We start from the raw sequence: 56,705 nt of genomic DNA, 5'->3' as shown, positions 1-56,705 counted from the left end.
GGCGGCGCCGAGACCGTCACCTCCGCCGTGCAAGACCTCACCGGTGAGCCCGCGGTCGAGTTCGCCGACTTCGTGCGCCGGCACCGCGACTTCTTCGGATAGCGATACTCTCCGGGGAATTGAAGGTATGCCCGGCCGCGGCGAGTGTTTCCCCATGGAATACGGACTTCTTCTTCCCGCAGGCCAGGCCCAGCTGGAGGCGGGCGGCTCCGCGCCGGCGCTCGTCGCGATGGCCGTCGACGCCGAGCGCGCGGGCTTCGACTCGGTGTGGGTCGGCGATTCGCTCTCCCGCGCCCGCGTCGAACCGCTTACCCTGCTGACCGCGGTCGCGCAGGCCACCCAACGCCTCACGCTCGGCACGGCCGCGCTCCTGCCGGCCTACCGAAATCCGGCGCACGCGGCAGTCACGATCTCCTCCCTCGACCTGATCTCCGAAGGACGCCTGGTGCTCGGCGTCGGTGCCGGCTTCCCCGGCTTCAGCGAGCAGGAGTTCGAGCTGGTCGGTGTCGATTTCAAAACCCGGTTCTCGCAGCTCGACGACACCGTGACGCTATGGCGAGAGCTGTGGACCGGCAGGCCGGACTCCTTCCACGGCAAGGTGCTGCACTACGACTGGCTGCCCGAGGTACCGCGCCCGGCCCGCGAAGGCGGCCCGCCGATCTGGCTCGCGGGCATCACCCCTGCCGCGCTCCGGCGCGCCGGCCGCCTTTACGACGGCTGGCTCCCGTACCCGCCCGACCCGGTGGACTACGCGAACGGGCTGGCCACGATCCGTGAGGTCGCGGGCGCCCGGCCGGTCACGCCCGCGCTGTTCGCCACCGTCTTTGTCGACGACGACGCCGAGCGCGGCACGCAGGCCCTCGACGAGTACTGCCGGGCCACCTACCAGCGCCCGCTCGACGTGATCGGGAAGATCCAGGTGATGCTCACCGGCGAAGACGTCGTGCCGATGCTCGAGCGGTTCGCCGGCGTCGGCGCCGAGCACATCCTGCTGCGGATCGCCGCGGTGGACCCCGCCGTGGTCGCCGGGCAGCTGGGCAAGGTGGCGGAATTGTTGTCGGTCCTCCGACGTAGGCTGGGTAGCGAGAGCCCCTGATCCTCTCGTCCCGGGCAGGGGTGCGTCCACAGGTCTGCACAGGGGAGTTTTCGTGACAGACGGGGTGTTGTCCGGTCTGCTGTCCGCGGTACTCGGCGATCCGGCGCTGCGCGGGGTCGTCGAGCGCGCCGGTTCGCCGCTGCTCGATCTGCAGGGGCCGACCACGGCGCGGCAGCTGGTCGTCGCGGCCTTGGCGGCCGACGAGGGCGCCGGTGTGCCGGTGCTCGCGGTGACGGCCACCGGTCGTGAGTCAGAGGAGCTGACGGCCGCGCTGACCAGCCTGCTCGGGCCGGCCGCGGTGGCCGATTTTCCCTCGTGGGAAACGCTGCCGCACGAACGGTTGTCCCCCCGCGCCGACACCGTCGGCAAGCGGCTCGACGTGCTGCACCGGCTGCGCGGCGAGGACGCGCCGCGGGTCGTGGTCGCCACGGTGCGCAGCCTGATCCAGCCGATGGCGCCCGGGCTGGGCGCGCTCGCCCCGGTGCAGTTCACCGTAGGCGTGGAGAACGAGTTCGAGGCAGTGCTCGACAGGCTGGTCGAGCTGGCCTACACGCGGGTGGACATGGTCGAGAAGCGGGGCGAGTTCGCCGTCCGCGGCGGCATCCTCGACGTGTTCCCACCGACGGCCGACCACCCATACCGGGTCGAGTTCTGGGGTGACGAGGTCAGCGAGATCCGTGCCTTCGCGGTGTCGGACCAGCGTTCCCTGCCGGGCGAGATCCAGGCCTTCCACGCGCCACCGTGCCGGGAGCTGCTGCTCACGCCGGTGGTCAAGGCGCGCGCGGGTGAGCTGGCCGAGCAATACGAGTCGGACGCGCAGCTGGCCGAGATGCTCACCAAACTCGCCGACGGGATCCCGTCGGAGGGCATGGAGGCGCTGATCCCGGTGCTCTGCGAAGGCGAGCTGGACCTGCTCACCGACGCGATGCCCGAGGGCACCCACGTGGTGCTCGCCGACCCGGAGAAGATCCGCGCCCGAGCGCACGACCTGGTGCGCACCGGGCAGGAGTTCCTCGAAGCGTCGTGGATGGCCGCGGCCGGCGGCGGGCAGGCCCCGATCGACCTCGGTGCCTCGGCCTACCGCGACTTGGCGGAGGTCGCCAAGCACGCCGGGGAGACGAACCGCCGCTGGTGGACGCTCTCGCAGCTGACCACCGAGGATTCCGACGTGTACGCCGTCGCGGTCGAGGCGTCGCCGACCTACCGTGGCGACCTGGAGCGCGCGGTCACCGATCTGCGCGCGCACCTCGCGGCAGGGGGCACCGGGGTGCTCGTCGTCGCCGGGCACGGCACAGCCACGCGCGCGGTCGAGCAGCTTTCCGGCGCCGAGGTGCCCGCCACGCTTGCGGGCGACGGGTTGCCGGGCCCGCTCACGCAGGGCATTGTCACGGTCGCCTGTGGTGGGCTGGCCGAGGGATTCGTCGTCCCGCGGCTGCGGCTGGTGGTGCTGACCGAGGCCGACCTCACCGGTCGCGGCGCGACGGCCGGAACGTCCACAAAGGACTTGGGCACGAAGATGCCGTCCCGGCGGCGCAACGCGGTGGACCCGCTGGCGTTGCGGCCCGGTGACTACGTGGTGCACGACCAGCACGGCATCGGCCGGTTCGTGGAGATGGTCCAGCGCACGATCGCCGGCGCCACCCGCGAGTACCTGCTGCTGGAGTACGCCTCGTCCAAGCGCGGGCACCCCGGCGACAGGCTGTATGTGCCGACGGACCAGCTCGACGAGGTCTCCCGCTACGTCGGCGGCGAGCTGCCTTCGCTGAACAAGCTGGGCGGCTCGGACTGGAAGAACACCAAGGCCAAGGCGCGCAAGGCGGTCAAGGAGATCGCCGCCGAGCTCGTGCAGCTCTACGCCGCCCGCCAGGCCGCGCCGGGCCACCCGTTCGGCCAGGACAGCCCGTGGCAGCGCGAGCTGGAGGACGCGTTCCCCTTCACCGAGACCAACGACCAGCTCGCCGCGATCGACGAGGTCAAGTCCGACATGGAACGCGGCGTCCCGATGGACAGGGTGATCTGCGGCGACGTCGGCTACGGCAAGACCGAGATCGCGGTGCGCGCGGCGTTCAAGGCGGTGCAGGACGGCAAGCAGGTCGCGGTACTGGTGCCGACGACGCTGCTGGCGCAGCAGCACCTGAACACGTTCTCGGAGCGGATGCAGTCGTTCCCGGTGAACATCAAGGGGCTGTCCCGGTTCACCGCGAAGTCCGAAGTGGACGGTGTGCTGGCCGGGCTGGCCGACGGTGAGATCGACATCGTGATCGGCACCCACCGGCTGCTGCAGACCGGGGTCCGGTACAAGGACCTCGGCCTGGTGATCGTGGACGAGGAGCAGCGTTTCGGCGTCGAGCACAAGGAACACATCAAGGCGCTGCGCACGCACGTGGACGTGCTGACCATGTCGGCAACGCCGATCCCGAGGACGCTGGAGATGTCGCTGGCCGGCATCCGCGAGATGTCCACGATCCTCACTCCGCCCGAGGACAGGCACCCGATCCTCACCTACGTCGGCGCGTACGACGACAAGCAGGTCGGCGCCGCGATCCGCCGTGAGCTACTGCGTGACGGCCAGGTTTTCTACGTGCACAACAGGGTTTCCTCGATCGAGAAGGCCGCGAAGCGGTTGCGTGAGCTGGTGCCGGAGGCCCGGGTGGTCACCGCGCACGGGCAGATGAACGAGGACAAGCTGGAGAAGGTCATCCAGGGCTTCTGGGAGCGCGAGTTCGACGTGCTGGTGTGCACGACGATCGTGGAGACCGGGCTCGACATCTCCAATGCCAACACGCTGATCGTCGAGCGCGGCGACATGCTCGGCCTGGCGCAGCTGCACCAGCTGCGTGGCCGTGTCGGCCGTGGCCGCGAGCGCGGGTACGCGTATTTCCTGTATCCGGGCGAGACCCCGCTGACCGAGACAGCGCACGACAGGCTGGCCACCATCGCGCAGAACACCGAACTCGGGGCCGGCATGGCGGTCGCGATGAAGGACCTGGAGATCCGCGGCGCCGGGAACATCCTGGGCGCCGAACAGTCCGGGCATATCGCGGGAGTCGGGTTCGATCTGTATGTCCGGCTCGTCGGGGAAGCGGTGGACGTGTTCCGCCGCAGTGCCGGTGCGGAGCCGATGGAAGAGGAGGAGCTCGGCGAGGTCCGGGTCGATCTCCCCGTCGACGCGCACATCCCGCACGACTACGTGCCCGGCGAGCGGCTGCGGCTGGAGGCGTACCGCAAGATCGCGGCGGCGCCGGACGCCGAGGCGTTGCACGCGGTGGAGGAGGAGCTGATCGACCGCTACGGCCAGCCGCCCGCGGCGGTGCGCAGGCTGCTCGCGGTGGCGACTTTCCGGCACGCGTGCCGGGAGGCCGGGGTGACCGAGGTGACCTTGCAGGGCAACACGATCCGGTTCGCGCCCTTGCCGCTGCCGGATTCGAAACTGGTGCGGCTCAAGCGGTTGTACCCGAAGGCGATGTTCAAGGCGGTCACGAACACCGTCTCGGTGCCGAAACCGACCGAAGGCCCGGCCGGTGGCCGCATCGGGGCCCCGCCGCTGCGCGACGAGGCGCTCCTCGAGTGGTGCACGAAGTTGTTGCACAACCTGACGAAGGCGCCCGCCGGAGTCGGTTAATCTGCCGATCGTTACCAGTCCGACTACAGCCACGGCGGAAATGGGTTTCTCCGAGCAAGTCCGTTGCGGTTGGTGTCCGCCTACTCCCGGCCGGACTAGTAACCAGCGTGGGGTCCCGAAATCCCCAGGGCTGTGAGAGGGTACGCGGGTGATGCGGATCATGGGTCGTCCTCGGGCGCTGGTCGCCGTGCTCGCCGCCTGCCTCCTGCTCGCCGGATGTGGGTCGGGGCCGAGTCAGGTGGGCGCCGCCATCCTGTTCTCCGACCACGAGGTCACCCAGGATCAGGTGCAGCAGCTGATCGACAAGGCGGTGCGGGAGCAGCCGGCCGCGCAGCAGCTTTCCCAGCAGCACAAGCTGGATCTGCTCGGCCGCGAGCTCGTGAGCCAGCTCGTGCTGCACGACGCGATCGGCCGTGCCGCGCGGAGTGAGGGGCTGGTGGCCGACGCGAACGTGGTCAACCAGACCCTGGCGCAGGATCCACTGGCGCAGCCGTTGTCCACCACCAACGTGGACCCGTCGCAGCTGGCCCGCCAGATCGCCTTCCGCGTGCGTGACCACCGCGAGGCGATCACCGACCAGTTGCTGATGCAGGAGCTCGGCGCCAGGTACTTCCCGACGATGTCGGTCAGCTTCGACTACACCAGCGTCGTCGCCGACCAGGGCGGCGCGCAGCCGGCGAGCACCCGCGAGCAGGCGTTCGCCAAGGTGCAGCAGATGGCCACCGACCCAGGCGCGCCCGCGCGGGTGATCCAGTCCGATGCCGCCGCCGGTGAGCAGGCCAGCGTCGGCGAGAAGGTGCCCGCCGTGCAGAGCCCGGACCTCGCCGCCACCGTGCTCTACGGCGTGCAGCCGGGCACGGTCGTCGCGTTCCAGCCGAGCGTGCAGGACGGCACGTGGATCGTGGCGGTGGTGCGCGCACGGGATCTGCGCACCCCGCAGGCGGTGGACAGCGCGAGCGAGCCGACGGCCAGTGAGCTGGTCGCGATCGGGGCCCGGTTGCTGCAGCCCTTCGTCGACGAATCCGGGATGAAAATCAACCCGCGCTACGGTGTGTGGGACCCGGTCGCGATGGACGTCGCGCCCAGCGCTGCCGAAACCACCGGCCTCGTGCTCTCCGTGAAGGGATCCGCCCAGCCTTGACCGCCACGGTCGTCCTCCTGCCGTATCCCGACGCGGGGGTCCCGCCCGCCGCGCTTCCGTTCCTCCGCGGCGCGCGCGCCGTCTACGCGGCGGGGCTCGGCGCGGACATCGCGGAGCAGCTGGGCGCGAAGCCCGTGCCGGACAGCGCAACGCTCGCGATTGAGGCAGAGGAGACGCCGCTGGTGCTCTTCGCCGGTCACCGGGACGAGCCCGCGGTACGGGCGTTGCCTGGCGCGCACGTGATCACCCAGCCTGTCGGCGCCGGTCTCGTCGAGGCCGCGCAGGTGATGGACGTGCTGCGCTCGCCGGGCGGCTGCCCGTGGGACGCGGCGCAGACGCACGATTCCCTGCGGCAGTACCTGGTCGAGGAGACCTACGAACTGCTGGAAGCCATCGAAGAGGGCGATCGTCCGGCGCTGCTCGAGGAACTGGGCGACGTGCTGTTGCAGGTGCTGTTCCACGCGCGCGTGGCGGCGGAGCACGAGGGCGAACCGTTCGACATCGACACGGTGGCAGGCGAGCTGGTGACCAAGCTCGTCGGACGGCATCCGCACGTGTTCGCGGACGGGGACCGGATCCACACGCCCGAACACCAGGAAGTGAAGTGGGAGGAGCTCAAGCAGGCCGAGAAGCAGCGACTGTCTATTGTGGACGGTGTTGCGCTGGGGCAGCCAGCGGCTGCTCTTGCGGGGAAGCTCGGCCAGCGCAGCGGCCGGGCCGGGATCCCGCTGGACCTGTTTCCCACCGGCTCCGGCGCCGGCGCCGAGCTGTTCCGCGCAGCCGCCACGGCGCGACGTGCGGGCGTGGATCCCGAAGGTGAGCTACATGCGGTGGCGAAGCGGTTCGCCGCGGATGTCCGTGCGGCGGAAGCGAACGCGCGCGCCGACGGCATCGACCCGGCAACGCTGGAGGCCGACGGCTGGCGGGCCTACTGGCCGAACAGGGTTTCGCCCCAGTAGCCGTCCTGACCGACGCCTGGCGGCACGGCGAACAGCGCCGAACCTGTGTGCTGGACGTACTCCATCATCGCGTCCTTTGTGGACAGAGCTCGTTGCATCGGGATGTACTGGGTGCGCGGATCCCGGTTGAAAGCCAGGAAGAACAGCCCGGCCTCCAGGTGCCCGACCCCGTCGGAGCCGTCCACGAAGTTGTAGCCGCGGCGCAGGATCCGGGCCCCCTTCAAGGTTTCCGCGGACGCCAGCCGGATGTGCGCGTCCTCGGGTACCAGCGGTTCGCCGCCCGCGCCACCCACATCGAGGTCAACCGGGTCGAATTCGGCGGTCTGCCCGAGCGCCGCGCCGGTGCCCTTCGTCCGGCCGATGACCTTTTGCTGCTCGTCCAGCGACGTGCGGTCCCAGGTCTCGATGTGCATCCGGATCCGCCGGGCCACCAGGTAGGAACCCCCGGCGAGCCAGGGAGCGCCGTCCGCCGCGGTGGCCCACACATACTGGTCCAGCGCCGCTGTGTCCTCGGCCTTGAGGTTGTTCGTGCCGTCCTTGAAGCCGAACAGGTTGCGTGGTGTGCTCTGCGTGCGCGAGGTGGACGAGCTGCGCCCGAAACCCAGCTGGGACCAGCGCACTTCGGTGGTGCCGAAGCCCAGCCGCACCAGGTTGCGCACCGCGTGCACGGCGACCTGCGGGTCGTTCGCGCAAGCCTGGATGCACAGGTCGCCGCCGCTGCGGGCGGGGTCGAGCTTGTCCTGCGGGAAGGCCGGCAGTTCGGTCAGCGCCGCCGGCCGTTGCCCGGCCAGCCCGAACCGGTCGTCGAACAACGAAGGCCCGAACCCGATGGTCAACGTCAGCGCGGACGCGGGCAGTTCGAGCGCTTCGCCGGTGTCACTGGGCGGCGCGGCCAGGGATCCGCCGACAGCGCCACCCGTGCCGACCTGGCTGCCCGCGGTCATCTGCCGCGCCGCGTCGGTCCAGGTGCGCAGCAACGACACCAGCTTCGCGCGGTCCTGCGTCGTGACGTCGAGCGCCGCGAAGTGCAGATGTTCCTGCGCCGGGGTCACGATTCCGGCTTGATGCGCCCCGTGGAAGGGCACGATGTCGGTCGCTGCCGCCGCGGGGCGGATCGCCCGGTCGATCCCGGCGCCGGCGACGCCCGCACCCGCGAGCGCGACACCGGCGCCGGCGATGCCGAACACCTTGCGCCGGGATACCTCGGTCACTGCGCCACGACCTCCGAAACCTTGCTCAGCGGCTCACTCAGCGCGTCCACCGCCGAGGCGAACTGCTTGATCTGGTCCTGGCTGAGCTCGTTGTAGTACTTGTACCCGTCACCGACCCTGGTCGCGTCCAGCAGCTGCTGCACATTCGCGAACTCGGTGTCCAATGTGGACACCAATGCGGGGTCGCGTTCCTGCAGCACCGGGCGCAGGGCCTGGATCGCGCCCTTCGAACCGTCCACATTGGCCTGGAAGTCCCACAGGTCGGTGTGCGAGAAGGTCTCCTCCTCGCCGGTGATCTTGCGGGTCGCCACCTCGTCGAGCAGCTCCTTGGCGCCGTTGGCCAGATCGAGCCCGGTCAGCTGCAGTGTCTGGGTCTTGGTGACCAGGTCGTTGACGTCGGTGACGAGCTTGTCCGCGATCTGCGCGCTGTCGGGCTGCAGCCCGGTGACCCACAGGTCCTTTTCGAGCCGGTGGAAGCCGGTGAACTGCTGGCCCGCTTCGACATCGGCCTCGCGCGCGTCGATCGCCGGGTCCAAGTCGCCGAACTTCTCGGCGACCGGCTCGATCCGCTCGTAGTAGATCCGCGTTGTGGCGTAACGGTTCTTGGCATCGGCGACGTTGCCGGACTTCACCGAGTCGGCGAACTTCTGGGTCTCCGCCTGCAATGCGCTGGTCTGGCCTGCGACGTACGCGGCGTAGGACTTGGTCGCCTCGGCCAGTTGCGTGTTCACGTCGGTCTGCTTGGCGACGCCACCGGTCACGGTGAAGTCGCTGCGGATTCCGTCACCTGCCATCCCGGGCTTGCAGGCCGTCTGGTACTTCCCGGCGTCGGCCACTTCGACGGTCAGCTTCCTGGTCAGCCCCGGCGCGATGTTCTCGACCTCGCCCATGATCCGGTCGCCCTCGGCGTACAGGTAGAACTCGGTCACCTTGGTGCCCTTGTTGCTCACCTCGAACGTCAGGTTCCCGGCGCTGGCGCTGGACGTGGAGACCTGGCACGCGGTGTCGGAGGCCGCGACGGTGATCGCACCACCGGCCGCGTTGTCCTGGCTGCCGCCGGAACACGCGGTGAGGCTCAGCAGCGCTGCCGAACCGGCCAGCGCGAACATGGTCTTGCGCAAGATCACTCCTTCGTACCCACGGGCACGGGCTTGGGTGCGGAGCGCCGCAGGAACAGCGGCAGCACGATGGCCACGTAGGCCACCCAGGCGATGGCCTGCAGCACGGTTGTCTGTTGCGAGTAGTTGAAAATGCCCTTGAGGAGGGCGCCATACCAGGAGGTCTCCGGAACCGCGTTCGAGGCGTCGAACGCGAGCGTGCTCAGCCCCGGCAGGAAGCCCGACTCCTGCAGGTCGTGCAGGCCGTAGGCGAGCACACCCGCGGCGACGAACACGAGCAGCACGCCGGTGATCGTGAAGAACTTGCCGAGGTTGAACCGCACCGCGCCGCGATAGAGCAGGTACGCGATCATTACGGCGATCACGATGCCGATGGCGAAGCCGATCAGCGGCTGGGTGGTACCGCCCTGCGCGCTTTCCACTGTGGCGTAGAAGAAAACCGCCGTTTCCAGTCCTTCGCGGCCGACCGCGAGGAAGGACAGGAGGAGCACGGCCAGCGGGCCGACGGCGATCGCGGAGTCCATCTTGCCGCGCAGTTCGGCGGCGATCGTCTTCGATGCCTTGCGCATCCAGAAGATCATCGCCGTGACGAACCCGACCGCCACGATCGACAGGCTCCCGCCGAGCAGTTCCTGTTGCTCGAACGAGAGCTGGGCCGTGCTGTAAGTCAGCACCGCGCCGATCGCGATCGACAGCAGGACCGCCGCGGTCACGCCGAGCCACACCCAGCGCAACACGCCGCGCCGCTCGGTCTTGACGAGGAAGGCGACGAGGATGCTCACGACGAGCGCGGCCTCGAGGCCTTCGCGCAAGCCGATGAGCAGGCTGGAGAACAACACCGTCTGACCGCCTTCAACTCTCGAACCGGACTCCGAGAATTTTTAGGTAAGCCTTGCCTGAAAGTCCAGTCCGATCTTGGGCATCCGATCGGTAAAAGCGGTCGAAACGGGTATCACCGTCGGTGTTTCCGCTGGTCACGGGCGCACCGACCGGTCCATAACGAATTACGCGACCTCGCCCACAGTAGGCGGGCTAACCTGTTCGAGTGGATGACTCCACCCAGTCTGGGGACATCGCGGCACCACCGTCGCCGCACCGCTCGTCTTCGCTGCTGCTCGCGCTGGGCGTGGTCGCGACCGGGCTGATCCTGATCTTCACCATCGGCACCGGCCGCCCCGAGGACGCCCCGGCGGCGCCGGCTCCAGTCGCTCCCGCCACCGTCGAATCGCTCGTGCCGCCACCGGGCGCGACGGCTCCGCGCACCGCCGTCGCCGCACCGCCCGACCGCCCGCGCGCCTCGGACCTCGCCGAACTCGACACCTGGGCGAAAAACCTCGCCCCGGCAACGAAACTCGCCCGCCCGGTGCTCGTCGCCTACGGCCGCGCGGAGATGTGGCTGCGCGGCGAGGTGCCCGGTTGTCACTTGTCGTGGGCCACGCTCGCCGGAATCGGCCAGTCGGAAGCCGCCGGCGCCGGTCCATTGCCCGTGCGCCAGGACATCTGGCAACGCTGGTCCGCCCGCGCCGTGGCCGACGGCAAACCGGCCGACCCCCGCAGCCCGGACGACGCCGCCTACACGATGGCCCGGTACCTGTGCTCGTCCGGCGCCGACCTGTCCACCGTGAACGGCTGGTGGCTCACGGTGCTGAACTACACCCAATCGGCGCCGGACGCACAGGAGATCTTCAACGACACCAACAAGTTCGCCGGCGGTTAGCTCTCCCGCAGCCGGACCCGGGCGTTGACCTCCGACAAGGCGTCCTGGTATTCCGGCACCGGATTCATCGCCCAGGCCATCCGTAATTGACCGAGCGCCTCGACCAACCGGCCGAGGCGCTGCAGTGTCCGCCCGAGGACGAAGCGGGCGTAGTGATCCGCCGGATCCAGCTCCAGCACGCGCGTGAAGGCCTGCTCGGCGTGTTTGAGCTGCGCGGAATGGAAGTACGCGCGCCCCGCGAGCAGTTGCACGCTCGATTTGTCCGGCTCGGCCTCGAGCACCGGCTCCAGCACCTTGAGCGCATCGAGCGGACGTCTGTTCTCGATCAACGCCTCGGCCTGACGGAACGCCTTGAACCGGTGCTCGCCGGCATGATCCCGGCCCTGGTCCTCGTCATCCATAGTCACATCAAGATTACCCGCCGATGGCGCGTTTCGGCAGGGGTGCGATCAAGGGCGCGGGGCGCGGCATGATGCACTATCCCGCTATGAGCGAAGAACCGCGCTATCTCGGCCTCTCGCCTTACCTGTACTACACCGACGCGACAGAGGCGCTGGACTGGCTCGTCCGCGTCTTCGGCTTCACCGAGCGCGTCCGCTATGTGGACGGTTCGGGTGCGGTGTTCCAGGCCACGCTCTCGGCGGGCGACGCCGACATCGTGCTCGCGAGCGTGGGTGCGGACTACTGGGAGGCCAAGGGCGTCGACCGCCCGGTGGGTCAGCTCAACGTGATTTTCGTCCCGGACGCGGACGCCCAGTACGAACTGGTCTGCGAGGCGCTGGGCGAGGGCTGTGACGTCGCTCCGCCGCAGGACCAGCCGTACGGGGCCAGGGTGTTCACGGTGGCCGACATCGGCGGGAACAGCTGGACGTTCTGGCAGCAGATCTCGGATACCGCGGACCTGCCGTCGGGCTGGCAGGAGATCCGGCCCGAATAACTGGTGTGAGCCTCCACCGGGCGACAACGACCTGCCGTTACGCTGGTGCCGTCATCGCCGGGACAACCGATTGAGGAGCGACGAGTGGCGGTCATCGAGCAGGTAGGCGCCCGCGAAATCCTGGATTCGCGCGGCAACCCGACCGTCGAGGTGGAGGTGGCGCTCGACGACGGGACGCTGGCGCGCGCCGCGGTGCCCTCAGGCGCTTCCACCGGTGAGCACGAAGCAGTCGAGCTGCGCGACGGCGACATCAAGCGCTACAACGGCAAGGGGGTCGAGCGTGCGGTCGCCGCGGTGCTCGACGAGATCGGCCCGGAGCTGACCGGGGTCGAAGCCGTGGAGCAGCGCATCGTCGACCAGAAGCTGGTCGACCTCGACGGGACCCCGGACAAGTCCCGCCTCGGCGCGAACGCGCTGCTCGGAGTTTCCCTCGCGGTGGCGAAGGCCGCCGCGGAGTCCGCCGAGCTGGAGCTGTTCCGCTACCTCGGCGGCCCCAACGCGCACGTGCTGCCGGTGCCGATGCTGAACATCCTCAACGGTGGCGCGCACGCCGACACCGACGTGGACATCCAGGAGTTCATGATCGCGCCGATCGGCGCGGAGTCCTTCCGCGAGGCGCTGCGCTGGGGTGTGGAGGTCTACCACTCGCTCAAGTCGGTCCTCAAGGGCCGCGGGCTGGGCACCGGCCTCGGTGACGAGGGCGGGTTCGCGCCGAACCTGTCCAGCAACCGCGAAGCGCTCGACCTGATCACCACCGCCATCGAGAAGGCCGGCTACGTACCGGGCCGCGATGTCGCGCTGGCGCTGGACGTGGCCGCGACGGAGTTCTTCTCCGAGGGCACGTACAGCTTCGAGGGCACCAAGAAGACCGCCGAGCAGCTGGGCGCGTACTACGCGGAACTGCTGAACAGCTACCCGCTGGTCTCGATCGAGGACCCGCTCTCGGAGGACGACTGGGACGGCTGGGTCACGCTGACCAACCAGATCGGCGAGCGGGTGCAGCTCGTCGGCGACGACCTGTTCGTCACCAACCCGGACCGCCTGGAGCAGGGCATCGAGCGTGGCGCGGCGAACGCGCTGCTGGTGAAGGTCAACCAGATCGGCACCCTGTCGGAGACGCTGGACGCGATCACGCTCGCCACTTCCTACGGCTACAAGAGCATGATGAGCCACCGTTCCGGCGAGACCGAGGACACCACGATCGCGGATCTGGCCGTCGCCACCGGCGTCGGCCAGATCAAGACCGGTGCCCCGGCCCGCAGCGAGCGGGTGGCCAAGTACAACCAGTTGCTGCGTATCGAGGAGACCCTCGGCGACGCGGCCCGCTTCGCCGGTGACCTGGCCTTCCCGCGGTTCGCGCCGGAGAGCTGACGTCCCCGATGAGAGAGCGGGGCAGGGAGCGCACGGGCAGGGGAGGTCGTCGCACTGACGGCCTCCCGTCCCGGCGCGCGGAGGGCACGTCCCGCCGCGTCGACGGGGCTCCCGCCCGGCGTCCGCGGCAGGTGCGCCGCGAGCCCGTGAAGGCGCGGCTGCGTCGCGGGCTGGGCGCGAACCCGGCCGGGGGCGCGGCCAGGGTGCTGGGCATGTCCACCACCCGGCGGGCGGCGGTGATCGCGATCGTGGTGTGCGCGCTGGCTTTCACGCTCGCCGTGCCGTTGCGCACCTATCTGAGCCAGCGTTCGGAGATCGCCGAGCAGGAGCAGCGGCAGGCCTCGCTGCAACAGCAGGTCGCCGAGCTGCAATCCCGGCAGGCGGCGGCGAGCGACCCGGCGCAGGTGGAAGCCGAGGCACGCAGCCGGCTGCGCTACGTCATGCCGGGCGAGACGCCGTATCTGGTGCAGCTGCCCGAGGACGCACCTCAGTCGCAGCAACGACAAGAGCAGAAAAAACCGGGCCCCGGCGACTCGGCGTGGTACGACCAACTCTGGTCCACCCTCGGCGGCTGAACACCGGCCAGCGACAATGGGGGTGTGAACAGCACGGAACTGCCCTCGTTCGAACCGGTGACCGAAGCCGACCGCGAGATCATCGCCGTCCAGCTCGGCCGCCCGCCGCGGGCCCTGCGCGCCGTCGCCGCGCGCTGCCCCAGCGGCCATCCTTCCGTGGTCCAGACCAGTCCGCGGCTGGAGAACGGGACGCCGTTTCCCACGCTGTACTACCTCACCTGCCCGAAGCTGGCGTCGCTCGTGGGACGGCTGGAAGCTTCCGGGATCATGAAGGAGATGACGGCGCGGCTCGAGACCGACGAGGAGCTGGCCGCGGCGTACCTGCGCGCGCACGAGTCCTACCTCGCGCAACGTGACGCGATCGAACCGCTTGGGCACCAGGTCACCGCCGGCGGTATGCCGGGCAGGGTCAAATGCCTGCACGTCCACCTCGCGCACACGCTCGCCTGCGGCCCCGGCGTGAACCCCTTCGGCGACGAGACGCTGGAACTGCTCCGGCCGGACTGGCCTTCGGGAGACTGCGCCCCCCACCAAACCGACCAAAAGTAGGCCGACCGTGATCAACGGGAAGCCGCCTACGCAAGGTGGATCGCCGTGACTGTGGTCGGGTTGGTGGAGACGACGCAGTAACACTGGCCCCTTGCGTTCGGATAGCCCTGTCACATGGGCTTAACACCACCTGGGTGAGGATCGACCCAGGCAGGGTTCCGGACGGAGGGGTCTGGGGTTGTGCGGTTGACGCGGGTTCGCATCGCCCGGCGCAAGGCACGAAGAATCGGCTTGCGCCACAAGACTTTTGTCGCGGCGGTCGGTGGCGTACTCGCGGTGCTACCCGCCGTGTGGGCCAGTGGTGGCACCAGTGACTGGTCGGCCACCCCAGCCGCCGAGCGCACCCGCGACATCCCGCTTGTGGAGGGCTTCGACCCGAAACTGGTGGCGGTCAGCGTCGACGGCAGCCTCCCGCGGCCGGCCGCCGTGCAGGAACCGCTTCCCGCGTACGAACTCCCGAGCGGACCGCTCGGGATCCCCGGCACCGCGCTCGCGGCATACCGCAACGCGGCGGACATCATGGCCAGGGAAATGCCCGGCTGCCACATCGACTGGGCGCTCATCGCGAGCATCGGGCGGATCGAGTCCAACCACGCGCGCGGTGGTTACGTCGACAAGGCGGGCAACACACTGGAGCCGATCCTCGGCCCGGAACTCAACGGCACCAACGACACCGCGGCGATCCCGGACACCGACGGCGGCCGCTGGGACCACGACACGGTGTGGGACAGGGCGGTCGGCCCCACCCAGTTCATCCCATCCACGTGGCTGTTCTACGGCGCGGATGGCAATGGGGACGGGGTCTCCGACCCGGACAACGTCTTCGACGCGACCCTGGCCACCGGCCGCTACCTGTGCTCGGGCGGGCTGGACCTGGCGAACCCGGATCAGCTGCGTTCGGCGATCTATCGCTACAACAACTCCGACGTGTACGTGGACACCGTGATCCTGTGGGCCGAGGCCTACCGCAACGGTGTCTCGCTGTTGCCGGACAGCACGGTGCCGATCGGTGCCCCCTCGATGCCCGCGCAGCCCGCGGCGCCCCCGGTGTCCGTCGCCCCGACGCCGCCACCTGTCAGCGCAGCGAATGCGCCCACGTCCGCCACGCCGACGCCGACCGGCTCGAACCCGGTCACGGTGACGACGCCACCGACGACAACCACGACAACCACGACGCCGCCGACGTGCGAGAGCCCGACGTCGACCACGACCACCACGACGACGACCACGACCACGAGCGCGACACCGAACCCGTGCGACCCCACGACGACCACTACAACCAGCAGTGTCACGCCGACCCCTTAGGGTGGGCTCATGCCTCGTGTTGCCGCGATCGACTGTGGAACGAACTCCATCCGCCTGCTCGTAGCCGAACTGACGCAGCGCCATGACGGTACCGTCGACCTGCGCGATCTGCACCGTGAGATGCGGGTCGTGCGGCTCGGCCAGGGCGTCGACGCCACCGGCAGGCTGGCGCCCGAAGCGCTCGAACGCACCCGCGCGGCGCTCGCCGACTACACGATCGCGGCGCGGCGCAAGGGTGCCGAGCGGGTGCGCATGGTCGCCACGTCGGCCACCCGCGACGCGAGCAACCGCGACGAGTTCTTCGCGATGACGCGCGATGTCCTTGGTGTGGAAGCGGAAGTGATCAGCGGGGACGAAGAGGCGCGGCTGTCGTTCACCGGCGCGGTCGGGGAGCAGGATCCCGACGACGGCCCGTTCCTGGTGGTCGATCTCGGCGGCGGCTCCACGGAACTGGTGCTCGGCGACTGGGACGGTCAGCGGGCTTCGGTGACGTCGGCGAAATCGGTCGACATCGGCTGCGTGCGGATCACCGAGCGCGCACTGAAATCCGACCCGCCCACCGAGGTCGAGATCGCCGCGGCGCGCGAGTTCGCCACCGGAGTGCTGGAGCAGGCGTTCGAGGTCGTCGACGTGTCGAAGGCCAGGACGTGGATCGGGGTCGCGGGCACGGTCACCACGCTGTCCGCGGTCGCGCAGGAGCTGCCCGAGTACGACTCCGAGCGCACCCACCTGTCGAAGCTTTCCCGGGCGACGATCGACCGCGTGGCCGGCGAGCTGCTGGCCGCCGACCACGCCACCCGCGGCGCGAACCCGGTGATCCACCCGGGCCGCGTCGACGTGATCGGCGGTGGCGCGCTGATCGTCCGGCTGCTCGCCGAACAGCTGGCCGAGCGCGGCGGCCCGGCCGAGCTGATCGTCAGCGAGCACGACATCCTGGACGGGATAGCGCTTTCCCTGGTCTGAGTGTCCGCGCCCGGATTGTGACCACTGACTTTCGTCGGGTTTTCGTTCCGATTCGACCGTTTGCCGGGTAGGTTCCTCTCACCCTTTGGTGAGGAGGAGTTTTCCTTGAGAAGAACCAGGTTGCTCGTCGCCGCGCTCGTGCTGCCGCTGCTCGGCGGGCTCGCGGTCGCGGGTCCGGCCGCCGCGGCACAACCGCAGCTTTCCGGCGCGACCACGGAGTTCACCGTCCTGACCGCGGCAGGCCAGAGCGTGGTCGCCGCCGAGCAGGCGATCCGGACCGCCGGTGGCACGGTCTTGCACAGCAACACCGCGGTCGGCCTGATCACCGCGAGCGCACCGGCCAACGGCTTCGTCGAGCGCGTCTCGGCCAGCGGCGCGGTCTACGGCGCGGCCAAGGCCACCTCGATCGGCCAGGCGCCCAAGGACAAGGCGGTCACGAAGCCGAACGCCGTGGAGAAGGAATCCGGCGGCAAGGCCGGGACGTCGCCGGCGGCCAAACCGGTGGGCACCGACCCGCTGGACAGTGAGCTCTGGGGTCTCAAGTCCGTGCGCTCGGACCTCGCCCGCACCGTGCAGCCTGGTGACAAGCGGGTCAAGGTCGGCGTGATCGACACCGGCGTCGACGGCTCACACCCGGACATCGCGCCGAACTTCGACGCCGCCGACTCCCGCAACTTCACCCGCGACATCCCGACGGACGAAACGGGCGCCGTCGTGGACGGGCCATGCGAGTACCGCGGCTGCGTGGATCCCGTGGACCACGACGACAACGGGCACGGCACGCACGTGGCAGGCACGATCGCCGCGTCCGCCAACGGTTTCGGCATTTCCGGGGTGGCGCCGGGCGTGACTCTGGTGAACATCCGCGCCGGGCAGGACTCGGGATACTTCTTCCTCCAGCCGACAGTCGATGCGCTCACCTACGCCGGTGACGCGGGCATCGACGTGGTCAACATGAGTTTCTACGTGGACCCGTGGCTGTACAACTGCGCGAACAACCCGGCCGACACCGCCGAGCAGCAGCTCGAGCAGCGCACCATCGTCGAGGCCGTGACCCGCGCGCTGAACTACGCCTACGGCAAGGGCGTCACTTCCGTTGTCGCACTGGGGAACGAGCATTCGGACCTCGGCTCGCCGCAGCCGGACGCCACGAGCCCGGACTACCCCGCCGACGCGGCCTACGACCGTTCGATCGACAACGCGAGCTGCCTGTCCATGCCCACCGAGGGCCCGCACACCATCGGCGTGGGCTCGTTCGGTCCTTCGGGTGCGAAGGCTGATTACTCCAACTACGGCACGGAGCAGATTTCGGTGTCCGCGCCCGGCGGGTACTACCGCGACGGGTTCGGCACGGATTGGTACCGCACCAACGAGAACGAAATCCTCTCGGCGTACCCGCGAAACGTCGGGGTGGCGGAGGGCAACATCGACGCGGCCGGGAACGTGACCCCGGACGGGGCCGCGCTCGGGGTGCAGAAGGCCGTCGCGCCGGACGGCCGGGTGGGCTACTACCAGTACCTGCAAGGCACTTCGATGGCCACGCCGCACGCGACAGGTGTCGCCGCGCTGATCGTTTCCCAGTACGGCAAGCCCGGCAAGGGCGGGTTCGGGCTGAGCCCGGACGCGGTGCAGCGGGTGATCGAGGGGACGGCCGCGCACATCGCGTGCCCGGTGCCGCGCACGGTCGACTACCTCGACGAGGGCCGCGACGCCTCATACACCGCCACGTGCACGGGTTCGGCGTCGTTCAACGGCTTCTACGGGCACGGTGCCGTGGATGCCTACGCCGCCGTGACACATGGTTCTTCCTACGTCCACTGAGTCTTTCCGTTGCGGGGGCCGGTTTCCGGATTGTCCGGGAACCGGCCCTCCGCCGTTCCCGTAGTCGGGCGGCACACCTGCGTGTTCCGGCTCCGGCGGGGTCGGCGTCGTGTCGGTGCCCCTCCCCAGGATCTGTGGATGCGCAAACTGCGAAGAACCACAGTTGCCGGCGCGATTTCGGCGCTGGGATTGGCATTGCTGCCAACAGCGGCCGCGGCGGCGGACACTCCTTCGCCGGACGGCGCCTGGTCGGTGACATCCGTCGGCGGCGCGTATCAGCTCACCCTCAAACTCGACCAGCGACTGCAAACCCGTGACGCGGCACCGGAAATCGCGGTCGACGGCCGTTCGCTCGGCGCCGCGCAGCAGTCGGCGGACGGCCGGACGCTCACCCTCGTCACCGCGGATCCGGCGGCCGCGCACCCGTCGTCGGTGCGGCTGGCGTGGAACGGCGTGGTGCCGGGCACGAACACCACGAATGCCGCCTCCACGGCGGAAGTGGCGGCCGGGACCCGATCACGTCCGAACCTTCGGCCAAGGGCGGCTACCAGGTCACCCGCGCCGACTACGACTTCGGTGACACCGCGCTGAACCTGTCCGGCGTGAGCAACCTGCCGGTGGAGGAGCGTGCCGCGGTCTGGGTGCCGGACGGCGCGTCCGGGCAGCGGCCCGTGGTGGTGTTCCTGCACGGACGCGAGGATGCCTGCCAGAACCCGGACACCAAGGAACTCGACAACGCGAACTGGCCGTGCACCAACGGATTCCAGCCGGTGCCGAGCGATCTCGGCTACGCGGAATCGGCCGAGACACTGGCCGGCCGGGGTTATGTCGTCGTGTCGATCAGCGCGGACGCGATCGGCGTCTACGACCAGACCGCCGCGGACGACCGTGGTGGCTCGGCGCGTGGTCAGCTCGTGCTGACGCACCTGGATCTGCTGGCGAAGGCGAACGCCGGCACGGCCACCGGGATGAGTTCGCTGTTGAAGGGCAAGCTCGATCTCTCCAATGTCGGGCTGATGGGCCACTCGCGAGGCGGCGACGGCGTGGTGAAGGCGTCCCTGCTCAACGCCGCTCGCCCGAGCCCGTACGGGATCAGGGGTGTGCTGGCGATCGCGCCGATCGACCGCACCCGCCCGGCGCTGCCGGACGTGCCGCTGGCCGTGCTTTTGCCCTACTGCGACGGGGATGTCTCCAACCAGGAGGGACAGCACTTCTACGAGGATTCCGCTACACCGACGGCTCGGACAGCGCGCTGAAGTCGTCGCTGATGGTGATGGGCGCCGACCACAATTACTTCAACGACGTGTGGACCGGGATCTACGGGGACGACTGGGACGCCTACGTGGACTCGGCCGACCCGACGTGCGGCCAGAGCCCCGCGACGAGTATCCGGCTCACGGCTGCCGAGCAGCAGCGGGTGGGTGTCGCTTACACGGCCGGGTTCTTCCGGCTGACGCTGGGCAAGGAAAGCGCTTTCCTGCCGATGTTCCAGAGTGGATCCGGCAGCAGCGTCCAGGTCGGCGCGGCGACCGTGCTGCAGGCGACGCAGTCACCCGCTTCGCAGCGGCTCGACGTGGCACCGCTGCAGGCGAGCGCGTCGAACGTCCAGTTCTCGGGCGCTGTCAACGGGCAGTACTGCGCGAGCATCGGTGGTGTCTCGTCGCAGAGCGGACTCCCGTCGTGCAGCGACTCGACCTACACGAGCCGCTTCCCGTCGTTCACGCCGCCGACGCACACGCCGAACGTGCCCGCGAGCCCGATGCTGCACCTGCAGTGGACGGGCGCCGGCACGGTCACCGCTGCGCTGCCGCGTTATGACGTCAGCAGGTACGGAGCGCTGACCGTGCGCGCCGCGCTCGACGGTGTGAGCACCGCTGCCGACCTCACGCTCACGGTGGTCGACGGCGCCGGACGCGGGCAGTCGTCGACGGTCTCGGCGCTGAGCGACGCGCTGACTTCGTTGCCGGGCAACCAGGACGTGCTGCCGAAGACCTGGCTGCGCACCGTGCGGTGGCCGGTTTCACAGCTCACGAAGGTGAACACGCGGAACATCCGGCAGATCCGCATCACCACGCCTGCCGCCGCGAGCGGGGTGCTGCTGTCGGATCTGGCGTTCAGCAACGCGGCCGTCGGCACCGGCGCTCCGACCACGCTGCCGCAGCTGTCGGTGACGAGTACGACGGCGGCCGAGAACGCGGGCCAGGCCACCGTGACGGTCGCACTGTCGAAGGCGAGCGCTGTACCCGTGACCGTGCACCTGCAAGCGCTTTCCGGCGGCACGCAGATCACCGCCGCGGCGCAGCAGGTGGTGATCCCGGCCGGGCAGACCAGCGCGGCCGTGCGGGTGCCGGTGGTGGAGAACGCCGTTGTGGACGCCACGGCGGACACCAGGTACGAGGTCGTCCTCGGCTACCCGACGAACGCCGTTACCGGCCAGAACACCGCGTACATCACCGTCCACGACGACGAGTCCTGACGCGGCACCGGGGGTTTCGCCGATTCGGTGAAACCCCCGGTGTTCCCCGGTCTAGCCGCCAAGGCTGCCCTTCGAACCGGATCAGCGATTACTGCTGTTCACCACGAATTCCCCGAGATCCTTCGACTGCTGCACCCGCGAAGGTTCGTGGACATACATCATGTGCCCGGCCGGGTAGTACGCCGATTCCACGTTTTCCCGCAGTTCCTCGGGAATCACCAGATGCGCCAGCACGCTTTCCGCCGCGTAATACGGGGTCGCACCGTCGTAATAACCCAGCGCGACATGCACCTTGAGATGCGGGTTCGCCCGCATCGCCGAACTGAGCGCGTCCACCGCCGAAACCGAGCGGCCCTCGAACTCCGAATACGACCAGTTCCGCACGACGTCCATCGCGAGCAGTTCGTACGGCAGATCGTTGACGTATTCCAGTTCGTCCCGTACGTAATGGTTGAACCCCGCCGAATACGCGCCGATGATCCGCGAAATCGAGGCGTCGTCGCTCATCTGCTCCCGGCCGCCGTCCGGTTCCCAGGTGGTGAACCGGCCGTCCATCCGGCCGGTCGTCAGCCCCTGGTCGCGCAGCAGTTCGGTGAAGAACCGGATGTGCTCGATCCGCAGGTTCACCCTGTCCACATAGGACTCTTCCAGCCCGGTGAGCGAAGCCAGCGTCTGCACGGCCTCGGCGCGCTCCTCGGGCGACAAACGCGCGCCGCGCTCCAGCGCCCACGGCAGCTCGCGCGACGCGAACTCCTCGGCGTCGGCGAGCACATCGTCGAGCGGGCGCTCGCCGTGCCGGCCGTGGTAGTGCGCGATCGCCGCGTACGTCGGCACGTACAGCGGGTACGGCTTGTCGTTGCCCTCGGCGAACCGGATCGTGCCCATGTCCAGCACGCTGCTGATCAGCATCACGCCGTTGAGGTAGAGCCCGTGCCGTTCCTGCAGATGGTTGGCCAGCGCGGCGGCGCGCAGCGTGCCGTAGGACTCGCCGGCGAGATACTTGGGGGAGAGCCAGCGGCCGTTGCGCGAGGTCCACAGCCGGATGATCTCGCCGACGGACTCGATGTCGGGCGTGAAACCCAGGTAGTCCTTCGCCTTCTCGCCGGTCGCCGCGCGCGAGTAGCCGGTGGAAACCGGGTCGATGAAGACCAGATCACTGTGTGCCAGCAGGGTTTCCGGGTTGTCGGCCAGCCGGTACGGCGGCGGCTCCGGGCTGTCCACGTCGCCGGAGACCACCCGCCGCGGCCCGAGCAGACCCATGTGCAGCCACACGCTCGCCGAGCCGGGACCGCCGTTGAACGCGAACGTGACCGGCCGGGAACCGGGTTCGGCGTCGTCGAGGGTGTACGCGGTCAGGAACACCTCGGCCTTGGGCAGGTGACCGTCGAACTTCCCGTCCGTGCTCACTTCCTTGCGCAGCACGATGCGCCCGGTCTGTGCCGTATACGCGAGCTTGCGGCGCTTGATCGTGATCGTGTGGCTCGTGGTGACCAGGTCGTCGGTCGGCTCGGGTGGCCGCTCTTCGCCGTTCTCCTCGGCTTTGGTGTCTTCGGGCATGCGTCGAATCTATCGACGGGAGGCGACCTAGGCTGGCCGGGTGAGCGCTTTGGCAGAACTCGACGAAGCGGTGTCCGGTTGCCGCCGGTGCCCGCGGCTTGTCGAGTGGCGCGAGCATGTTGCAGCCACCAAGCGCGCCGCCTTCGCGAGCGAGACGTACTGGGGCCGTCCCGTGCCGGGCTTCGGCCCAGACGGCGCCGCGCTGGCGATCGTCGGACTCGCGCCGGCCGCGCACGGCGGCAACCGCACCGGCCGGATGTTCACCGGCGACCGTTCCGGCGACGTGTTGTTCCAGGCCCTTTACGACGTCGGCCTCGCCTCGCAGCCGCAGTCGACGCGGCTCGGCGACGGCTTGGAGCTCCGCGGAACCCGGATCACCGCCCCGGTTCACTGCGCGCCCCCGGACAACAAACCCACGCCCGGTGAACGTGACGAATGTCGCCCCTGGCTGGTGCGGGAGCTGGAGTTGCTGCGCCCGACCCTGCGGGCCGTCGTGGTGCTCGGTGCTTTCGGCTGGCAGGCGCTGCTACCGGTGCTCGACGCCGTCTGGCCGGTCCCGAAACCACGCCCGAAATTCGGCCACGGCGCGGAAATCGTGCTCCCCGGGAACCCGGGGCTGAGTGTTTTCGGTTGTTTTCATCCCTCGCAGCAGAACACTTTCACGGGCAGGCTCACCCCAGCCATGCTGCGGGAGGTTCTCAGCCGTGCCGCTGACGTGGCCGGACTCGGCCGAGCAGCTGTCTGAATCGTTTCGCCCTGCCACGCGACCGGGGTCACAGCTGGTTGGGGTGCACGAGCGGATGTCAAGCGACGGTGGGAAGATGCTGCTATGGCCGTAGCGAAGTCGGAACCGACCCGGATCTTGATTCTGGGCGGTGGTTACGTCGGGCTCTATACCGCGTTGGGACTCCAAAAGAAGCTCCGCGCCAATGAAGCGTCCGTCACCATTGTGGATCCCCAGCCCCACATGACGTACCAGCCCTTCCTTCCGGAAGCGGCTGCCGGCGCCATCGAGCCGCGGCACGTGGTCGTGCCGCTGCGGCGGGTCCTGAAGCGTTGCCACGTGCTGACCGCACGCGTCAACAAGATCGAGCACGAGCGCAAGTCCGTCACGGTCGAGGCCGCCGACGGGCACATCGAGCAGCTGAACTACGACGTGCTCGTGGTCGCGCTCGGTGCCGTCGCCCGGCTGCTGCCCATCCCCGGTCTCGCCGAAGAGGGCATCGGCATCAAGACCATCGGCGAGGCGATCTACCTCCGCAACCACGTGCTGACCAAGCTCGACCAGGCGGCCAGCACGCTGGATCCGGAGCTGCGCAAGCGGTTGCTGACGTTCACCGTCGTCGGCGGCGGGTTCGCGGGCATCGAGGCGCTCGCCGAACTCGAGGACATGACCCGCTTCGCGACGCGGTACTACGAGAACATCGAGCCGAAGGACATCCGCTGGGTGCTCGTCGAGGCGGCCGGCCGGATCCTGCCCGAGGTGCGCGAGACCCTCGGCGTGTGGACGGTCGAGCAGCTCGAACGGCGCGGCATCGAGGTCTACCTGTCGACAGCGGCGAAGTCGTTCGAGAACGGGCGCGTCACGCTGTCCGACGGCACGGAGTTCGAGAGCGACACCATCATCTGGACGGCCGGTGTGAAGGCCAACCCGGTGCTGGCCAACTCCGACCTGCCGGTCGACAAGCGCGGCCGCGTCGAGGCGACGGCGGCCCTGCAGGTTGTCGGCCACCCCGACGTGTGGACGGCTGGTGACAACGCGGCGGTGCCGGACCTCTCGCGCACCGAGCAGGACCCGACGGCCACGTGCCCGCCCAACGCCCAGCACGCGGTGCGGCAGGCGCGCGTGCTCTCGGCGAACATCATCCGCGTATTGCGCGGTGGACAGCCGAAGGACTACTTCCACAAGAACCTGGGTGCCGTGGCCGGGCTCGGCCTGCACAAGGGTGTGGCGGATGCGCTGAACCTGAAGATCAAGGGCTTCCCGGCCTGGGTCTTCCACCGCGCATACCACCTCAAGGCGATGCCCACCTTCAACCGCAAGGCGCGCATCCTGCTCGACTGGACCCTCGGCGGTCTGTTCCGGCGCGAGGTCGTTTCGCTGGGCCAGATCAACAACCCGAAGGAAGAGTTCGCCAGGGCGTCCAAGTCCTGACGGTTCGGGGCGCCGCAGTAGTCTGTGCGGTGCCCCGGTAGCCCAATCGGCAGAGGCAGTCGACTTAAAATCGACGCAGTGCGGGTTCGAGTCCCGTCCGGGGCACGTCATTCACCACGCGGGCGGTGCCGGTGCGTCAAGCGGGGTCCAGCCCGAGCTCGGCCCAGCGACGTCCGTCCGCCCAGTCGCCGATCAGCAGGCCGTCGCCGACCTCGGCGATCACCACCGAGCCGCCCGTCGTTTCGAGCACGAAACCCGCTTCGGCGCCATGTGCTCGGCAGGTCAGCGGGGTGACTCGCACGATCTCGTGCCCGACCAGCCCGGCGAGTGGCTCCGGCGCCATGTCCTCGATGTTGACCTTCGCGCCGAATTCGGGCACTTCGTAATGTGCGTGTGGCGAACTCCGGTACAACCGGATGCCGGAGAGCGTGTGACACCGCATCGATCCGAATCCGTCGACGCGAATCCAGACATGCACGAGATCACGCACATTGGCCGCGTCCATCACGAACCAGCCGGCTGTCGCACCGGTCAGCGTCCTGCCGACCAGGTCGCGGGGCTCCACCTCCAGCATGCCCCGATCTTGCCTGGTTCAGTGGCGCGGTTTGTGGGTTTTCCCGTGATTCCCCTTGTTCTGCTGCCCGGGGTAGCCACCGGAGCCCGGCCATCCGGTCGGAATCGGGATCTGCGCGGGAATCTTCGTCATCACGGCCGGCGGCTTCGCGGCCTTCTTCGTGGCCGGCGCCGAAGTCTTTTTCTGCGTGTTCGGCAGAGTGCCGCTGATCTTGCCCTGGTCGGGCTGCCGCTCCGCGGTGCTGGCCGGCGCCGGGATTTCGGCTGTGCCGGTCGGCGTGGCGGCGGCGAGCAGCGCGACCTGCCCACCTACCGGAGCGGAGAGGTTCGACAGCGCGTCCCTCGCCGGATCGCTGCCGTGCCCGGGAACGGGGCCCGCGTTGACCGGCCCGTCATGCGACGGTGTCTGCGCGCTGGCCAACGCCCAGCCACCGACCAATACCGCGCCGGCAAAGGCCAGGCCGGCGATTTTGCGCCCGGCGCGGCTCTTCTCCTTCGGCGGCTCCGCGACCGCAGCCGTCTCGGCGAGGGGCTCAGCGAGAAGCGCCGCGACGGTCGATTCGTCGTAGCGGTACTGGATCTGAATGGTCGCGTCTTCGAGCGGCGGCCGTGCCGGCTCGGGGATGGGCAGCCGGGGCAACGTGCCGCCGAACTGGCCGTTCTCGGCCTCGACGCGGCTGCGTCGATGGGGCGCGGGACTGGTGTGGGCGCCATTGCGCGCCAGCAGTTCGGCCACTGTCGTGGTCGCTGACGAGGTGTCGAGGCTGTGGGTCGCGGTCGTCACAGATCGTGCCCTTCCTGATCCTTCGTCTGGGTGAGTCACACTAACCCGCTCGAGATTTCTAGTGGTCGGCGGGCGGGCCGCGCCACCCTACAGTGGCGCGCGTCACGGCAGGGGATGAATCGAGGCGGCTCGTATGCGTGGGTGGCCCCATACTGATCGCGTGCCCGAGGACTGGATCCTGCACGTCGACCTCGATCAGTTCATCGCCGCTGTCGAGGTGATGCGGCACCCTGAGCTGCGCGGACGTCCTGTCGTGGTTGGCGGCGTGGGGGATCCGACACAGCGAGCCGTCGTGGCCACGGCCTCCTACGAAGCGCGTGAGTTCGGCATCCAGTCCGGCATGCCGCTGCGCCTGGCGGCGAAGCGATGTCCGGGCGCGGTGTTCCTCCCGGTGGACAAGCCCGCGTATGAAGAGGTCTCCGAACGGGTGATGGCGACGCTGCGTGAGTTCCCCGTGGTGGTCGAGGTCGTCGGCTGGGACGAGGCCTTCCTCGGCGTCCGGACCGAGGAGCCCGAAACGTTGGCAGCGGAGATCCAGGCAGCGGTCCAGACCGAGACAGGTCTGTCCTGTTCGGTCGGCATCGGCGACAACAAACTGCGCGCGAAGCTCGCCACCGGATTCGGCAAACCGGCGGGGATTTACCGGCTCACCAAGGAGAACTGGGACGAGGTGATGGGCGGGCTGCCAACGGAGGCACTGTGGGGGATCGGTCGCAAAACCGCGAAGAAGCTGGCCGAGCTGGGCGTGCATACCGTCGATGAGCTGGGCCGGAGCGATCCACAAGAGCTGGCCGAACGGTTCGGGCCGACGATGGGTCCGTGGTACCGAATCCTCGGTCTCGGCGTCGGCGATCGGGAGGTCACCGCGACCCCATACGTGCCGCGATCCCGAAGCCGCGAGGTGACCTATCAGCACAACCTCTCCGATCCTGTCGAGATCAGTCGCGAGGTGGCAACGCTGGCAAGGCGGGTGGCCGAGGACGTGGTCGCCGAAGGGCGCCCCGCCGTGCGCGTCGGCGTGAAGGTGCGCTTCGCGCCCTTCGTGACGCAGACCCGAAGCAGCACTTTGCCGGGCCCGACAAGCGACGCGGAAGACATCGAGAAGGCGGCGCTGGCGGTGCTGGCGCGCTTCGAGGACAGCCGGCCGATTCGGCTGTTAGGAGTACGGGCTGAATTCGGAACAGCCTGATACATCCCTTTTGTCGGGTAGGTTAGAAAATAATCACCGGTAAGAGTGGTTCGGCGAACGCCGCCGAAATAGGGTCTACAGGCATGGCAGAGTCGTCATCCGGGACCGGTGCGCGTCAGCGCCTCACCTCCGATCAGCGGAACTCGTTCCTCGCCGCAGTGCTCGGCTGGACGATGGACGCGTTCGACTACTTCATCGTGGTCTTCGTCTACGCCGACATCGCCAAGAGCTTCGGGATGCAGAAGTCCGAGGTCGTCTTCATCACCACCGCCACGCTGATCATGCGGCCCGTCGGGGCATTGCTGTTCGGGCTGTGGGCGGACCGGATCGGCCGCCGGATCCCGTTGATGGTCGACGTCATCTTCTATTCGGTGGTCGGTTTCCTCTGTGCTTTCGCGCCGAACTTCACCGTGCTGCTGATCCTGCGGCTGCTGTACGGCATAGGCATGGGTGGCGAATGGGGGCTCGGCGCCGCGCTCGCGATGGAGAAGATTCCGACCAAACGTCGTGGGTTCTTCTCGGGAGTGCTGCAGGAGGGGTACTCGTTCGGCTACCTGCTCGCTTCGCTGGCTTCCTTGGTGATCCTCGACTGGGCCGGGCTGTCGTGGCGGTGGCTGTTCGCCTTGAGTGTCATTCCGGCGCTGATCAGCCTGATCATCCGGGCCAGAGTGAAGGAGTCGGAGGTGTGGGAGTCCGCGCGGGAGAAGATGCGCGTCACCCGCACCTCGGTCAAGGACATCCTGCTCGACCCGAAGATCATCCGCCGGTTCATCTACCTGGTGCTGCTGATGACGGCGTTCAACTGGATGAGCCACGGCACCCAGGACGTGTACCCGACTTTCCTGTCGGCGCACGGAAACGGCGGCGCGGGGCTGTCCACCACGACGGCCACCTGGATCGCGGTCATCTACAACGTCGGCGCCATCGCCGGCGGGCTGATCTTCGGCTCGCTGTCGGAACGGTTCGGCCGCCGGTACACGATCGCGTTCTGCGCGGTGCTCGGGCTGCCGATCGTGCCCTTGTTCGCGTTCTCGACGACGGCGGCGATGCTCTGCCTTGGGGCCTTCCTGATGCAGCTCATGGTGCAGGGGGCGTGGGGTGTCATCCCGGCGCACCTGACCGAGATGTCGCCGGACGCCATCCGCGGGTTCTACCCGGGCGTGACCTATCAGCTGGGCAACTGCCTGGCTGCGTTCAATTTGCCGATCCAGGAGGCGCTGGCCGCGAGCCACGGATATCCGTTCGCGCTGGCCGCGACGATCATTCCGGTGCTGATCGTGGTCGCCGTCCTGACGCTGGTCGGCAAGGAGGCCAAGGGCATCAGCTTCGGCACGGACCGCACCGCGACCGCGCCGGCTTCCGCCGAGGGCTGATTTTCGGCGTTAGAGTTCCGGCATGGTGGCTGCGGAATGGGCGGAAGGCGTGCGCACGGGCCGGCTCGACCCCGTGTTGCTGACGGAAAAGGTGCTGCACGGGATCGAGGCCGCCGACCGCGTCGTCGGCGCGTTCCGCAAGATCCGAACGGTCGAGGCGCTGGCCGAGGCGCAAGCGCTTGCCGCGCGGCCCGACCTCGGTGATCTTCCGCTCGCCGGGGTACCGGTCGCGGTCAAGGACGTCGCCGAGGTGAGCGGTGAATACGCGTCCTGGGGCTCGGCTGCCGTGCCGGCCAGGTCGGCGACCGAGGATGCCGAGATCGTCCGGCGGCTTCGCGCGGCAGGCGCGGTGATCGTCGGCCTGACACGAGTGCCGGAGCTGTGCATCTGGCCGATGAGCGATGCACCTGAGGGGATCGCCCGCAACCCGTGGAACCCGGCATACACGGCGGGCGGCTCATCCGGCGGCAGCGCTGCCGCGGTCGCCGCCGGACTGGTGCCCTTCGCGCACGGCACCGATGGCCTCGGCTCCATCCGGCTGCCCTCCGCCATGTGTGGCCTGGTCGGGATCAAGCCGGGCGCGGATCTGTTGAGCGAAAGCGGTTGGTACGGCATGTCCGCGCACGGCAGCCTCGCCACGACGGTCGCCGACGCCGCATTGTTGTTGTCCGTTCTCGCCGACCGGCCGGCCTTGGCCGAAGTCAGCGAGCCGGGCCCGTTGCGTGTCGCGGTTTCCACGGATGTGCCGCTCACGCATGCCCCGATCCCGAAGCCACTGCGCGATGCGCTCTTTCGCACTGCGGATCTCCTTGTGACACAAGGACATTCCGTCGAGCGCGCCACACCGGAGTATGGGCTCGAGGCGACGCTCGGCATCCTCACGCGATGGTTCGGCGGTCCGTCCGAACAGGCCGACGGGCTGGATGAGCGATTGCTGCAGCCGCGCACCCGGACGCAGGTGCGCCTCGGCCGCGCGCTGCGGCAGGCGAAGTTGATCCGGCCGGGCACGAGGGACCGCTGGCTCAAACGCGCGCATCGCTTCTTCGAGGACCACGACGTCCTGGTGACCCCGGCGCTAGCGACCCTGCCCCCGAAGGCCGAGCGCTGGCACACCCGCTCCTGCCTGGCGAACGCCCTGCCGTCGATCCGTGTGGCGGGTTTCGCGGGCCTGTGGAACCTGGCGGGTTTCCCCGCGATGACCGTACCGGCCGCCCGCCATCCGAACGGGTTGCCCATCGGAGTCCAGCTGGTAACCACCCCAGGCGGCGAGTCCCGCCTCCTGGGCCTCGCCGCGCAGCTGGAGCGTTTGAATCCTTGGCCGCGCCTGCCGTAGAGCGTCGTGGCCCGCCGGCTGGCTGGTTGCCTGGCCGGCTTGCGGCCGCGGTGGCTCGTGATCTGGCCGCGGTGGCTCGCGATGTGGCCGGCCTGGGCTGGCTCGAGTGGCTGGCTTGAGGCTTGGCCGGCTTGGCTGGCTTGGGGCTTGTCTGGCGCGCGATGTGGCCGACCCGCGATGTGGCTTGGCCCGCGATCTGGCTTGCGGCTGGCTGGCCCCGCGATCTGGCTGCCCCGCGATCTGGCTTGCGGCTGGCTGGGCTGCGACGTGGCTGGCTTGCGGCTTGCCTGGCTCGCGGCCTGGCCGACTCGCGATGTGGCTGGCTTGCGGCCGCGGTGGCTCGTGATCTGGTTTGGCGCGCGGCCGCAGTGACTCGCGGGCCAGTGATCTCGCGAGTTCGATGCCCCTGATCCGCCGCCCTTGCCGATCTGCCGGATCTCCGCCGCCAGCGACCCGGTGCTTTGACCTGCCGGTCCGGCGGGTCCACACTTCCGGTCAGCCGGTCAGCCGGTCAGCCGGTCAGCCGGTCAGCCGGTCAGCCGGTCAGCCGGTCAGCCGGTCAGCCGGTCAGCCGGTCAGCCGGTCAGCCGGTCAGCCGGTCAGCCGGTCCGGCGGTCCGGCGGTCCGGCGGTCCGGCGGATGGCGCGTCCGCTCCCGCTCGCCAGGCAGGGCCCTCCCTCAGCGCCGCTTGGACCCGGCAGGTTCAGGTTTCTCGCCAGAGGTCTTGGCGTCGTCCTTGTCCGTCGTCTCGGGCTGCCTGGCCGGTTTCGTCGCGGGCTTGGCGGCAGGCGACGTGGCCTGTTTGGTAGCGGTGGCCGCAGTCGCACCCCGGCCGACTGCCGCCGGCTTCGTCGCGGCCGACCTGGTCGGCGGGTCGATGGATTCCGTCGCCCTGCTCATGTTCACGACGGATTCGTCCCGCAACGGCTCAAGCGAGGACTGGCTGCGCGCCAGCACCTCGTTCGCCCGCCGGAGCCGGGCCACGGCCTGCTCGCTCAGCCCGTTGAGCCGCTGAACCTTCCGCTCGGCATCATTTTCGCGCCGCTCGGCGTGCGCGGTCGCTTCCGAGACCAGGCGCTTCGCCCGTGTTGTCGCTTCGTCTACGAGCCGTTTCGCTTCTGCGGTCGCCTCGGCGATCCGCCGCTCAGCCTGGTTCTTGCTCGCCGTCTGCTGGTCGGCGATGTGTTTCTCGAGTTGGCTGCGCTGGGACGCCATGGACGTCTCGAAGTCGTGCTCGATGGTCCGGCGCTTGCGTTCAGCTTCGATGTCCATTGCGGTGCGCCGCTGAGCCGCCTCGGTGGTCAGCTTGCGCACCTCGTTCTTGGTGGCGTCGAGCGCGTTCTTGTGTTCGGCTTCCAGCGCTTCGGCGTGCGATTCAAGAGCGGAGATCAACGTCTGGTAGCGCTCCCGAAGCCGGCTCGATACGTCGGTGCTCTTCGCCCAGTGCTCCTCCGCCGCGACCTGCGCCCGGCTCACGATCTCTTCGGCGCGAGCGTTCGCGAGATCGACGGTGCGCTGCATCCGCTCGTCAAGATCCTCGACGCGCTCCGGTGGCCGCTTCAGCTCTTCCACGCGGTTGCGCAGCCGCGTGATCTCGGCACGCGCGTTTTCCAGCTCCCGCGACATCGTGCTCGCCTGCGCGCGGGCAGCATCACGGTCGGCCATGACGCGCCGCAGGTTCGCCTCGACGTGATCGAGGTACTGCAGCACCTGGCCGCGGTCGAAACCGTGCCACACCTGGTTGTATTCACGCTTCAGCGGGAGGAGGGCGTTGTCTCGCTCGGGAACCATATCGAAGAAGGTACCCGCGTACAGGGTGTTAGTGCTGTCAGGTCAGAACGTGTCTGAGCTTTTTGGACTCACCAGTGGAAGCCGCGCGTGAGCTTGATCAACCTGGTGGCGGCTCTGGACAGGTGCTGTTCGCCCTTACCCAGCTTGATCTGTCCCGTGCCCCCGGCTGCCGCCGAGTCCGGGAAAATCCGGAAACCCTCGTACGCCACCGTGTCGACGAGACCGGGCAGCAAAGTGTAAGCCGCCTGGATGAGGTACCCCTCGGGCGTTCCGATGTGTTTCGGCCGTTCTTTCAGTGCCCGCAACACCATGTCCGCAGCCTGGTTCGGTGATTTCGTCGGAAACGCGTCATAGATCTTGGTTGGCCGGATCATCGGCGTGCGGACGAGTGGCATGTGGATGGTCGTGAAGGTGATCCCGTCACCGTGTGTCTCGGTCGCCGCGATCTTGCTGAAGTAGTCCAGTGCCGCTTTTGACGCTACGTAAGCAGAGAACCGGGGAGCGATGCCCTGCACGCCGATCGACGACACGTTCACGACGTGTCCGAACTTGCGCTCGGACATGTGCGGCAGAACCGCGAGGATCAGTCGCACCGCGCCGAAGTAGTTGATCGCCATCGCGCGCTCGTAATCGTGGAACCTGTCGTACGACAGCTTGATCGACCGCCGGATCGAGCGGCCCGCGTTGTTGACCAGCATGTCGATCCGGCCGTGTTCGTCGAGAATCTGCTTGACCAGCTTGTTGATCGCCTCCTCGTCGGTCAGGTCGACCGGGTATACCGCTGCCGAACCACCGGCCGCGATGATCTCGTCTCGGACCTCCTCCAATTCGTGCTGGCGTCGCGCTACCAGCAGCGGCACACCGCCTTCGGCCGCCACCTTCAGCGCGGTGGCGCGCCCGATCCCCGACGATGCCCCGGTGATGATCACCCGTCGGCCGTCGAGCTCACCCCGATTCCCGTGCTGGCGTGCCCGGAACGGGTCCAGATGTTCACGCCAGTACCGCCACAGCACCGGTGCGTAGTTCTCGATTCGCGGTACTTCGATTCCGGAAGACGCGAGCTCCTTCCGAGTGGCTGTCGTGGCGAACACCGAAGGAAACGACATCGTTTCCAACAGCACCGGCGGAATACCGAGCCGTGCCAAGAACGCGTCCCGGACGATCGACACGCCCGGCACATGCTCCGCCAGTTTCACCAGGCGCAGAAGCCCTTGCGACAACCGCGGGTCCAGCTCCACATTGACGGTCGGCGCCCCGGCCGCCCTGGCGAGAGCGTTGTACACGCTCACCACGGACTGGGGTTCCGGGCTCACGAGGTGGAAGGCGCAGCCGTCCAGGTTGGGCCTGCCCACCAGCGCAAGCAATGCCTCCGCCACATAGTCGACCGGAACGATGTTCGTGTCCCCGAGGTCCGGGCCCGCCAACGGCACGTTCGGCAGCCGGTTCAGTTTGTCGATGGCGGTGAACAGGTAATACGGACCGTCCACTTTGTCCATCTCGCCGGTCTGCGAATGCCCGACCACCACTGCCGGCCGATACACCCGCCATGGCACGTCATGTTGCTGGCGCACAAGCCGCTCGGCCTCGAACTTCGTCCGGTGGTACGCGGTCGGCAATCGCTGGCCGACATCGAACATGTCCTCGGTGAACACGCCCTCGTGATCACCAGCCACTGCGACCGACGACACGTGGTGCAGACAACCTGCCTTGATGTCCGCGGCGAGGTCGATGACGTTTCGGGTTCCGTCCACATTGGCCCGGATGCTCGTCTCGTCATCGGCCGTGATGTCGTACAGGGCCGCCAGGTGCACCAGGTGGTCGATCCGCTCTCGGAGGTCTTGCCGAATCTCGTCACTGACCCCGAGCCGCTCGGCGGAAAGATCCCCCGTGACCAGCGTGACCCGGTCCGGGTTCGGCCACCCGTTGACCAGCCTCTCCAGCCGTGCTCTGGATGCTTCCCGCACCAGGAGGTACACCCGCTCTGTGTCCTCTCGGGCGAGCAGGAGCTGGGTGAACTGGCGACCGATCAGGCCGGTCGCGCCGGTCACTAAATAGCCGGGCATGGTGCACCCTTTCGCCGCGTTGTGCAGAGCCACTACGCATTCTGCTGCACTCGCGATGCCGAGACCATCACCACGCCCTCAGGCGACCCATTCAGCCGTGCAGCGGCCTGATGATCTCCTCAACCAGCCAACTTGCCACCCCCTTCGGGTAAGGAGCCCGCAGGCTCAACACCATGTGCCCGATACCGGCTTCGATGAGTTCGCCGATCTCCTTCCGTGAATGCGCGACGTCGTCGTACGAGACGATGTACTGCACCGACCGTGTGATTTCAGCCGGATCCCGGCCGACATCCACGCAGTGCCGGTCCAGGACCCGACTTCGTTCGATTACGACATCCACGCTGTTGTGGGGCGGCCCGGGGATGTTCCAGATGTCCGCCTGTTCGGCGACCAGCCGCAATGTCCGGGTGCCCCAGCCGCCGATCAGTAGTGGCGGCCCTGGCCGCTGGACCGGTTTCGGCTCGTTGCGGTTGTTCTTCAGCCGGTAGTAGTGCCCGGTGTAGTCGAAGACCTCCTCGGTCCACATCCGCTTGAGGATCGTGATGGTCCCCGCCAGGCGCCCGATGCCCTCGCCCGGGGGTACGAGGGGCAGTCCACATGCCTCGTACTCGGCGAGCGCCGGGTTCTCGCCTGCCACCCCGCCCGCGTCCGGGGGCTGATGAGTCCCTCCCACGCCCAGGCCCATGATCAGTCGTCCCTGCGAGATCACGTCCACCGTCGACGCGATCTTTCCCAGCACTGCCGGTTCGCGAACCCGGTTGCTGGTCACCAGTAGTCCCAGGCGCAGTCGCTCGGTCTGCGCGGCGAGGGCGCTCAGCAGAGTCCAGCCCTCGTGGACCGGGCCGTTTTTCGGGCCGGCCAGCGGGAGGAAGTGATCCCAGAGCCAGGCGTCCTCGATCTCCGGCAGGTCGTCCGCCTCCTGCCAGACCCGATGCACGTCCTCGTACCGGACGTGCATCGGGGTGGGCTTGATGCCGAACTTGATGTTCATGTCGTCAATATAGAAGATCATCAGAACTACTGACTATCAGTTTCCTGCTAGACTTGTGGTATGGTCGACGAGAAGCTCCCGGACGTGCTGGTTTCCCGCCTTGGTTACCTGCTCAAGCACGTCCAGCTGAAGTTGAGTGACGCGGTGGCGCTCGCGCTGTCGCCATTCGGCATCGACGGTCGTGAGCTGGCCGTGCTTTCGGTACTGGCGGCCGAATACCCGCTGTCGCAGCTCGAGGTAGCGGGTCGGCTCCGGGTCGACAGGACGACGATGGTCGCCCTGATCGACGCTCTGGAGGGCAAGGGATTGGTCGAGCGCCGGCGCAGTCCGGAGGACCGGCGCAAGAACATGGTCGGCCTGACCGCTGAGGGGCATGAACGACTGCTCAAGGCGGACAAGGCTCGGCAGGAGGTGGACCGTGTGTTTCTCGCACCGCTCGGCGAGGGAGACGCGGGCCGGTTGGTGCGGGATCTGCAGATCCTGCTGATGGCGGAACAGTCCTGACCGCCGACGGACTTTGGGAGCCGGCCGATTACATAGGCCGGCTGAGTGGCGAAATCTGCCGCCCGCCGTTGCTTGACAATCCGTCGAGCCGTTCCGATTCGGCGACGTTCATAGTGTGCTTGTAAACCGGCTCAGGCCGGGTCGGTGATCGCGACCCGGTTCTGCGCGTACTCGCCGCCACAGACGACGAGTACCAGCCGGTGTGTCCCGGTTTGACTGAACAGGTCCGGCGCACACTGGGCGGTTGGTCCGTGTGCAACGTGACGAGCTGGGAAATCCGATAGGTCACCGGTCTGCCGCCGGCGTCCGCGACGGCGACTTCCTGACCGATCCGGACGGTCCACAGCATGGCGAACGGGCCGTTCTGCCACCCCAGTTCACGTGTCCGGCGAACGCGGTGGCACCACGCTGGGCGCTGAGATCCGCGCCCCACCACGCCGCTTCGTCGAAGTTCCTCGATACCGGAAGAACCCCGGCGACCACAGCCTGCCGCACCAGGCGGGCGGTGCTGCCATCAGGCAGGCGGATGGTGCGCGGGGTTTGATCGGGTGCGGCTGCCTGCGTCGGGACCTGCGCCGAAGCGGGCAACGGGGAACGGTGGCTGTCGTCTGCGGCGCAGTGGTTGGGGCGGAGCCCGAGTTGGGCGCCGGAGGAGCCTTGCTTCCGGTGGTTGGTGCCTGGACGACGGTCATCGGTTCTCGCGGACTTCCTGCGATCGACCTCGCGGGTGGCCGGAGAAGCGTGGCCGCGATCAGCAATACCGGCAGGAGAAGGCTTTCCACGCCGAGAAAATAAGCCTTGGCGAGTCTCCTCCTCCTTGTTCCGGGTACATCGCTCAGTTCCGTTCGAACCGGCGGCGTGCCAGGAAACCGACCAATGCCGTTCCCGGCAATGCGACTGTTCCGAGGGCGGCGATGCTAAGTGGCGACGTGGTGGTGCTGGTCGCGGCATGGACTACGGCCGCCGGTGGGCCGGCGTCCGCCGGGATCGCCGTCGGTACCTCGTTGGGGATGTTTTCGATCGTCAACGCGAGGGTCGCTCCGGGCTGACTGTGCCGCAGGCCGAACGCGGGTCGGTGGGATCGAAAGCATCGTCGTGGCCCTCCGGAGGGCTCACCCCGATGACGCAGATCTCCTGCGGTGTCTGAAGATTCTCGGCGACCGCTTCGCCGGCCTCTCCCTCGGTGGTGTGCACGGCCGGCGTTCCATCCGGGCTCACGAGCGGCTCGCCACTTTGCCCCTGGGCGAGAGATCTGGTCCTTCGCGGTCAGCCGCAGGGCGACCCCGCTGTCCTTTGCCGCTCTTGCTGTCCGACTTCGTGATGTGGACCGATCCGGGCTGCGTTGCGCCGGCACGGTTGCTTGTGCGGTCAACTGTTTCTCGCCGCCGGTGGACACCACACGTTGGGTGTCGACGTCGATTGGAGTTTCTAGGTATGGCTTTCCCGCGGGGGCGGCGAGAGTGCTCGTGAGACGAGGTTCGGTATCGGTGGGCGTGAGTTCGATCGTCGCGGTCCCGTCTCCTGGGCCAGGCCGTTGCCCTTGGGGTTGTGCACGGTGACGGCCCATTGCGTGGCGGTGCCGATCGACTGAGGTTCCTTGGGCGCCGTCACCGACGCTGTCCAAGGGCCGCGGTTCGGCTCGGCGTCCGTGGTCAACTGCTGGACCGCCTGCTTGGCCGCGGCGGGCAGTTCGGCCAGATGTGCTGGGGCGTCGTAGGCGATGTGCCGGAAATCGAGGGCGGGGTTGAGGTCGTCGTGACCGGCGCGGGGTGGTGACGTCCACGGGTGCAGGAGATGGGCCGGCGCGGCAGCCTGGTCCGCGTCGCCGGTGTTGCCGTAGCGCAGCAAGAGACAGGAGATGTTCGCCGAGACCTCGGAAGTCAGGGCTCGCCCCGTTCGGTCCGCAGTTCGGCGCCCGGCTGATCCTGCTCGTCGGTGTCGGGCGCCTAAGTATTCGAACTGCACGCAGAACACCTGCTGCCGCCGACCAGGTAGGAGCCCAACCAGTCGTCGGACCCGGCTTTGCCGCCGTAGGACTGTCCTGGGGTTCCCAGAGCACAGAGCGCGCAGGCCGCCAGAATGCCCGCCCGGCGCGTGGCGTCCTCCCCATGAACGGCCGTCTCCTTTGGGTATCGTGCCCGACGACGGGTCAGTGACGGGCCGGATACCCCTGGTGAGGGCGACGCGAAAGAGGTTCATGGACAATCCGCCGAAGTACTGACTACCGCTGTTTACGTGTGCCGCGCCGCTCGCGCCCGCGACAGCTGGGTAAAGTCGTCTTTACTTAACGGGAACTGGTCGGCGGCCCCCACCGTTAGACCTGATGCAGGCCAGGAGATCCGGAGGATCAAGGTGCGTTCGACGAGCAACCCCGCGTTCCGCAATCTGCCCACCGGCAGGGCAGCGGGATTCGGCCAGTACGGGCCCTCCGTGGGCTTCAACCAACCGCAAGGTGGCGTGCCCGGTTATGGCATGCCGCAGGCGCCATCGGGAGCCGCTGACCGTCCGATGACGGTCGACGACGTGGTCATCAAGACCGGCATGTCACTTGCAGCCGCGCTGGTCACCGGCGTGCTCGCGGCGATCTGGGCGCAGGGGCAGGTCAACGGCGGCAGCGTGGGCGCAGTCGTGGGCGTCATGGTCGGTGCGATGCTCGTCGGCCTTGTGCTCTCGCTGGTGATGATCTTCCGGCAGAAGCCCAGCGGGCCGATGACCCTGATCTACTCGGCTGCGGAGGGCGTCTTCCTCGGTGCGCTCACCGGCATTTTCGAACTCGTGTACCCGGGGATCGCGCTGCAGGCGGTACTCGGGACCGCCGGGGTGTTCGTCGCGATGCTGGTGGTCTACAAGACCGGCGCCGTCAAGGTCACTCCCAAGCTGACCAAATGGATCATCGGGGCCACCGCGGGTGCCGCGATCCTGATGCTGCTCAACCTGGTCCTCGGCCTGCTCGGCGTCAACATGGGGCTCCGTGACGGCAGCGCGTTGGCGATCATCTTCAGCCTGGTCGTCATCGGCATCGCGGCCTTCAACTTCCTGCTCGACTTCGACATGGCCGACCGGATGATCCGCGAGGGCATGCCGTCCAAGTGGGCGTGGTTCGCCGCGTTCGGGCTGATGACGACGATGGTCTGGCTGTACCTGGAGATCCTGCGGCTGCTGTCGTACCTGCAGAACGACTAGAACTGCTGCATTCAGCAGGGGACGCTCGGTGATCGACCGGGCGCCCCCTGTCTGTTTTTCACCTTATTGGCGGGTCTCGTCAAGGGGGTTGATCACGCGGTGTTAGATGCTGGCATCTGACGTCTTTTCACATTTGTGAGGTTCGTGTGTCCCTTCCCCCTCAGCCGGGGCAGCCGACCCCGTTCGGCGCGCCGGAGCCCGCGGCAGCCGGCCAACCCGGCGCGGCTCCCGGTCATCCTGGTGCTGCGCCTGGTCAGCCCGGCAGTGTGCCAGGTCAGGGTTTTCCGCCGCCCGGTGGGCCCGGCGCCTTTCCCCCACCCGGGCAGCCTGGAGCGTTCCCGCCGCCCGGCCAGCCGATGGGAGGCTACGGCCCGCCCCCTGGGTCGCCGATCAAGCGGTCCAAGGCGAAGCTCTGGATCGCATTGGGCATCGGTGTGGTTGTCGTGGTCCTGGTCGTGATCGGCGGCATCAGCTGGTTCAAGTCCTCGCCGGACAACGCGGCCGTGGGGGATTGTCTCAACGTCAAGGAGTTCCGGAGCGGGGCAGAGCCGGACAAGGTCGACTGCGCCGACGCCTCTGCCAACGTCAAGATCGGCGTGAAGCTGGATGACGACAACGGGACTTGCCCCGACGGCGACTACGACGAGTACTCCGTGAGTGGACGGGGAACAAATTACAAGCTGTGTCTGATGCTGAACGCGCGCGATGGCGACTGCTTCGCGAACGTCTTGAGCAGCACGACGGATGGCTATAAGCGAGTCGAGTGCGCGGACCCGACCGCAGAGGTGAAAATCCTGAAGGTCGTTACCGGCCAGTCGGATCAGAGCGCATGCGATGGTTCCGACGCCGACGGGGCCTTCGTCTACTCGCAGCCTGCGACCACGATCTGTGCCGCGAAGACGGGCGGTACCGCCTGATCCTCGGCGGGTGTCCCTCCGTGTGAAGAAGCTGCCGAGGAGCGGGAACCCCGCTACGGGCGGAACCGTCCGGCGCCGCTGAAGGCATCGGCGCCCGCCCGGAGCGGGAAGTTCTGCTGAATTTTGTTTTCCCCCAAGGGAAACAGTCGGGAACTGTGCATCGCCGAGTTCGGCTCCCGGCTTCTGTTCCTGAGTGGATGCCGCTCAGGCGGCCGGCAGTGGCGGGGGCTGAACGCGAACGGAACCAAAAACGCGAATAGCCGGCCGGGCTTGCGGGCTCGGCCGGTCTATTCGGGTCAGTTTTGGGTGGCGTTCACCTCGGGGTCGCCGCTCGCGCTACCCGACGCGCTCGTTCCACTGGGGTGGCCCGGTCGAATGCTCGCTCGGCCGACCGGCTCGGCAGCCCGAACGGCCCGCACGCGAGGTGCCCAGTCGCCTGAACCGACCGGGCACCCGAGGTGAACTGTCAGCTGAGGCGCTCCAGGACCATCGCCATGCCCTGGCCGCCGCCGACGCACATCGTCTCCAGGCCCCACTGCTTGTCGTGGTGCTGCAACGAATTGATGAGCGTCGACGTGATCCGGGCACCCGTCATGCCGAACGGGTGGCCGATGGCGATCGCGCCGCCGTTGACGTTCAGCTTGTCCAGGTCGATGCCCAGGTCCTTGTACGACGGGATGACCTGCGCCGCGAATGCCTCGTTGATCTCCACCAGGTCGATGTCGCCGATCGTCTTCCCCGCCTTCGCGAGCGCTTTCTTCGACGCCTCCACCGGGCCGTAACCCATGATCTCCGGCGAAAGCCCGGAGACGCCGGTGGACACCACGCGCGCGAGCGGGGTGAGGCCCAGTTCCTTCGCCTTGGTGTCGGACATGATCACCAGTGCGGCGGCTCCGTCGTTGAGCGGGCAGCAGTTGCCGGCGGTGACGCGGCCATCGGGCCGGAAGACCGGCTTCAGCCCGGACACGCCTTCCAGCGTCACGCCGGCGCGAGGCCCGTCGTCCTTGGCGACCACCGTGCCGTCGGGCAGTGTCACCGGGGTGATGTCCTTGGCCCAGAAGCCATCCGCGATGGCCTTCTCGGCCAGGTTCTGCGAGCGGACACCGAACTCGTCCATCTCCTCACGGGACACTTTCTTCAACCGCGCGAGGTTCTCGGCGGTCTGGCCCATCGCGATGTAGACGTCCGGGATCTTGCCGTCCTCGCGCGGGTCGGTCCACGTGTCCGAACCCTCGGTGGCGGTCTGCACCGTCCGGGCCTCGGCCTCGGCGAAGAGCGGGTTGTGCGTGTCGGGCCACGAGTCCGAGCTGCCCTTGCCGAACCGGGAAACGGTCTCGACCCCGGCGGAGATGAACACGTCACCCTCGCCGGCCTTGATGGCGTGCAGGGCCATCCGCGTGGTCTGCAGGCTCGACGAGCAGTACCGCGTGATGGTGCATCCCGGCAGGTGGTCGTACCCCAGCTCCACCGCCACCGCGCGGCCCATGTTGAACCCGGACTCGCCACCCGGCAGGCCGCAGCCCAGCATCAGGTCGTCGATGTCCTTCGGATCCAGCTGCGGGACCTTGTCCAACGCGGCCCGGACCATCTGCACGGCCAGATCGTCCGGGCGCAGGTCCACGAGCGAGCCCTTGTTCGCACGCCCGATGGGCGAGCGGGCTGTCGACACGATCACGGCTTCGGGCATGGCAGGACACTCCTTCGGGTCAAGCTAAGCGGGTGCTTACCTACATCCTGCACTGCCGGGCGCGCTGGGCAAACCAGAAGGCGACGTGAACCACCGCGCCGACCGTTTAGGCTGACCGGGTGGAATACGTGGAGCATGTCGTCGACCTCGTGGGCAACACCCCGCTGGTCAAGCTGAACGCGCTGACCGAGGGCCTGCAGCCGCTCGTGCTGGCCAAGGTGGAGTACCTCAACCCGGGCGGCAGCGTGAAGGACCGCATCGCGCTGCGCATGGTCGAGGCCGCCGAGGCTTCGGGTCGGCTCCGCCCCGGCGGCACGATCGTCGAGCCGACCTCCGGCAACACCGGCGTCGGGCTCGCGATGGTGGCGCAGCGCAGGGGCTACCAGTGCGTGTTCGTCTGCCCGGACAAGGTCAGCGAGGACAAACGCAACGTGCTCAAGGCCTATGGCGCCCGCGTGGTGGTCTGCCCGACCGCGGTGCCGCCGGAGCATCCGGACTCCTACTACTCCGTGTCCGACCGGCTCGTCGAAGAGATCGACGGCGCCTGGAAACCCAACCAGTACGCCAACCCGGAGAACCCAGCCAGCCACTACCACTCCACTGGTCCCGAGCTGTGGCGGCAGACCGAAGGCAAGATCACGCACTTCGTCGCGGGCGTCGGCACCGGTGGCACGATCTCCGGCACCGGCCGGTACCTCAAAGAGGTCTCCGACGGCAGGGTCAGCGTGGTCGGGGCGGACCCGGAGGGCTCCGTCTACTCCGGCGGCTCGGGCCGTCCGTACCTGGTCGAGGGCGTCGGTGAGGACTTCTGGCCGGAAACCTACGACCAGTCGGTCGCCGACGAGATCATCGCGATCTCCGATGCCGAATCGTTCGACATCACCCGCAGGCTCGCGCTCGAGGAGGGCCTGCTGGTCGGCGGCTCCTGCGGGATGGCCGTCGCGGCGGCGCTGAAGCTGGCGAAACGGCTCGGCCCGGACGACGTGGTCGTGGTGCTGCTGCCCGACGGCGGTCGCGGCTATCTGGGCAAGGTGTTCAACGACCAGTGGATGTCGTCGTTCGGCTTCCTCTCGCCGGATCGCTCGGGCGCCACTGTCGGCGACGTGCTCAGGGCGAAGACCGGTGCGCTGCCGGACCTGGTGCACACGCACCCCAACGAGACCGTCGCCGAAGCGGTCGCGATCCTGTCCGAGTTCAACGTCAGTCAGATGCCCGTGGTCAGCGCGGAACCGCCGGTGATGGCGGCCGAGGTGGTGGGCGCGGTCATCGAGCGGGACCTGCTGGAGGCCCTGTTCACCGGCAAGGCGCACCTGGCCGACCGGCTTGACCTGCACATGTCGCCGCCGTTGCCGACGATCGGCGCCAGCGAACAGGTGAGTTCGGCGATGGCCGCGCTCTCCGGAGCCGACGGCGCGCTCGTGCTGCTGGACGGCAAACCGGCCGGCGTCGTGACCCGCCACGATCTCCTGGGTTTCCTCGCCGGGCGCCGGGGGTAGACTTATCGCCCTTTTCGTTCGGGGCGTTACGAGCGTCGGCAGGCGCCATCCGATAGCGTGTGCCGCCAGTAGACAAATTTTTGTCCTCAAACAGTCCTCATCAAGGGGGGTTCAAGACCCGCATGAGCGCTCCGCAGCCGCCGAATCAGCCCTGGGGTGGCGGACAGTCGCCGCAGGAGCCGTCGAGCGGCCCTCAGCAGCAAGACAGTCCGTTCGGCTCGTCCGAGCCGACCCAGGTGGTGCAACCAGGCCAGCCGCAGCCCGGCGGTCAGTTCGGGGAGTCCTCCGAACCGACCCAGGTGGTGCAGCCGGGCCAGCCCGGCGAGCAGGGTGGGTCCGGCGCGACCCAGGCCGGGGGCGGTGAGACCCCCGGTGCGGAGTCCACGCAACTGGTGCCTCCAGGCTCCCAGCCGCCGCCCTCCATCCCCTACGCGCCGCCGCCCAGCGCCGCCGACAACCCGGCGGCTATGGGGCAGCAGCCCCCGCCCGGCTACGGCCAGCCCGGTGGGTTCGGCCAGCAGCCGCCTCCTGGCCCATACGGCCAGCCGCAGCCCCCGCAGGGCTACGGCGTGCCGGGTGGTCAGCCCGGTGGTTTCGGCGGCCCGCCGCCCGGTGCGTACGGCTCGCCGTACGGCCAGCCTGCCGGCGGTGGCGGCAACAACCAGCTGTTCGGCTGGATCGCGGCCGGGGTGGCCGCGGTCCTCGGCCTGATCGGCGCGATCCTCGCCTTCACGTTGATGGGCGACCTCGGCGGCTCGGGCGGCAGTGGCGGCAGCTACGACTCGTGCGTGCAGCAGATGCAGCAGTACGGCCAGAGCTCCAGCTTCTGCGACGCCTACAAGGACGCGGACAGCCTGACCACGCGCGCGTGGATCTACGTAGTCGTCATCACGGTCGCCGCACTCGCGGCGGTCGGTGGCGGTGTGCTGCTGTTCCTGAAGAACAAGATCGCCACGTGGCTGCTCGTCGGCAGCGGTGCGCTGCTGCTGATCTTCTCGATCGTCTTCCTCGCGGACCTCGGCAACCTGACCCGCGTGGTGTTCGAGCTGATCTTCGGCATTCTGATCGGCGCGATCGGTGCGCTCGGGCTCATCCCGGCGACGCGGCAGTTCGTTGGTCTCGGCGGTGGCCCCTCGGCAGGCCCCGGTGGTTTCGGTGGCCCGCCCAGCGGCGGGTTCGGCCAGCCCGGTGGCTTCGGCCAGCCTGGTCCGTACGGCCCGCCGAGTGGTGGCTTCGGCCAGCCCGGCCCGTACGGGCAGCCCCCGCAGCAGCCCGGCGGTCCGACGCCGACCAGCGGTGGGTTCCCGCAGCCCGGCTACGGCCAGCCGGGGCAGCCTGGCGGTTACGGGCAGCCCCCGCAGCAGCCGGGTGGTTACGGGCAGCCTGGCCCTTACGGCCAGCCGCCCCAGCAGCCCGGTCAGCCGCCGCAGTGGTGACCAGCTGAACCACCTCGATGCCCCCGGTCGGAAGACCGGGGGCATCGTGTTTTTTCGGTTTCGGAAACCATGTCCGGAATGCTCCCGCCGCCGCTAAAGTGTGCGCACCAGCGTCGCGCTCGCCATCTGGGGGCACAGTGACCAACCCACTCGGCCGTCCCGCAGCAGAGCGCCGGCCCACTGGCGCGACGGCGATCCTGGCCGGGCTGGCCGGTCTGGCGCTCGCCGGTGCACTCGGCTACTTCCCGGTGAAGACGTTCATCGACTTCGGGATCGACGACCTGCCGGGCGACGCGAAGATCGTGTTCGGGCTGTATCTCGGTGCCGCATTGCTGCTGTTGATCGGTGCGCTGGTCACCTTCTTCCGCGCGGTCGCGGGCGCGGTGCTGCTGCTCATCGGCGGGCTCGCGGCCATCGGAGCGGTGGTGGCCGAACCGTTGCTGCTCTATCCCGGGCAGTTCTCGCAGTTCTTCAGAGCCGTGGCCCGGTTCGAACTCGACGACGCGTGGGTGCGGGTGGTGGCGGCGGCCGGTGGTTTCGTGGTGGTCGTGCTTTCCTTGCTGCCGGCGACTTTCCGCTATCTGCGGCACCGGCCGGCGGAGTTGAGCTACCCGGTTCAGGCCTACCCGCCGCAAAGCGGGCCACCGCCGACCTGGTAGGTCATTGACCATGCCTTTACAGTCCTCCCGCGGAGGCGGCACCGGAATCCCCGCCGCCGTGCTTGCGTTACTCGGCGGGATTTTCCACCTCATCGGCGTCGCCGGTGGTGCGGTGATGCTGGCAGGCGACGACGACCTCGGGCGTGCGCTGCTGACCTTCCTGCTGCACGTGATCGTCGCCGGAACATTGATCACCGGCGGGGTGGGGCTGATTCTCGCCAAACGGTTCGGGCGGGTGTTCACCGTCGCCGGGGCGGTCCTCGCGTTGCTGCTCTACCTGTCGGTGCTGGTCCTGGGCTCGTTCGGGGTGTATTTCCTCGGCCTGGCGGACAAGACGATCCCGGTGGGCTATACCGCGCTGCTGTGCGTGCCCGCCGTCGTCACCCTCGTGCTGGCCAGTGTCCGGCCGACCGCACGATGGGTGACCAGCGGCTGGTCGTAGCCTGGTCCCATGACACACGACACCTCCGGTTTCGGCTTCGAGACCCGCGCGATTCACGCTGGTCAGGAGCCAGATCCGCGCACCGGCGCCGTCATCGTGCCGATTTACCAGACTTCGACCTACGCGCAGGACGGTGTCGGCGGCACCCGTGAGGGTGACTACGAGTACTCGCGCACCGCGAACCCGACGCGCACCGCGCTCGAACAGCAGCTCGCCGCGCTGGAAGGCGCCCGGCATGGGCTGACGTTCGCGTCCGGCATGGCCGCGACCGACGCCCTGCTCCGGTCGACGCTGCGCCCCGGCGACCATCTGGTGCTCGGCAACGACGCCTACGGCGGCACCTTCCGGCTCATCGACAAGGTGCTCAGCCAGTGGGGTGTCGGCTACACCGTGGCCGACCTCGCCGACGTGGACGCGGTGCGGGCCGCGGTCCGGCCGGAGACCAAGCTGATCTGGTGTGAGACCCCGAGCAACCCGCTGCTCGGCATCGCCGACATCCCCGCGCTGGCCGGGGTGGCGCACGGCGCGAACGCACGACTGGTCGTGGACAACACGTTCGCGACGCCGTACCTGCAGACTCCGCTGGCGCTCGGTGCGGACATCGTCGTGCACTCGACCACGAAGTACCTCGGCGGACACTCCGATGTGGTCGGTGGCGCGGTGCTGACCAATGAGGACGAACTGCGGGAGCAGCTGTTCTTCCTGCGCAACGCCGCCGGCGCGGTGCCGGGCCCGTTCGACGCGTGGCTGACGCTGCGTGGGGCGAAGACGCTGGCCGTGCGCATGGAGCGGCACTGCGACAACGCGGAGCGGGTCGTGGAGGCGCTGGCCGCGCATCCGAAGGTCGCGCAGGTCTACTACCCGGGCCTGGCCGAGCACCCCGGGCACGAGGTGGCCGCGAAGCAGATGCGGCGGTTCGGCGGCATGGTCTCGTTCCGGCATGTGGACGGGGAGCAGGCGGCGCTGGACGTTTCGGCCCGGACGTCGCTGTTCATCCTGGCCGAGTCGCTGGGCGGGATCGAGTCGCTGATCGAGCATCCCGGCCGGATGACGCACGCGAGCACGGCCGGTTCGATGCTGCAGGTGCCTGCCGATCTGCTGCGGCTCTCGGTGGGGATCGAGGACAGCCGCGACCTGATCGAGGACCTGCGGAAGGCGTTGGGCTAGGGCCGGTAGTTGTCGTCGGCGATCTCACCGGAGGAACCGGTGGAGTGGGTCTGCGTGCGCAGCTGGGCGAGTTCCGTGCTGTCCACGCAGCCACCCACGAGTTCGACGTGATTGTCGTGGCGGATGTACTGCGCGGGGTCACCGCAGGTGGCCCTGTCGACCGTGTAGAACGCGGCGCCTGTCAACGCCAGGGCCGAGGTGACCGCCGCGATGATGGGCAGGATCCCGGCCGAACGAAGGGCGCGCCGGCTGTCGCCGTCGGCCGTACCGCTCCGGCTTCGCATGGTTACTCCCTGACTCCCGGTCCTGACCGCGTCCAGGGTACCCAAAGCGGTCCGGCCGGGGTGGCATGATCCCGGTTATGGCATTGGTGACCCTGGACCGGATCAACGAGGCGCGTGCGCTCCTCGAAGGGATAGTCCGGGTCACCCCGATGGAACACGCACGGGATCTGGAAAAGGTTCACGGAACCCCGGTTTATCTCAAATGCGAGAACCTGCAGCGCACCGGTTCCTTCAAGATTCGTGGCGCGTACACGAGGATCCACGGGCTTAGCGCGGCCGAACGGGAGCGCGGGGTCGTGGCGGCGAGCGCGGGTAATCACGCGCAGGGTGTCGCGCTGGCCGCGTCGTTGCTCGGCATCAAGTCGACGGTGTTCATGCCGACGCGGGCGCCGTTGCCGAAGCTGGCGGCCACCCGCGGGTACGGCGCGGATGTGCATCTGCACGGCGATGTTTTCGACGAGACGCTGGCGGAGGCGATCGCGTTCGCCGAGCGGACCGGTGCGGTGTTCATCCATCCTTTCGACCACGAGGACGTGATCGCCGGGCAGGGCACGGTCGGGCTGGAGCTGCTGGAGCAGGTGCCCGACGCCGCCACGGTGCTGGTGCCCGCGGGCGGTGCCGGGCTGGTCACCGGGGTCGGGACGGTGGTCAAGGCGCTGCGGCCGGAGGCGCGGGTGGTCGCGGTGCAGGCCGAGGGCGCTGCGTCGCTGCGGTTGTCGCTGGCAGAGGGCAGGCCGACGCGCGTGCACAATCCGTCCACGATGGCCGACGGGATCGCCGTCGGACAGCCGGGGCCGGTGACGTTCGCGCACGTCGAGGCGCTGGTGGACGACGTGGTGACCGTTTCGGAGGAGTCGCTCTCCCGCGCCGTCCTGCTCTGCCTGGAACGGCGGAAGCTCGTTGTGGAGCCGGCCGGTGCGGCCGCGGTCGCCGCGCTGTTGCAGCATCAGGACGCTTTCGAGGGCCCGATCGTCGGGATCCTGTCCGGTGGCAACGTGGATCCCTTGCTGCTGTTGCAGATCATCCAGCACGGTATGACCGCCGGCGGGCGTTACCTGGCCTTGCGCCTGCGGGTGCCGGACCGGCCGGGCGTGCTCGCTTCGGTGCTGTCGCGGATCAGCGAGCTGGGTGCGAACGTGCTGGACGTGGAGCATTCGCGGATTTCCGGTGCGCTGGCGCTGGGCGAGGTCGAGCTGGCGCTGAACCTCGAGACCCGCGGGCTGGAGCACTGCGCGGAGGTTTCCACCGAACTGCAGCGCGCCGGGTACACCCTGGTCCGCGAGCACACGGTGTAGGAGGTGGACGCCCTGGATTCGCTTGATGCCCGGCTGTTGCTGCTGTTGACCGATGCGCCCCGGCTCGGCGTGCTCGAATGCGCCCGCCGGCTCGGCGTCGCGCGCGGGACCGTGCAGGCGCGGTTGGACAGATTGAACGAGCAGGGTGTGCTCGGTGGCTTCCCGCCGGAGCTGGACATGGCGGCGATGGGCTACGGGCTCACCGCGTTCGCCGTGCTGGAGATCGCGCAGGGCAGCAGGCGTGAGGTGGCCGATGGGCTGGCCGCGATCGACCAGGTCTGCGAGGCGCACGCGACCACCGGTCAGGGCGATCTGTTCGTGCGCCTTGTCGCGCGTGACCACGAGGATCTGCAGCAGGTGATCGACCAGGTGGTCGGGCTGCCAGGAGTGTTGCGCACCAACACTTCCCTCGCCTTGACCACGCCGATCCCGCCGCGGGTGCGCCCGCTGCTGGAGCGGATCGCCTACGACGACACGAAATCCAGGTAGCGTTTCGCCGAGCGCTGCACGACCTCGTGCCCGTCCGTGCGCACGATCGAGTCCCACCAGGCGCTGTAGATGGCTTCGAACTCGTACCCGGCAAGGATTTCCGCCGCGCGGCGAACCACCGATGGGCGTTCCGGGATCAGGTTCGGGTAGCTGTACATGAAGCTGACGAACTTGCGGTCCGGGATCACCTTGACGATGTCGCCGGAAAGCAGCGCGCCCTTTCCGTTTTCACCTTCGGGCCAGTGCAGCACCGTGCCACCCGGGAAGTGCACGCCGAGGTTGATCAATGTCAGGTCCTTGGCGACCTGCTTCGTCTCGCCGCTCCACCATTCGACCGAGGACTCGGGGCGGCCGAGCCATTCCCGGTCCTTCTCGTGCAGGTAGACCGGGACATCGAAGGCATGCGCCCACTCGACGACCGTTGAGTAGAAATGCGGGTGGCTGATCGAAATACCGGTGAGCCCGCCCAGTTCGTTGATCTTCGCGACGATTTCGTCGTCGAGACAGGCGAAGCAGTCCCACAGGAAATTTCCGGATCGGGCGGAGACCAGCAGGGCTCTTTGCCCGATGGCGAACGCCGGCTCGCAGCCGACACCGAGCACGCCCGGGCCTTCTTCTCGAAGCAGGCCGGTGTGGTTGGCGCGGAGCGTGTCCAGATCGGTCCACTGCTGGCCGGACAGCGGCACGTACTGGCGCTCGTCCTCGCAGATCGGGCAGTCGGACCTGGGCGCGGCGTATTGCATCCCGCAGGTGGCGCAGATCGGCAGGGAATTCATCAGCCAACGCTAGCGCGAGGCCGGGCACGCAGCGGGCTTCGCCGTGACCGGGAAGCCCGCTGCCGTGAGCTCAGCCCTTGTAGGGCACAGCCTTCACGAGGGTGACCTTCTGGCTGCTGCCGTTGGGCAGGTCGTACTCGCGCGACTCGCCCTCCTTCGCGCCGAGCAGGGCCTTGCCCAGCGGCGATTCGGGGGAGTACACGTCGAGCTCGCCCTCGGCGCCCTCTTCGCGAGTGGCGAGCAGGAACTGCTCGTCCTCGTCGTCACCGTCGTAGCGGACGGTGAGCACCTTGCCGGGCTCCGCGGTGCCGTCGTTGGCGGGGGCCTCCCCGACCTTGGCGGAACGGAGCAGCTCCTGCAGGTGGCGGATGCGCGCCTCGGCCTGGCCCTGCTCCTCACGGGCGGCGTGGTAGCCCCCGTTTTCCTTGAGGTCGCCCTCTTCCCGGCTGTCGTTGATCCTCGCGGCGATGACCGGACGATTCTCGATCAGCTCGTCGAGCTCGTGCTTGAGCCTGTCGAAGGCTTCCTGGGTCAGCCAGGTCACCTGGGTGTCGCTCACGGCCACCATCTCCTCGTCGTGCCTGCCGGGCATGGGTATACAAGCCGGCGGCCCCACTGGCTGGCAGCCAGCGAGGCTGAGATAAAGGAAAAACACGGCCCGCTTGGGCCGTGCCGGTAGACCAGGATAGCACGCAGAGCGTCACGGAGGCCGCCCGTTTTGGCGGTCTCCGGACACTGGGCGCGGGATTCACCCCGTTGGCCGCTAGCTACTTGACAAATATGTTGGTACGTCGTACGAGCAGCCGAACACGTCCGCGGTGACCGGTTGCCCGACGCTGCGCACGACTGTCGTCTGCTTGCTGTGGTTGTCCCCGGCCGGGATGTAGACCTCTTTGCGTCCGCTCTCCGCGCCCGAGATGTCCTGCAGTTTGACGATGCACACGCCCGGCTTCGACGGGTCGTCCCGGGTCACGTTGATGGTGACCGACATCGCGTCGCCCGGCTGCTCCTCGAAACCGACCCGGTCGGCCGTGATCGGCGCGGGCCCCAGGTTGAGATAGGCGACCCATGCCACGACCAAGCCGGCCACCAGCCCGAGCGCTGTCCACACCCAGCGCCGCCAACGGCTGGACGTGCGGTCACGCGCCGTGCCGTAACGGCCCTCCGGCAGCGCGCGTGTGCTCAAAGCCGGGCCTCCTGATCGGTCTTGTCGTACCCCCGGGGACAATGGGGTCAGAGTCGAGTATCCGTCAGGCGTGGAATAGCGGTGCAGAAGGGGTCGTTGCAGGCATGGTGGGATCTGACGAACGGACAGTCGAGCCATCCTCGCGCCTCCGTCTGCTGGCGGTGCACGCCCATCCGGACGACGAGTCGAGCAAGGGTGCGGCGACGATGGCGAAGTACGTCGCCGAGGGTGCCGAGGTCATGGTGGTCAGCTGCACCGGTGGCGAAGCCGGCAGCGTGCTGAACCCGGCGATGGACAAGCCCGAGGTCCGGGCGAACATGAGCGAGATCCGGCGCGAGGAGATGGCGCGCGCCGCGAAGATCCTCGGTATCAAGCACCACTGGCTTGGCTTCGTCGACTCCGGGCTGCCCGAGGGTGACCCGCTGCCGCCGCTGCCGGAGGGCTGCTTCGCGGTGGTGCCGCTGGAGGAGCCGGTGGGCGAGCTGGTGAAGGTCATCCGCGAGTTCCGGCCGCACGTGGTGCTCACGTACGACGAAAACGGCGGTTACCCGCACCCGGATCACATCCGCTGCCACGAGGTTTCGGTCGCGGCTTTCGACGCTGCTGCCGAGCCGGAGCGCTTCCCGGAAGCGGGCGAGCCGTGGCAGCCGCTGAAGCTGTACTACATGCACGGTTTCTCGCGGGCGAGGATGCAGCTGTTCCACGACGCGCTGACCGAGGCCGGGCTGGACTCCCCGTATGCCGAGTGGCTGGACAAGTGGGATCCTGACCGTGCCGACGTGATGGAGCGGGTGACCACGCAGGTCGACTGTGGCGACTACTTCGAGGTCCGGGACGAAGCGCTCAAGGCGCACGCCACCCAGATCGACCCGAACAGCCGCTGGTTCGCCGTCCCGCTGGACCTCCAGCGGCAGATCTGGCCGACCGAGGAGTACGAGCTGGTCCGCTCCCTTGTCGACAGCACGTTGCCGGAGGACGATTTGTTCGCCGGGGTGAGGGAGAAGGTGACGGCATGAGTTTCGTGCTGCCAGTGGCGGCGCCGGTCGCGACGACCGCGCTGGTGCTGGCGCAGCAGCCGGGCAATGGCGACAACGGCGGCCAGGGCGAGGACTTCGGCAAGTCCTCGCCGGTGGGTTTCCTGCTGCTGCTGGTGTTCCTGGTCGCGGTGGCGTTCCTGGTCCGCTCGATGACGAAGCACCTCAAGCGGGTGCCGGCGAGTTTCGATCCCGACGGCGAGCAGGCCACCGGCGGCGAGCAGCCCGAGGAGTCCGCGTCCGAGGAACCGAAGGCCGCGGCTGCCGCCAAGGAGAAGAGCGAAACCTCCTAGCGGCGCGGCCGGTTCCGTGCCGTGACACCCTGGTGTCATGGCCAATCGACTAGCCACCGCGACCAGCCCGTACCTGCTCCAGCACGCCGAGAATCCGGTGGACTGGTGGCAGTGGGGCACTGAAGCGCTCGCCGAGGCCAAGCGCCGTGACGTGCCGATCCTGCTGTCGGTCGGCTACGCGGCCTGTCACTGGTGCCATGTGATGGCACACGAGTCGTTCGAAGACGCCGAAACGGCCCGGCTGATGAACGACAACTTCGTCAACATCAAGGTCGACCGCGAGGAACGACCGGACATCGACGCCGTCTACATGACCGCCACCCAGGCGATGACCGGGCAGGGCGGCTGGCCGATGACGTGTTTTCTTACCCCGGAAGGGGAACCGTTCCACTGCGGCACCTACTACCCGCCCGAGCCGCGGCCGGGTATGCCGTCGTTCCAGCATCTGCTCGTCGCCGTCGCGCAGGCGTGGCAGGAGCGCCGTGACGAGTTGCGCGAGGGCGCAGGGCAGATCGTGGCGCATCTCGCGGAGAGCACCGGCCCGTTGCCGGAGACGGCTGTCGATGCGCAGGTGCTCGACGCGGCGGTGACGAGCCTGGCCGCGGACGCCGACCCGGTGCACGGCGGTTTCGGTGGTGCGCCGAAGTTCCCGCCGTCGATGGTGCTGGAATTCCTGCTGCGCCACCATGAGCGCACCGGTTCGGCTCAGGCGCTTTCTTTGGTGGAGGAATGCGCGTCGGCGATGTCGCGCGGCGGGATGTACGACCAGCTCGGCGGCGGGTTCGCGCGGTACTCGGTGGACGCCGCCTGGGTGGTGCCCCATTTCGAAAAGATGTTGTACGACAACGCTTTGCTGCTACGAGTGTACGCGCATCTCGCGCGGCTCAAGGAATCCGCGCACGCGTTGACGGTCGCCCGGATGACGGCCGGGTTCCTGCTCGGCGAACTGCGCACGGCTCAAGGCGGGTTCGCAGCTTCGCTCGACGCCGACACGTCCGGCGAAGAGGGCCTGACGTACGTCTGGACGCCCGGTGAGCTGCGGGAAATCCTTGGGGAGGACGGAGATTGGGCCGTCGAGCTGTTCGGGGTGACCGATTCCGGGACCTTCGAGCGGGGCACGTCGGTGCTGCAGCTGCGCACGGATCCGGACGATTCCGAACGGTTCGAACGGGTTCGCCGGCTGCTGCTCGGCGTGCGCAACCTCCGTCCGCAGCCCGGCCGCGACGACAAGGTGATCGCATCCTGGAACGGGTTGGCGATCACCGCGCTCTGCGAAGCCGGCGTCGCGTTGAACGAGCCGGAGTGGGTTGAGGCCGCGGAACGCGCCGCCGAGATGATCCTCGACCTACACCTTGTGGACGGACGCCTCCGGCGAAGCTCGCGAGACGGTCAGGTCGGCGATGCGGCGGGCGTGCTGGAGGACTACGCGTGCTTCGCGGAGGGCTTGCTCGCGTTGCACCAGGCGACCGGCGCGCAGCGTTGGCTCGACGAAGCGACGAAGCTGCTCGACACTGCGCTCGACCGCTTCGCCGTCGAAGGCACGCCTGGCGCGTACCACGACACGGCGGACGACGCGGAAGCGTTGGTGCAGCGGCCTTCCGACCCTGCTGACAACGCGAGCCCTTCGGGCGCTTCGGCGCTCGCGGCGGCGTTGGTCACGGCGTCGGTGCTCGTCGGGCCGGAGCAGTCCGCGCGGTATCGCGAGGCGGCCGAGCGTGCGGTGAGCCGGGTCGGCAAGCTCGCCACGAAGATGCCCCGCTTCGCCGGGAACTGGTTGTCCGTCGCGGAGGCGCTGCTTTCCGGTCCGATCCAAGTCGCCGTGGTCGGTCTGGACCCGGAGTCCTGGGCGGAGTTGCGGACGGCGGCGGCTCAGCTCGTGCACGGCGGTGGCGTCGTGCTCGCGGGCCAGCCGGAGACCGTGCCGTTGCTCGCCGACCGTCCGCTCGTCGAGGGTGCAGCGGCCGCCTACGTGTGCCGCGGGTACGTCTGCGATCGGCCGGTGACCAGCACCGATCAGCTCGAGGCGGTGCTGGCCCGCTAGGTTTCGCCCTCGGCAAACAGGCGTCTCGGACCGGAGGAATCGGCGTAGCGTGTGTAGCGATGTAATCATGTAATCGCGGAGGTCGGAATGCGCACGCAAGGACGAGGCTGGAAGGGACGCGGCGGCTGGCAGCAGAGCGAGGTGCCGCCCGCCGAAGACGCCGAGGGCTGGTTCACCGGACGACTGCCCGACGAATGGTTCACCAGCGCGCCGGAGATCACCGTCGACCGCGAGGAGATCCTCGTCGTCGGCGAACTGCCGGCGCTTACCGAGGAATTCACCGACGACGCGGCGCGCGCGGCCGCGGAGTCCGGCCGGATCAGCCGGTTCCGGGAGGACACCCGCGACCACCGGATCGAGATCGCGCGCCAGGCCGAGCACCGCTACCAGCGGAAGGTCGCCTGGGGCGCGCGGATCGGCGAGACCACCGAGCTGTTCACCACCCTGTCCGTGCCGGTGATGACCAGGCTGCGGCAGCCGGAACGCCGGGTGCTGGACACCCTCGTCGACTCCGGTGTCGCCCGCTCGCGGTCCGAGGCGCTGGCCTGGGCGGTCCGGCTGGTCGGTGAGCACGCCGAGGACTGGCTCGCCGAGCTGCGCACCGCGATGTCCAAAGTGGACGATCTGCGGGCGAAGGGCCCCGACCTGGGCTGAACCATGCGGCTCCCGGCCCGTTGCGCGAAACTTGGGGCATGAACCCTGAGGCGTTGACGGTCGTACTGGATGGACAGTGGGGACAGCTGCGGCGACAAGTCCGGGCGCAGCTGAGCGAGAACGCCTACGACGAGCCACGAGACCTGAGCACCGAGGACTACCGCGCCTGGGTCACCGACCAGTTGCACAAACTGGCCAAAACGGGACAACCGCGGCTGGGGTTCGCCCGTGAATACGGTGGCGGCGGGGACATCGGCGGCTCGGTCGTGTCCTTCGAGCTGCTCGGGCTCGGTGACCTTTCGCTGATGGTCAAATCCGGGGTGCAGTGGGGGCTGTTCGGTGGCGCGGTGCAGCTGCTCGGCACGAAACCGCACCACGAGCGCTACCTGCCGCGCATCATGGATCTGGAGTTGCCCGGCTGCTTCGCGATGACGGAGACCGGGCACGGCTCCGACGTGCAGCACCTGCGCACCACGGCGACGTACGACCCGGAGACGCGCCAGTTCGTCATCGACACCCCGGATCCCTCGGCCCGCAAGGACTACATCGGCAACGCCGCTCGCGACGGGCGGATGGCGGTGGTCTTCGCGCAGCTCATCACCGGCGGCGAAGGCCGTGGCGTGCACGCGTTCCTGGTGCCGATCCGCAACGAGGTCGGCGAGCCGATGCCCGGGGTGGAAATCGGCGACTGCGGGCGGAAGGCGGGGCTCAACGGCGTCGACAACGGGCGGCTGACGTTCCGTTCGGTGCGGGTGCCGCGGGATGCGCTGCTCAACCGGTACGGCGATGTCGCCGAGGACGGCACTTATTCCAGTCCGATCGAGAGCGACGGCCGGCGTTTCTTCACCATGCTGGGCACGCTGATCCGCGGTCGCATCAGCGTCGCGGGCGCGGCGACCAGCGCGACGGAGCGGGCGCTGGCCCTCGCCGTCCGGTACGGCGAGCAGCGGAGGCAGTTCAACCGGCCCGGCGACGACAACGAGGTCGTCGTACTGGATTACCGCGCGCACCAACGGAAACTGCTGCCCGCGATCGCGAAGACCTACGCGCTGCACTTCGCGCAGGAGGAGCTGGTCCGGAAACTGCACGAAATCCAGGGCGCCGACGAAGAGGTCGACGAGCGCAGCCAGCGGGAGCTGGAGTCGCGCGCGGCCGGGATCAAGGCGGTGGCCACCTGGAACGCGACGAAGTCGATCCAGACCGCGCGGGAAGCTTGTGGTGGCGCGGGATATCTCGCCGCGAACGTGCTGGCCGTGCTGAAGGCGGACACCGACGTGTTCACCACCTTCGAGGGCGACAACACCGTGCTGCTGCAACTGGTCGCGAAGGGGTTGCTGACCAACTACCGCGATCACTTCGCCGATCTGAGCCCGCTGGAGATGGCCAGGTTCGTCGCCGAGCAGGTGGTGGACACGGTGATCGAGCGGACGGCCGCGCGGAAGGTGATCGAACGGCTCGTCGACGCGGCGCCGGGTCGCGACGACGAAGGCGTGCTGTCCGACCGCGGATGGCAGGTCTCGTTGTTCGAGGATCGCGAGAAGCACGTGCTGGAAGGCGTCGCGCGCCGGCTTCGCCGTGCCGCTGAAGGGGATCCGTTCCAGGCGTTCAACGACGCGCAGGACCACGTGCTGAACGCGGCGCGTGTGCATGTCGATCGTGTTGTGCTGGAAGCGTTCGTGGCCGCCATCGAGCGATGCGAGGACGACGAGGCGCGTGCGTTGCTCAACCAGCTGTGCGATCTGTACGTGCTGTCGAACATCGAAGAGGACCGCGCCTGGTTCCTCGAACACGGCCGTATCACCGCTTCGCGCGCGAAGTCGGTGATCGCCGCGGTGAACGACCTGTGCGCGAAGCTGCGTCCGCAGGCGAGGCTGCTCGTGGACGCTTTCGCGATCCCGGAACCGTTCCTGCGCGCGGAAATGCTCGACTAGCCGGGGTCGATGGTGCTCTTGAAGTCAGGGCACTCCACGAGCGGTTCGTGCGTGCAGGTCGAGGCGTGCCGGAGGCTGTCGCGCATCCGGCAGAGGCGGAGGATGTCTGCTTCCAGCTCGTCGGCCTTCTCGGCCATGCGTTTGCGGAGTTCGGTGTCGCCCGGGGTGGCGGCGAGGAACCGCTCGATCTCGGCGATCGTGAAGCCGGCGCCGCGGGCGCACGCGATGAGCGCCAGCCGGCTCAGCACCTCGGGGCGGTAGGTGCGCCGCAATCCGTTGCGGCCGGCGGAGGAGATGAGCCCCTTCTGTTCGTAGTAGCGCAGAGCCGAGGGCGCGAGCCCGGATTTTTCGGCGATCACGGCGATATCGAGCATGTACGTCTCCGAGGCTTGACTTGAAGCGCGCTTCAAGTTGCAGGCTAGCAGCCATGAAGATTCAGCACCTCAACTGCGGCTCGGTCCGACAGATCGAAGCCACCTACGAAGGGCCGCGGCCCGCGCACGCGGTCAACCACTGTCTGCTGATCGAGACCGAGGCGGGTCTAGTGCTTGTGGAGACCGG

General features: G+C 68.5%; 53 protein-coding genes and 1 tRNA gene (2 of these 54 only partly in view). 37 read left to right on the top strand and 17 right to left on the bottom strand.

Annotation, left to right across the window (positions count from 1 at the left end):
- The 5 genes from VHD82_RS17400 to VHD82_RS17380 form a co-directional block, all read left to right on the top strand.
- Positions 1 to 102, top strand: the final stretch of a protein-coding gene (locus tag VHD82_RS17400) for an SDR family oxidoreductase (protein ID WP_325704313.1). Its footprint begins 726 nt before the window's first position; the window shows 102 of its 828 coding nt (coding positions 727-828); the start codon falls outside the window, past its left edge; its stop codon occupies positions 100 to 102.
- Positions 103 to 154: 52 nt separating this feature from the next.
- Positions 155 to 1,096 carry an LLM class flavin-dependent oxidoreductase gene (locus tag VHD82_RS17395; protein WP_325704310.1) on the top strand — a complete coding sequence of 314 codons (942 nt, stop codon included), beginning with the start codon at positions 155 to 157 and terminating at the stop codon, positions 1,094 to 1,096.
- A gap of 52 nt (positions 1,097 to 1,148) precedes the next feature.
- Positions 1,149 to 4,718, top strand: coding sequence for a transcription-repair coupling factor (gene mfd, locus VHD82_RS17390; protein WP_414637532.1), 3,570 nt, complete (start codon positions 1,149 to 1,151; stop codon positions 4,716 to 4,718).
- Positions 4,719 to 4,878: 160 nt separating this feature from the next.
- On the top strand, positions 4,879 to 5,859 hold the full coding sequence (locus VHD82_RS17385; RefSeq protein WP_325704308.1) for a hypothetical protein: 981 nt from the start codon (positions 4,879 to 4,881) through the stop codon (positions 5,857 to 5,859).
- The gene (locus tag VHD82_RS17380; protein WP_325704305.1) at positions 5,856 to 6,818 is read left to right on the top strand and encodes a MazG family protein; all 963 of its coding nucleotides are present in this window, start codon (positions 5,856 to 5,858) and stop codon (positions 6,816 to 6,818) included. Before VHD82_RS17385 ends, VHD82_RS17380 begins: the two co-directional genes overlap by 4 nt.
- Here the strand turns inward: VHD82_RS17380 and efeB are convergent.
- From efeB to efeU, 3 genes are read right to left on the bottom strand one after another with little or no spacing between them, the layout of a single operon-like run.
- Positions 6,788 to 8,029 (bottom strand): iron uptake transporter deferrochelatase/peroxidase subunit, encoded by a 1,242-nt coding sequence (gene efeB, locus VHD82_RS17375; RefSeq protein ID WP_325704302.1) that lies wholly within the window; start codon positions 8,027 to 8,029, stop codon positions 6,788 to 6,790. The two genes, VHD82_RS17380 and efeB, sit on opposite strands and share 31 nt — an antisense overlap.
- A complete protein-coding gene (gene efeO, locus VHD82_RS17370) occupies positions 8,026 to 9,156 on the bottom strand; it encodes an iron uptake system protein EfeO (RefSeq protein WP_325704299.1) in 1,131 nt (376 codons plus the stop codon). The genes efeB and efeO overlap by 4 nt, the downstream gene beginning before the upstream one ends.
- Positions 9,153 to 9,986 carry an iron uptake transporter permease EfeU gene (efeU, locus tag VHD82_RS17365; protein WP_325704295.1) on the bottom strand — a complete coding sequence of 278 codons (834 nt, stop codon included), beginning with the start codon at positions 9,984 to 9,986 and terminating at the stop codon, positions 9,153 to 9,155. Before efeU ends, efeO begins: the two co-directional genes overlap by 4 nt.
- A gap of 206 nt (positions 9,987 to 10,192) precedes the next feature.
- Here efeU and VHD82_RS17360 point away from each other — a divergent pair, with 206 nt between their 5' ends.
- Positions 10,193 to 10,864, top strand: a complete 672-nt coding sequence (locus VHD82_RS17360) for a hypothetical protein (RefSeq protein ID WP_325704293.1) — start codon at positions 10,193 to 10,195, stop codon at positions 10,862 to 10,864.
- Here VHD82_RS17360 and VHD82_RS17355 read toward each other — a convergent pair.
- Positions 10,861 to 11,265, bottom strand: coding sequence for a tetratricopeptide repeat protein (locus VHD82_RS17355; protein ID WP_325704290.1), 405 nt, complete (start codon positions 11,263 to 11,265; stop codon positions 10,861 to 10,863). The genes VHD82_RS17360 and VHD82_RS17355 overlap by 4 nt on opposite strands.
- 86 nt (positions 11,266 to 11,351) lie before the next feature.
- Between VHD82_RS17355 and VHD82_RS17350 the strand changes: the two genes are divergently transcribed.
- From VHD82_RS17350 to VHD82_RS17310, 9 genes are all read left to right on the top strand, one after another.
- Positions 11,352 to 11,801 (top strand): VOC family protein, encoded by a 450-nt coding sequence (locus VHD82_RS17350; protein ID WP_325704287.1) that lies wholly within the window; start codon positions 11,352 to 11,354, stop codon positions 11,799 to 11,801.
- Positions 11,802 to 11,885: 84 nt separating this feature from the next.
- Positions 11,886 to 13,172, top strand: a complete 1,287-nt coding sequence (gene eno / locus VHD82_RS17345) for a phosphopyruvate hydratase (protein WP_325704284.1) — start codon at positions 11,886 to 11,888, stop codon at positions 13,170 to 13,172.
- Positions 13,173 to 13,384: 212 nt separating this feature from the next.
- Positions 13,385 to 13,747, top strand: a complete 363-nt coding sequence (locus tag VHD82_RS17340) for a septum formation initiator family protein (protein WP_325704349.1) — start codon at positions 13,385 to 13,387, stop codon at positions 13,745 to 13,747.
- 24 nt (positions 13,748 to 13,771) lie between these two features.
- The gene (locus VHD82_RS17335; RefSeq protein ID WP_325704281.1) at positions 13,772 to 14,296 is read left to right on the top strand and encodes a DUF501 domain-containing protein; all 525 of its coding nucleotides are present in this window, start codon (positions 13,772 to 13,774) and stop codon (positions 14,294 to 14,296) included.
- 231 nt (positions 14,297 to 14,527) lie between these two features.
- Positions 14,528 to 15,601 carry a lytic transglycosylase domain-containing protein gene (locus VHD82_RS17330; RefSeq protein WP_325704278.1) on the top strand — a complete coding sequence of 358 codons (1,074 nt, stop codon included), beginning with the start codon at positions 14,528 to 14,530 and terminating at the stop codon, positions 15,599 to 15,601.
- A gap of 9 nt (positions 15,602 to 15,610) precedes the next feature.
- The gene (locus VHD82_RS17325) at positions 15,611 to 16,564 is read left to right on the top strand and encodes a Ppx/GppA phosphatase family protein (protein ID WP_325704275.1); all 954 of its coding nucleotides are present in this window, start codon (positions 15,611 to 15,613) and stop codon (positions 16,562 to 16,564) included.
- Between the two features lie 105 nt (positions 16,565 to 16,669).
- On the top strand, positions 16,670 to 18,385 hold the full coding sequence (locus tag VHD82_RS17320) for a S8 family serine peptidase (protein WP_325704272.1): 1,716 nt from the start codon (positions 16,670 to 16,672) through the stop codon (positions 18,383 to 18,385).
- A 443-nt stretch (positions 18,386 to 18,828) separates the two neighbouring features.
- Positions 18,829 to 19,641 carry a hypothetical protein gene (locus VHD82_RS17315; RefSeq protein WP_325704269.1) on the top strand — a complete coding sequence of 271 codons (813 nt, stop codon included), beginning with the start codon at positions 18,829 to 18,831 and terminating at the stop codon, positions 19,639 to 19,641.
- A gap of 11 nt (positions 19,642 to 19,652) precedes the next feature.
- Complete coding sequence (locus VHD82_RS17310; protein WP_325704266.1) at positions 19,653 to 20,861, top strand: hypothetical protein; 1,209 nt, start codon at positions 19,653 to 19,655, stop codon at positions 20,859 to 20,861.
- Between the two features lie 81 nt (positions 20,862 to 20,942).
- On the opposite strand, the gene VHD82_RS17305 is transcribed toward VHD82_RS17310, so the two are convergent.
- Positions 20,943 to 22,418 (bottom strand): S10 family peptidase, encoded by a 1,476-nt coding sequence (locus VHD82_RS17305; RefSeq protein WP_325704263.1) that lies wholly within the window; start codon positions 22,416 to 22,418, stop codon positions 20,943 to 20,945.
- A 40-nt stretch (positions 22,419 to 22,458) separates the two neighbouring features.
- Here VHD82_RS17305 and VHD82_RS17300 point away from each other — a divergent pair, with 40 nt between their 5' ends.
- The 3 genes from VHD82_RS17300 to VHD82_RS17290 all read left to right on the top strand — a co-directional run bounded on the left by VHD82_RS17300 (position 22,459) and on the right by VHD82_RS17290 (position 24,678).
- Positions 22,459 to 23,163 carry a uracil-DNA glycosylase gene (locus VHD82_RS17300; RefSeq protein ID WP_325704260.1) on the top strand — a complete coding sequence of 235 codons (705 nt, stop codon included), beginning with the start codon at positions 22,459 to 22,461 and terminating at the stop codon, positions 23,161 to 23,163.
- An 84-nt stretch (positions 23,164 to 23,247) separates the two neighbouring features.
- Positions 23,248 to 24,573 (top strand): NAD(P)/FAD-dependent oxidoreductase, encoded by a 1,326-nt coding sequence (locus tag VHD82_RS17295; RefSeq protein WP_325704257.1) that lies wholly within the window; start codon positions 23,248 to 23,250, stop codon positions 24,571 to 24,573.
- 31 nt (positions 24,574 to 24,604) lie between these two features.
- Positions 24,605 to 24,678 (top strand) — tRNA-Leu (locus VHD82_RS17290).
- Positions 24,679 to 24,709: 31 nt separating this feature from the next.
- Here VHD82_RS17290 and VHD82_RS17285 read toward each other — a convergent pair.
- Complete coding sequence (locus VHD82_RS17285) at positions 24,710 to 25,147, bottom strand: hypothetical protein (protein WP_325704254.1); 438 nt, start codon at positions 25,145 to 25,147, stop codon at positions 24,710 to 24,712.
- An 18-nt stretch (positions 25,148 to 25,165) separates the two neighbouring features.
- Positions 25,166 to 25,930, bottom strand: coding sequence for a hypothetical protein (locus tag VHD82_RS17280; RefSeq protein WP_325704251.1), 765 nt, complete (start codon positions 25,928 to 25,930; stop codon positions 25,166 to 25,168).
- Between the two features lie 133 nt (positions 25,931 to 26,063).
- On the opposite strand from VHD82_RS17280, the gene VHD82_RS17275 reads away from it, so the two are divergent.
- From VHD82_RS17275 to VHD82_RS17265, 3 genes are all read left to right on the top strand, one after another.
- Complete coding sequence (locus tag VHD82_RS17275; protein ID WP_414637531.1) at positions 26,064 to 27,119, top strand: DNA polymerase IV; 1,056 nt, start codon at positions 26,064 to 26,066, stop codon at positions 27,117 to 27,119.
- Positions 27,120 to 27,202: 83 nt separating this feature from the next.
- Positions 27,203 to 28,492 (top strand): MFS transporter, encoded by a 1,290-nt coding sequence (locus VHD82_RS17270; protein ID WP_325704245.1) that lies wholly within the window; start codon positions 27,203 to 27,205, stop codon positions 28,490 to 28,492.
- A gap of 22 nt (positions 28,493 to 28,514) precedes the next feature.
- Entirely contained in the window at positions 28,515 to 29,825 is a 1,311-nt protein-coding gene (locus VHD82_RS17265) for an amidase family protein (RefSeq protein ID WP_325704242.1), read from the top strand.
- A gap of 678 nt (positions 29,826 to 30,503) precedes the next feature.
- Here VHD82_RS17265 and VHD82_RS17260 read toward each other — a convergent pair.
- From VHD82_RS17260 to VHD82_RS17250, 3 genes are all read right to left on the bottom strand, one after another.
- A complete protein-coding gene (locus tag VHD82_RS17260) occupies positions 30,504 to 31,616 on the bottom strand; it encodes a cell division protein DivIVA (RefSeq protein ID WP_325704239.1) in 1,113 nt (370 codons plus the stop codon).
- Positions 31,617 to 31,684: 68 nt separating this feature from the next.
- Positions 31,685 to 33,679, bottom strand: a complete 1,995-nt coding sequence (locus VHD82_RS17255; protein ID WP_325704237.1) for an SDR family oxidoreductase — start codon at positions 33,677 to 33,679, stop codon at positions 31,685 to 31,687.
- 91 nt (positions 33,680 to 33,770) lie between these two features.
- On the bottom strand, positions 33,771 to 34,670 hold the full coding sequence (locus VHD82_RS17250) for an LLM class flavin-dependent oxidoreductase (protein WP_325704235.1): 900 nt from the start codon (positions 34,668 to 34,670) through the stop codon (positions 33,771 to 33,773).
- Between the two features lie 60 nt (positions 34,671 to 34,730).
- On the opposite strand from VHD82_RS17250, the gene VHD82_RS17245 reads away from it, so the two are divergent.
- Positions 34,731 to 35,174, top strand: a complete 444-nt coding sequence (locus tag VHD82_RS17245; protein ID WP_325704232.1) for a MarR family winged helix-turn-helix transcriptional regulator — start codon at positions 34,731 to 34,733, stop codon at positions 35,172 to 35,174.
- Positions 35,175 to 36,602: 1,428 nt separating this feature from the next.
- Here VHD82_RS17245 and VHD82_RS17240 read toward each other — a convergent pair.
- Positions 36,603 to 37,022, bottom strand: a complete 420-nt coding sequence (locus VHD82_RS17240) for a hypothetical protein (RefSeq protein ID WP_325704229.1) — start codon at positions 37,020 to 37,022, stop codon at positions 36,603 to 36,605.
- A gap of 504 nt (positions 37,023 to 37,526) precedes the next feature.
- Between VHD82_RS17240 and VHD82_RS17235 the strand changes: the two genes are divergently transcribed.
- Both VHD82_RS17235 and VHD82_RS17230 read left to right on the top strand, forming a co-directional pair.
- Positions 37,527 to 38,357 (top strand): Bax inhibitor-1/YccA family protein, encoded by an 831-nt coding sequence (locus tag VHD82_RS17235; RefSeq protein ID WP_325704226.1) that lies wholly within the window; start codon positions 37,527 to 37,529, stop codon positions 38,355 to 38,357.
- Between the two features lie 443 nt (positions 38,358 to 38,800).
- Positions 38,801 to 39,274, top strand: a complete 474-nt coding sequence (locus tag VHD82_RS17230; protein ID WP_325704223.1) for an LppU/SCO3897 family protein — start codon at positions 38,801 to 38,803, stop codon at positions 39,272 to 39,274.
- 466 nt (positions 39,275 to 39,740) lie between these two features.
- Here the strand turns inward: VHD82_RS17230 and VHD82_RS17225 are convergent, their stop codons facing one another.
- Positions 39,741 to 40,961, bottom strand: coding sequence for an acetyl-CoA C-acetyltransferase (locus tag VHD82_RS17225; protein ID WP_325704220.1), 1,221 nt, complete (start codon positions 40,959 to 40,961; stop codon positions 39,741 to 39,743).
- Between the two features lie 119 nt (positions 40,962 to 41,080).
- On the opposite strand from VHD82_RS17225, the gene VHD82_RS17220 reads away from it, so the two are divergent.
- From VHD82_RS17220 to VHD82_RS17200, 5 genes are all read left to right on the top strand, one after another.
- On the top strand, positions 41,081 to 42,457 hold the full coding sequence (locus VHD82_RS17220) for a cystathionine beta-synthase (RefSeq protein ID WP_325704217.1): 1,377 nt from the start codon (positions 41,081 to 41,083) through the stop codon (positions 42,455 to 42,457).
- Positions 42,458 to 42,579: 122 nt separating this feature from the next.
- Entirely contained in the window at positions 42,580 to 43,893 is a 1,314-nt protein-coding gene (locus tag VHD82_RS17215) for a hypothetical protein (protein ID WP_325704215.1), read from the top strand.
- Between the two features lie 137 nt (positions 43,894 to 44,030).
- Complete coding sequence (locus tag VHD82_RS17210; RefSeq protein ID WP_325704212.1) at positions 44,031 to 44,552, top strand: hypothetical protein; 522 nt, start codon at positions 44,031 to 44,033, stop codon at positions 44,550 to 44,552.
- Between the two features lie 10 nt (positions 44,553 to 44,562).
- Positions 44,563 to 44,994 (top strand): hypothetical protein, encoded by a 432-nt coding sequence (locus VHD82_RS17205; RefSeq protein WP_325704209.1) that lies wholly within the window; start codon positions 44,563 to 44,565, stop codon positions 44,992 to 44,994.
- 9 nt (positions 44,995 to 45,003) lie between these two features.
- Complete coding sequence (locus VHD82_RS17200) at positions 45,004 to 46,161, top strand: cystathionine gamma-synthase (protein ID WP_325704206.1); 1,158 nt, start codon at positions 45,004 to 45,006, stop codon at positions 46,159 to 46,161.
- Here the strand turns inward: VHD82_RS17200 and VHD82_RS17195 are convergent.
- Positions 46,158 to 46,445, bottom strand: coding sequence for a hypothetical protein (locus VHD82_RS17195; protein WP_325704203.1), 288 nt, complete (start codon positions 46,443 to 46,445; stop codon positions 46,158 to 46,160). The two genes, VHD82_RS17200 and VHD82_RS17195, sit on opposite strands and share 4 nt — an antisense overlap.
- Before the next feature lie 77 nt (positions 46,446 to 46,522).
- Between VHD82_RS17195 and ilvA the strand changes: the two genes are divergently transcribed.
- Together ilvA and VHD82_RS17185 are read left to right on the top strand one after the other, a co-directional pair.
- Positions 46,523 to 47,740 (top strand): threonine ammonia-lyase, encoded by a 1,218-nt coding sequence (ilvA, locus tag VHD82_RS17190; protein ID WP_325704200.1) that lies wholly within the window; start codon positions 46,523 to 46,525, stop codon positions 47,738 to 47,740.
- 12 nt (positions 47,741 to 47,752) lie between these two features.
- A complete protein-coding gene (locus VHD82_RS17185) occupies positions 47,753 to 48,229 on the top strand; it encodes an Lrp/AsnC family transcriptional regulator (RefSeq protein WP_414637536.1) in 477 nt (158 codons plus the stop codon).
- Here VHD82_RS17185 and VHD82_RS17180 read toward each other — a convergent pair.
- From VHD82_RS17180 to VHD82_RS17170, 3 genes are all read right to left on the bottom strand, one after another.
- Positions 48,205 to 49,005 carry an MBL fold metallo-hydrolase gene (locus tag VHD82_RS17180; protein ID WP_325704194.1) on the bottom strand — a complete coding sequence of 267 codons (801 nt, stop codon included), beginning with the start codon at positions 49,003 to 49,005 and terminating at the stop codon, positions 48,205 to 48,207. The two genes, VHD82_RS17185 and VHD82_RS17180, sit on opposite strands and share 25 nt — an antisense overlap.
- Positions 49,006 to 49,075: 70 nt before the next feature.
- Positions 49,076 to 49,573: a transcription elongation factor GreA gene (gene greA, locus VHD82_RS17175; protein WP_325704346.1), complete on the bottom strand. Its 498-nt coding sequence runs from the start codon at positions 49,571 to 49,573 to the stop codon at positions 49,076 to 49,078.
- Between the two features lie 195 nt (positions 49,574 to 49,768).
- Complete coding sequence (locus tag VHD82_RS17170) at positions 49,769 to 50,191, bottom strand: DUF4307 domain-containing protein (protein ID WP_325704191.1); 423 nt, start codon at positions 50,189 to 50,191, stop codon at positions 49,769 to 49,771.
- 104 nt (positions 50,192 to 50,295) lie between these two features.
- Here VHD82_RS17170 and mca point away from each other — a divergent pair, with 104 nt between their 5' ends.
- The 5 genes from mca to VHD82_RS17145 all read left to right on the top strand — a co-directional run bounded on the left by mca (position 50,296) and on the right by VHD82_RS17145 (position 56,144).
- Complete coding sequence (gene mca, locus VHD82_RS17165; protein ID WP_325704188.1) at positions 50,296 to 51,207, top strand: mycothiol conjugate amidase Mca; 912 nt, start codon at positions 50,296 to 50,298, stop codon at positions 51,205 to 51,207.
- Positions 51,204 to 51,518, top strand: coding sequence for a hypothetical protein (locus tag VHD82_RS17160; protein WP_325704185.1), 315 nt, complete (start codon positions 51,204 to 51,206; stop codon positions 51,516 to 51,518). The genes mca and VHD82_RS17160 overlap by 4 nt, the downstream gene beginning before the upstream one ends.
- 37 nt (positions 51,519 to 51,555) lie before the next feature.
- The gene (locus VHD82_RS17155) at positions 51,556 to 53,559 is read left to right on the top strand and encodes a thioredoxin domain-containing protein (RefSeq protein ID WP_325704182.1); all 2,004 of its coding nucleotides are present in this window, start codon (positions 51,556 to 51,558) and stop codon (positions 53,557 to 53,559) included.
- An 87-nt stretch (positions 53,560 to 53,646) separates the two neighbouring features.
- Complete coding sequence (locus VHD82_RS17150) at positions 53,647 to 54,213, top strand: hypothetical protein (RefSeq protein ID WP_325704179.1); 567 nt, start codon at positions 53,647 to 53,649, stop codon at positions 54,211 to 54,213.
- A 38-nt stretch (positions 54,214 to 54,251) separates the two neighbouring features.
- Complete coding sequence (locus VHD82_RS17145; RefSeq protein ID WP_325704176.1) at positions 54,252 to 56,144, top strand: acyl-CoA dehydrogenase; 1,893 nt, start codon at positions 54,252 to 54,254, stop codon at positions 56,142 to 56,144.
- On the opposite strand, the gene VHD82_RS17140 is transcribed toward VHD82_RS17145, so the two are convergent.
- Entirely contained in the window at positions 56,141 to 56,518 is a 378-nt protein-coding gene (locus tag VHD82_RS17140; RefSeq protein WP_325704173.1) for a MerR family transcriptional regulator, read from the bottom strand. The two genes, VHD82_RS17145 and VHD82_RS17140, sit on opposite strands and share 4 nt — an antisense overlap.
- Positions 56,519 to 56,571: 53 nt before the next feature.
- Here VHD82_RS17140 and VHD82_RS17135 point away from each other — a divergent pair, with 53 nt between their 5' ends.
- Positions 56,572 to 56,705, top strand: the beginning of a protein-coding gene (locus VHD82_RS17135) for an MBL fold metallo-hydrolase (RefSeq protein WP_325704170.1). It continues 661 nt past the right edge of the window; only the first 134 of its 795 coding nucleotides appear in the window; its start codon is at positions 56,572 to 56,574; its stop codon lies off the right edge, out of view.

This window comes from Amycolatopsis sp., from assembly GCF_035546795.1.
In the GTDB taxonomy this organism is placed as follows: Bacteria; Actinomycetota; Actinomycetes; order Mycobacteriales; family Pseudonocardiaceae; genus Amycolatopsis_E.
The sequence above is the reverse complement of the archived record's forward strand: the minus strand, read 5'-3'. Positions and strand labels throughout refer to the sequence as shown.

Bases quoted from the DNA above. Each gene is read 5' to 3' on its own strand.
- VHD82_RS17395 (WP_325704310.1), top strand. From the start codon at position 155: ATGGAATACGGACTTCTTCTTCCCGCAGGCCAGGCCCAGCTGGAGGCG.
- VHD82_RS17385 (WP_325704308.1), top strand. From the start codon at position 4,879: ATGGGTCGTCCTCGGGCGCTGGTCGCCGTGCTCGCCGCCTGCCTCCTG.
- VHD82_RS17355 (WP_325704290.1), bottom strand. From the start codon at position 11,265: ATGGATGACGAGGACCAGGGCCGGGATCATGCCGGCGAGCACCGGTTC.
- VHD82_RS17350 (WP_325704287.1), top strand. From the start codon at position 11,352: ATGAGCGAAGAACCGCGCTATCTCGGCCTCTCGCCTTACCTGTACTAC.
- VHD82_RS17340 (WP_325704349.1), top strand. From the start codon at position 13,385: ATGTCCACCACCCGGCGGGCGGCGGTGATCGCGATCGTGGTGTGCGCG.
- VHD82_RS17325 (WP_325704275.1), top strand. From the start codon at position 15,611: ATGCCTCGTGTTGCCGCGATCGACTGTGGAACGAACTCCATCCGCCTG.
- VHD82_RS17310 (WP_325704266.1), top strand. From the start codon at position 19,653: ATGGTGATGGGCGCCGACCACAATTACTTCAACGACGTGTGGACCGGG.
- VHD82_RS17305 (WP_325704263.1), bottom strand. From the start codon at position 22,418: ATGCCCGAAGACACCAAAGCCGAGGAGAACGGCGAAGAGCGGCCACCC.
- VHD82_RS17295 (WP_325704257.1), top strand. From the start codon at position 23,248: ATGGCCGTAGCGAAGTCGGAACCGACCCGGATCTTGATTCTGGGCGGT.
- VHD82_RS17285 (WP_325704254.1), bottom strand. From the start codon at position 25,147: ATGCTGGAGGTGGAGCCCCGCGACCTGGTCGGCAGGACGCTGACCGGT.
- VHD82_RS17275 (WP_414637531.1), top strand. From the start codon at position 26,064: ATGCGTGGGTGGCCCCATACTGATCGCGTGCCCGAGGACTGGATCCTG.
- VHD82_RS17270 (WP_325704245.1), top strand. From the start codon at position 27,203: ATGGCAGAGTCGTCATCCGGGACCGGTGCGCGTCAGCGCCTCACCTCC.
- VHD82_RS17265 (WP_325704242.1), top strand. From the start codon at position 28,515: ATGGTGGCTGCGGAATGGGCGGAAGGCGTGCGCACGGGCCGGCTCGAC.
- VHD82_RS17260 (WP_325704239.1), bottom strand. From the start codon at position 31,616: ATGGTTCCCGAGCGAGACAACGCCCTCCTCCCGCTGAAGCGTGAATAC.
- VHD82_RS17255 (WP_325704237.1), bottom strand. From the start codon at position 33,679: ATGCCCGGCTATTTAGTGACCGGCGCGACCGGCCTGATCGGTCGCCAG.
- VHD82_RS17250 (WP_325704235.1), bottom strand. From the start codon at position 34,670: ATGAACATCAAGTTCGGCATCAAGCCCACCCCGATGCACGTCCGGTAC.
- VHD82_RS17245 (WP_325704232.1), top strand. From the start codon at position 34,731: ATGGTCGACGAGAAGCTCCCGGACGTGCTGGTTTCCCGCCTTGGTTAC.
- VHD82_RS17225 (WP_325704220.1), bottom strand. From the start codon at position 40,961: ATGCCCGAAGCCGTGATCGTGTCGACAGCCCGCTCGCCCATCGGGCGT.
- VHD82_RS17215 (WP_325704215.1), top strand. From the start codon at position 42,580: ATGAGCGCTCCGCAGCCGCCGAATCAGCCCTGGGGTGGCGGACAGTCG.
- VHD82_RS17205 (WP_325704209.1), top strand. From the start codon at position 44,563: ATGCCTTTACAGTCCTCCCGCGGAGGCGGCACCGGAATCCCCGCCGCC.
- VHD82_RS17200 (WP_325704206.1), top strand. From the start codon at position 45,004: ATGACACACGACACCTCCGGTTTCGGCTTCGAGACCCGCGCGATTCAC.
- VHD82_RS17195 (WP_325704203.1), bottom strand. From the start codon at position 46,445: ATGCGAAGCCGGAGCGGTACGGCCGACGGCGACAGCCGGCGCGCCCTT.
- ilvA (WP_325704200.1), top strand. From the start codon at position 46,523: ATGGCATTGGTGACCCTGGACCGGATCAACGAGGCGCGTGCGCTCCTC.
- VHD82_RS17180 (WP_325704194.1), bottom strand. From the start codon at position 49,005: ATGAATTCCCTGCCGATCTGCGCCACCTGCGGGATGCAATACGCCGCG.
- greA (WP_325704346.1), bottom strand. From the start codon at position 49,573: ATGGTGGCCGTGAGCGACACCCAGGTGACCTGGCTGACCCAGGAAGCC.
- mca (WP_325704188.1), top strand. From the start codon at position 50,296: ATGGTGGGATCTGACGAACGGACAGTCGAGCCATCCTCGCGCCTCCGT.
- VHD82_RS17160 (WP_325704185.1), top strand. From the start codon at position 51,204: ATGAGTTTCGTGCTGCCAGTGGCGGCGCCGGTCGCGACGACCGCGCTG.
- VHD82_RS17155 (WP_325704182.1), top strand. From the start codon at position 51,556: ATGGCCAATCGACTAGCCACCGCGACCAGCCCGTACCTGCTCCAGCAC.
- VHD82_RS17150 (WP_325704179.1), top strand. From the start codon at position 53,647: ATGCGCACGCAAGGACGAGGCTGGAAGGGACGCGGCGGCTGGCAGCAG.
- VHD82_RS17145 (WP_325704176.1), top strand. From the start codon at position 54,252: ATGAACCCTGAGGCGTTGACGGTCGTACTGGATGGACAGTGGGGACAG.
- VHD82_RS17140 (WP_325704173.1), bottom strand. From the start codon at position 56,518: ATGCTCGATATCGCCGTGATCGCCGAAAAATCCGGGCTCGCGCCCTCG.